Source organism: Bacteroides sp. 1001302B_160321_D4 (assembly GCF_015667765.1).
Classification (GTDB): domain Bacteria; phylum Bacteroidota; class Bacteroidia; order Bacteroidales; family Bacteroidaceae; genus Bacteroides; species Bacteroides xylanisolvens.
On the sequence record NZ_JADPLO010000040.1, the window covers coordinates 1 to 54,896 of the forward strand.

Below are 54,896 nucleotides of genomic sequence, written 5' to 3' on the forward strand. Positions count from 1 at the left end.
CTAATTCTATTATGCCACCTTTATTCGTTTGTCCAAATGATCATAATGAATCGCCCCGATTATTTGTATCCGACATATTACATCCAATCCATTATCATCTTCATAGCATGGACTTTGATTTTCATTTGCTTTATGATCGCTTACCAAAAACAAAATAATAAATCATGGAAGGATTAATACAATTTACAGGTATAGTGATGATTGCATTTGGAATACTGCAAATCATCCTTTTCTTTAAAATTTGGGGAATGACTAATAACGTCAAACGCATTTGGAAGAAAATAGATAATAAGGACTTTCTTTCCGATGCTTGTGTTTCTTATATAAAAGGCAACTTGGAAGAAACTGAAAGGTTGGCAAATGAAGCTTTTCTGCAGGAAGTAGCTTTACTTTCTAAATCATCTGAATCTTATGAAGATTGGATCGATAATTATATAAAAATAAAAGAAAAATATACCCGTATCTTCAAGAAAATAGATAAGCCAGCTCCTGACTTTAATAAATACGAAGAACCGAAGATGTATCTACTTTAAACAATAGAGAAAAAAATAAGGCTGACATAACGAGTATCAGCCTTATTTTTTTTACATATATCCATATCACATATTCAAATAATACTCCCTCGTCAACGCTATATACTCCTCACTATACTGATGACGCGCCAATTCCGTCAACAACTCTTCTATCACACACTCCCGATTGGAAAAAGAAAAAGCAATCAGCGTACGTTTTGGAATACCGCCGGGCTTAGTAATTACATTGAGCTGACGAATCGCATACAACTTATTCATAGAAGCTATCGCCTTTACCCGATCAACCACATCCGTCGGAATCACGACCGTAAAAAGTCCGTCTGCTGCCAATAACCTATTTACCCCTTCCAGCAATTCTTCGTAGGTTAGAGAATCATTGTGACGGGCAGCAGCCCTCTGCCGATCCGGACACTCCAACGAATCGACAAAATAAGGGGGATTTGAAACAATCACATCAAATTTATCCGAAGACCGGTATTTCTTAAAGTCAGCCTGCACCACTTCTATCCGCTCCTGCCAAGGAGAACGAGCCACATTTTCCCTGGCCTGTCCGGCCGCCGCCTCGTCTATCTCCAATGCCACAATCTTTGCGTCTGGCAAACTGCGTTGAGCCAACATTAAAGCCACCAAGCCCGTCCCCGTACCAATATCCAATATCCGGCGCGCGCGCTCAACCGAAGCCCAAGCTCCCAAAAGCACCCCATCCGTACCAACTTTCATAGCACATTGGTCGTGCCACACTGTAAATTGCTTAAATTGAAAATAAGGATTCGACATTTTATCCGTTTGTCTTAAAGCTGTTTTATTCTACTATTTTATTGCAAATCGCCAAAAATAAATAATAATTATGGAATACTCCCTCTACAAGCCGATATTTTGGCATTGTTTTTGTGTTTTTATTCTGCACAGTGCTTTATTATTAGAGAGAATCAATTAACTTTGCAAACGATTTATGCATATCAGTATGACATAAACTAAATTAAAACGAAAAGATGAAAGAAAGATATTTATTGGAAGATGGAAGCGATAACGGCTTCTCGCTAATCACTGACTATGATGGGAACGATGAACAGGCATTTGATGTAAATGTGAAATCTGGTGAAATTCTTCCGGTACTCCCTCTACGTAACATGGTGTTGTTTCCTGGAGTATTCCTGCCGATCACAGTGGGCCGTAAGTCTTCTCTGAAACTCATACGAGACGCTGACAAGAAGCATAAAGATATTGCCGTAGTATGTCAGAGATCGGCACATACAGAGGATCCGAAGTTGGAAGATTTACACAATATCGGTACCGTAGGACGAATTGTGCGGATATTGGAAATGCCCGATCAGACAACGACTGTCATCCTTCAAGGAATGAAACGTCTGAACCTGATAAACATTATCGAAACCCATCCGTATCTGAAAGGTGAAATAGAACTTTTGGAAGAAGACATTCCAAGCAAAGACGATAAAGAGTTTCAAGCCTTGGTGGAAACCTGCAAGGACTTGACAATGAGATATATCAAATCGTCAGATGTGATGCATCAGGATTCGGCATTTGCTATTAAGAATATCAACAGCCCGATGTTTCTGGTCAATTTCATCTGCTCGAACCTGCCGTTCAAGAAAGACGAGAAGATGGACTTGTTAAGCATCCATTCATTACGTGAACGCACATATCACTTACTGGAAATCCTGAACCGCGAAGTGCAACTGGCAGAAATCAAGGCATCCATCCAAATGCGTGCCCGCGAAGATATCGACCAGCAGCAACGCGAATACTTCCTGCAACAGCAAATCAAGACTATCCAGGATGAACTAGGTGGCGGCGGCCAGGAGCAGGAAATAGAAGAAATGCGCCAAAAGGCAGAAAGAATGCGTTGGAACGCAGAAGTCAGGGAAACATTTATGAAAGAACTGGCTAAACTGGAACGCACCCATCCACAATCTCCGGATTACAGCGTACAGCTTAACTATCTGCAAACCATGCTCAATCTTCCATGGGGTACGTATACAACTGACAATCTGAACCTTAAAAACGCAGAAAAGACGTTGAACAAAGACCATTACGGACTGGAAAAAGTGAAAGAACGCATTTTGGAGCATTTGGCTGTATTAAAGCTGAAAGGTGATATGAAATCACCGATTATCTGCTTATATGGCCCTCCGGGAGTAGGTAAAACATCTCTTGGAAAATCCATTGCATCTGCGCTCAAACGGAAGTATGTACGTATGTCTTTAGGCGGCGTGCATGACGAAGCTGAAATCCGCGGACATCGGAAAACTTATATCGGCGCCATGCCCGGACGAATCATCAAGAGTTTGATTAAAGCCGGCGCATCCAATCCTGTCTTCATCCTGGATGAAATAGACAAGGTCAGCGCCGACCGTCAAGGAGACCCCTCTTCCGCATTACTGGAAGTGCTTGATCCGGAACAAAATACTGCTTTCCACGATAACTTCCTGGATGTAGACTACGACCTCTCAAAGGTATTGTTTATCGCAACAGCCAACAACCTGAACACAATCCCCGGCCCATTGCTCGACCGTATGGAATTGATTGAGGTTAGCGGATATATCACGGAAGAGAAAGTAGAGATAGCCCGCAAGCATCTGGTTCCCAAAGAGCTGGAAGCCAACGGACTTAAAAAGACAGATATCAAGCTTCCCAAAGATACGTTGGAAGCTATCATCGAGTCATACACCCGTGAGAGCGGCGTTCGTGAGCTGGAAAAGAAGATTGGTAAAATCCTTCGTAAATCAGCCCGTCAATATGCTACGGACGGTTATTTCGCCAAGACAGAAATCAAACCGTCGGATTTGTATGACTTCCTAGGAGCACCGGAATATACACGTGACAAGTATCAAGGAAATGATTACGCAGGCGTAGTCACCGGATTGGCATGGACAGCCGTCGGAGGCGAAATCTTATTTGTAGAAACGAGCTTGAGCCGTGGCAAAGGCGGACGTCTCACACTGACCGGTAACCTGGGAGATGTGATGAAAGAATCTGCCATGCTGGCACTTGAATATATCAAGGCACACGCTTCTATCCTGAATCTGGACGAAGAGATCTTTGACAACTGGAATATTCATATCCACGTTCCCGAAGGCGCAATTCCGAAAGACGGTCCGTCGGCAGGTATTACGATGGCCACCTCCCTGGCTTCTGCCCTGACGCAAAGAAAAGTGAAAGCCAACATTGCCATGACGGGCGAAATTACCCTTCGCGGCAAAGTGCTTCCCGTGGGTGGCATCAAAGAGAAGATATTGGCAGCCAAGCGTGCCGGAATCAAGGAAATCATCATGAGTGCCGAGAACAAAAAGAACATAGATGAGATTCAGGAGATTTATCTGAAAGGACTGACTTTCCACTATGTAAACGATATAAAAGAGGTATTTGCCATTGCGCTGACCAATGAGAAAGTGTCGGATGCTATTGATTTATCCGTTAAGAAACCCAGCCAGGAATGACATTTGAGTTACAATATACAGATACTAAAAGTAATGCCCGTGCGGGTCTGATTACCACAGACCACGGGCAGATACAAACACCGATCTTTATGCCGGTGGGCACACTGGGCACGGTTAAGGGAGTACATCTGACCGAATTGAAAGAGGATATTCAGGCGCAGATTATTCTGGGTAATACCTATCACCTCTATTTGCGTCCGGGACTGGACGTGATCGAGAAAGCAGGCGGACTGCACCGTTTTAACGGTTTCGACCGCCCGATGCTAACTGACAGCGGTGGTTTCCAGGTATTCTCTTTGGCCGGAATCAGAAAGCTGCGGGAAGAAGGAGCCGAATTTCGTTCGCATATCGACGGAAGCAAGCACGTCTTCACTCCGGAAAAGGTGATGGACATAGAACGCACCATCGGCGCAGACATTATGATGGCTTTTGACGAATGTCCTCCCGGTGACTCGGATTATGAGTATGCCAAAAAGTCATTAGGTTTGACGCACAGATGGCTCGACCGTTGTATACAACGTTTTAATGAGACGGAACCTAAATATGGTTACAATCAGGCTCTCTTTCCTATCGTGCAAGGTTGTGTCTATCCCGACCTGCGCAAACAATCAGCAGAGTTTATCGCGTCCAAAGGGGCCGACGGGAACGCTATTGGCGGTTTGGCAGTAGGCGAACCGGTAGACAAGATGTATGAAATGATCGAGATTGTTAATGAAATACTTCCCAAAGACAAACCTCGTTACCTGATGGGCGTCGGAACTCCTGTCAATATTCTTGAAGGAATAGAGCGTGGCGTGGATATGTTTGACTGCGTTATGCCTACACGAAACGGACGAAATGGCATGTTGTTCACCAAAGATGGCATTATCAATATGCGAAACAAGAAATGGGAAACCGACTTCTCTCCCATCGAAGCCGACGGAGCTTCCAGCGTAGATACGTTGTACAGCAAGGCTTATTTGCGCCATCTTTTCCATGCGCAAGAGCTACTGGCCATGCAAATTGCCTCGATACACAACCTGGCATTCTATCTGTGGCTGGCAGGAGAAGCAAGAAAACATATTATTGCCGGAGATTTCTCGACCTGGAAGCCGATGATGGTCAAAAGAGTATCAACTAGATTATAAGAAATGAAAAGCAATCGATTTATAAAACGGCTGGACTGGTATATCATCAAGAAGTTCTTGGGGACATACGTATTTGCTATTGCATTGATCATTTCTATTGCAGTGGTATTCGATTTCAACGAAAAGATGGACAAATTGATGGAGCATGAAGCTCCCTGGGATAAGATCATCTTTGAATACTACATGAACTTTATCCCCTATTTCTCCAATCTGTTCAGTCCGCTGTTCGTATTCATTGCTGTTATTTTCTTTACCTCCAAGTTGGCAGAGAACTCTGAAATCATCGCTATGTTCTCCACCGGCATGAGCTTTAAGAGAATGATGCGTCCTTATATGATTTCGGCCGCTATCATTGCGCTGACCACCTTCACGCTAAGTTCGTACGTGATTCCTAAAGGAAGCGTGACGCGTCTGAACTTTGAAGACCGGTATATCAAACCCAAGAAACAAAATTCGGTAAGCAATGTACAGTTAGAGGTAGACAGCGGGGTTATAGCCTACATTGACAACTATAACAACGCCATGAAAACCGGTAACCGTTTTTCATTGGATAAATTCGTTGACAAGAAGCTGGTTTCGCATTTAACTGCACGCCGTATCACTTATGACACTGCAACTGTTCATAAATGGACAATTCACGACTATATGGTACGCGAATTAGATGGTTTAAAAGAAAAAATCACTAAGGGAGATCGAATCGACTCTATTATCAATATGGAACCTTCTGACTTTCTCATCATGAAAAATCAGCAGGAGATGTTGACCAGCCCCGAACTAAGTGACTATATAGAAAAACAAAAGCGAAGAGGATTTGCCAACATCAAGGAGTTTGAGATTGAATATCACAAACGCATTGCCATGTCGTTCGCTTCTTTCATCCTTACCATCATCGGTGTATCGCTTTCATCCCGGAAAACAAAAGGTGGTATGGGGCTCCACTTGGGTATCGGATTAGGGTTAAGTTTTTCTTATATCCTGTTCCAAACGATTACCTCCACCTTTGCCGTGAACGGAAATGTGCCTCCTGCCATTGCAGTCTGGATTCCCAATATCCTTTATGCAGGTATCGCATTCTTCCTGTATCAGAAAGCACCCAAATAACCAGAAAGCAACAAATAAAAGGATTGCAAGCCTTCCGCAGTCTTCAGGAACTCGATCCGCAGACTGTCCCAAGGTTTCGGATATACCGCAGAAAGAAAGATATAAAAATAAGAAGTTCCGCCTATTCCTGCTAATGCAAGTGTAGGCGGAACTTTTTTGTTGTATCCATTTCCTCTTTTGTCTATTCTCCATTGTTTTCACCTGACGGTGATCCGGAAAATCCCTCTTTCTCCTTACATTCCTAAAATCGTTAACCGATTTCTTTTACATAAGCAGAAAGATCTGCAGCAGAGATGTTTTTGGCTATAATTACACCATTTCCATCCAATAAATAGTTAGTGAATCCCCGATTTAAACGGTATTTCTTAAATAATCCGGAATCCTCGCCTTCTGTTTCCACGAAACAAGTGGGCGTAACTATTTGATCCTTACGAACGGTTTCCTTAAATATTGACTGATATTCGTCAAATGAAACAGAAACCATTTCCACATTATGAGAAGAACGAAGCGCATTGCTTAAACTTACGTTTTGCATCCGGGACTGCGCGTCATAACTTGCCCAGAAACTTAGCAACACATATTTGCCTTTCAAATTTCCCAACTTAAAGGCGGGTTGCTCATTTGACGTAGATTCGATCTTAAAATCAGGGGCTACGTCGCCCTCACTCAAACCTCCGGTAGGTTTGTCTTTCTCAACGAAAGCGGTCAAGGAACAAATTAGTAATACAACAAAAATCCATTTTACATGCTTCATGTAATTCGGTTTTAGTTAATACTATCCGGGACTGTCCTTAAACAGTGGTTTCTTCCCGAAACGTTGTCTTTTCAGGCATCAGGCGAAGAGGAATCCGCTGATTATCAGAGCCTTTATTTTTGAAACCGGGTGCAAAGGTAAGTAAATATTAAATTAACTTCCAAGCAAATAAGCAAAAATCTCACTTTTTGGGTATAACTTTTTATGTTATTTAGCATAAAAACGAACTTTTTTCTCTACTTTTGCAGAGTTAAAGTCTATTTTTTATGCAACCATCAAATACTGAATTGATTCTGATTCGAGTTACCGGCGAAGATCGTCCGGGACTGACTGCTTCTGTGACTGAAATCCTTGCCAAATATGATGCTACGATCCTTGACATCGGCCAGGCAGATATTCATAATACATTATCGCTGGGAATTCTGTTCAAGAGTGAAGAAAGACACTCCGGATTCATTATGAAGGAACTCCTGTTCAAAGCTTCTTCATTGGGAGTGACCATCCGGTTTGAACCTATCACCACCGAACAATATGACAACTGGGTAGGCATGCAAGGGAAAAACCGCTATATCCTGACGGTATTGGGACGCAAACTTTCCGCCCGCCAGATTTCTGCCGCTACAAGCATATTAGCCGAACAGGGCATGAATATAGACGCTATCAAGCGTCTGACAGGTCGCATCCCGTTGGACGAATGTCAGACTGATACACGCACCCGGGCTTGCATCGAATTTTCAGTAAGAGGTACTCCGAAAGACCGCATTGCCATGCAGGAGAAGCTGATGAAACTGGCCAGCGAACTGGAAATGGACTTTTCTTTCCAACAGGATAATATGTACCGCCGTATGCGCCGCCTGATTTGTTTTGATATGGACTCTACCTTAATCGAGACAGAAGTGATTGACGAACTGGCTATCCGTGCCGGTGTAGGCGACGAAGTGAAAGCCATCACGGAAAGCGCCATGCGTGGAGAAATAGACTTTACAGAGAGCTTTACCCGTCGCGTAGCCTTATTGAAGGGGTTGGACGAATCGGTAATGCAGGAAATAGCCGAGAACTTGCCTATCACAGAGGGTGTAGAGCGACTGATGTATGTATTGAAGAAGTACGGTTACAAGATCGCTATCCTTTCGGGAGGATTCACTTATTTCGGCCAGTACCTGCAAAAGAAATACGGTATAGATTATGTCTATGCCAACGAACTGGAAATCATCGACGGCAAACTAACTGGACGTTATCTGGGGGATGTAGTAGACGGAAAACGGAAAGCCGAACTGCTCCGCCTCATTGCACAAGTGGAAAAGGTGGATATTGCACAGACCATCGCCGTAGGAGACGGAGCCAACGATCTCCCTATGCTGGGGGTTGCCGGACTAGGAATCGCTTTCCACGCCAAGCCCAAAGTGGTGGCCAATGCCAAGCAATCAATCAACACTATCGGACTGGATGGAGTGCTCTATTTCCTCGGGTTCAAAGATTCTTACTTGAATATGTAATTAGACCAAAAAATAGATTATCTTTGCTGACAAATAAAATAAAAGAATGAAGTTTTCCGAACTACAATTAAATGCAAATGTGCTTGAGGCGCTTGATGCCATGCGATTTGACGAATGTACGCCTATACAAGAACAAGCAATTCCAATCATACTTGAGGGTAAAGATTTGATCGCAGTAGCACAGACAGGAACAGGTAAAACGGCCGCGTTTCTGCTTCCTGTATTGAATAAATTATCTGAAGGTAAACATCCGGAGGATGCGATTAATTGTGTCATCATGTCTCCTACCCGGGAATTGGCCCAACAGATCGACCAGCAAATGGAAGGGTTTTCCTATTTCATGCCGGTATCGAGTGTTGCTGTATATGGCGGAAATGACGGGATATTGTTCGAACAACAGAAAAAGGGACTCACATTGGGAGCTGATGTTGTCATTGCTACTCCCGGACGTCTGATCGCCCATTTAAGCCTTGGATATGTAGATCTCTCCAAGGTTTCTTATTTTATTTTGGATGAAGCAGACCGGATGCTCGACATGGGATTCTACGAAGATATCATGCAAATAGCCAAATATCTGCCGAAGGAACGACAGACTATCATGTTTTCAGCAACAATGCCGGCAAAGATACAGCAATTGGCAAATACGATCTTAAACGAACCGTCGGAAATAAAGCTCGCTGTTTCCAAACCTGCGGAAAAGATTATTCAGGCGGCATACGTCTGCTATGAAAATCAAAAGTTGGGCATCATACGCAGTCTTTTTATGGATGAGGTTCCGGAACGTGTGATTGTCTTTGCTTCTTCCAAAATTAAGGTTAAAGAAGTTGCCAAGGCGTTGAAATCAATGAAGCTGAACGTAGGTGAAATGCATTCGGACTTGGAACAGGCTCAACGGGAAACGGTTATGCACGAGTTTAAAGCCGGACGAATCAATATATTGGTAGCTACGGACATCGTTGCACGTGGTATTGATATTGATGATATCCGCCTGGTTATCAACTTCGACGTGCCTCACGATAGTGAGGACTATGTGCACCGCATCGGCCGTACGGCACGTGCCAACAATGACGGGGTGGCACTTACGTTTATCAACGAAAAGGAACAGAGTAACTTCAAAAGCATTGAGAATTTTCTGGAGAAAGAGATTTATAAGATTCCTATCCCTGAAGGATTGGGAGAGGCTCCGGAATACAAACCGCGTTCGTTCAACAAAAACAGGAACGGGAATTTCTCTAAAAGAAAAGATTTCCGGGGAAAAAGAAACAACGGAGGGAAGAAAAGCAACTACCCTGCGCCCAGACAGAAATAAAATCTGTATTTCCTTGTTTGAATAGAGTCCGTATTTCTTATTGGGGAAAACCTGATTTCTATTTGAATAGAATGTAGAGTCCTTATTTGGATGAAGTAATCTCCAAATCGCCTTTAAAGCTCACTTCCATATTTACAACGCTATATATGGAAGTTTCCGGAATGGCTAAAACAGCTTGATAATGAAAACCATTCCGGTTTACTTTCACAAACTTTGTATCTGACAGGATTGATTGCGCCAGGAAATCCGCAGGAACCACTTTGTCGAACATCTGTTTGGTTATATCGCTGGCAAACAGGCTCTTTTTACCTTCGTACACACAGATGTGCATCACATTATCATAGTACACATTATCCATACTAATCCCGTCTTCGGAATAAGTCGTCTTGATGACTCTCATTTTAGATGGATTGATATATACGTATGCACGATAGCGAGTGCCGTTGTAAGTCACTACACTATCGCGTTTGGTTACTTCCGTATAAGTCGGAACCACAAGTTCCTGACGGACAAAATAGATAGAATCATTGAGGTCTTCGGATTTATGCAGTTTTATTACATTATCCGTAATGGAATGAAACCAAAATATATGTTCTCCCTGCTTATCAATCTTGTAATAAGTGGTATCATTTCCATAAGTGTAAAGAATGTCCCGCATTATTTTAAATGCAATGGGAGTACTTTGTGCGTCTGCATAGTAGATGGTATCTCCTTCCACACGCATCAACGGGCTCTCCGTTTCATCGTCCAGCCAAATTCCCTGCAGTAACTCTTTTGCGCTAAGATCCTCTTTCTCCTGTTGAAGAGAATGGGGACTCTTATTGCCGCTACATGCCGCGAAAAGGATTGCCATTAACGATACAGCCACATTTTTCATCATCTATCTTAGTTTTGTATAAAGATACTCCTATTTTTTTATTTACCAATACAATGGTAAACAAATCCGAGCTCTTCCATCTCTTTTTTATCATATATATTACGTCCGTCCAACACAATCTGCTGGGCCATCGTCTTCTTGATAACGGCCCATGAGGGCAGACGGAATTCTTTCCATTCGGTAACCAGCATCAATACATCAGCATCCAGCACTGCATCATACATATCACAAGCATAATAGATTTTTTCTCCAATTCTACGCTTGCACTCTTGCACAGCAGCCGGATCGTATGCACGCACCCGACAACCAGCTTCCAGCAATTTATCGATCAGGACTAATGCCGGAGCCTCACGCATGTCATCCGTTTCCGGTTTAAATGCCAGCCCCCACAAAGCAACAGTCTTACCTTGCAAATCACCATTAAACTGTTTCTTTAACTTCTCAAACAGGACGCTTTTCTGTTGTTCGTTCACTTCTTCCACAGCACTAAGCACCCGCATACTATAACCGTTCTGTTCCGCAGTCTTAATCAATGCTTTCACGTCTTTAGGAAAACAGGAACCACCATATCCGATGCCCGGATACAGGAACTTACGTCCAATACGGGTGTCCGAACCTATTCCGCTACGTACCATGTTCACATCCGCGCCAACGATTTCGCATAAGTTTGCGATATCATTCATAAAACTGATACGGGTTGCCAACATCGAGTTTGCCGCATATTTAGTCATTTCTGCAGATGGAATATCCATGAAAATCACACGGAAATTATTCAATAAGAATGGCTTGTATAGTTTGGACATCAATTTCTCCGCACGTGCCGACTCCACTCCCACTACCACACGGTCCGGACTCATAAAGTCACTGATCGCATTTCCTTCTTTCAGGAATTCCGGATTAGAAGCCACGTCAAAATCAACTTTCACGCCTCTCTTATCCAATTCTTCCTGAATAACCGCGCGAACCTTACTGGCAGTACCCACCGGAACGGTACTTTTGGTAACTACCAGTTTATATTGTTTCATATTGCGACCAATGGTACGGGCCACCTCCAACACGTATTTCAAATCAGCGCTGCCGTCTTCATCCGGAGGGGTGCCAACCGCACTGAATATAACTTCCACGTCGTCCAGACAACTTTCTAATGAGGTTGTAAACTTCAATCGCTTTGCTTTCATATTACGGAGCACCATCTCTTCCAATCCATTCTCATAAATCGGAATATTCCCCTTTTGCAAAGATTCGATTTTCTCTTTATTTGTGTCTACGCACGTTACATTCACGCCAATTTCGGCAAAGCATGTACCTGATACCAGACCCACATACCCTGTTCCCACGATTGCAATTTTCATACTTAATCTATTGTTTGTTTAGAAATTCATTCAAAATAAGCGGCATCTTTAAAGGCAGTTCCCTCTCTGTCTTTCGCCGATAATACCATTTGCGAATCTGCCAACGGCCAGTCTATCCCCAACGTTTCATCATTATACAAAATAGAAGCTTCCGCCTGCGGAGCATACTTGTTATCTACCTTATACGTAAAAACGGCTTCTTCGCTCAAGACTGCAAAGCCATGAGCAAAACCACGGGGAATGAAAAATTGTCTCTTGTTTTCCTCACTAAGCAACACGCAGACGTGCTTTCCAAACGTAGGCGATGATTTACGCAAATCAACGGCAACGTCCAGCACTTTTCCTTTAAGAACACGAACCAGTTTCGCCTGACTGTATTCTCCTTTCTGATAGTGCAATCCGCGTAACACGCCAAAAGATGATTTCGACTCGTTGTCCTGTATAAAATCTACGGGACCAATATTGGCATCAAACTCTTCTTTCTTATAGGCTTCCATAAAATAGCCCCGTTCATCGGAGAAAACTTTAGGCTCTATCAGCCATACTCCGTCTATTTCCGTCTGTATATAGTTCATTATTGATAGTGATAAATAAAACGATGCAAAAGTAGTGAATTTTTCGAAGTTTTCTGGGATATATTCAATTTATCTCGTAATTTTGCAGACATGATTGAATTGGCACAACATATAGAGACTTTACTACTGGAAAACGATTGCGTCATTGTTCCGGGGTTTGGCGGTTTTGTAGCGCATTACTCGCCTGCAACCCGCGTAAAAGAAGAAAATATATTTTTACCTCCTACCCGCACAATCGGCTTTAATCCTCAATTAAAACTGAATGACGGCGTATTGGTGCAATCTTATATGTCAGCGTATGACACGAGTTTTGCTGACGCCAGCCGCATAGTAGAAAAGGAAGTAAACGAATTCATCGGTCTCCTTCATGAAGAAGGAAAAGCCCATTTGGATAATATAGGCGAGATTCACTATAACATTTATGGTAACTATGAGTTTGTTCCTTATGACTATAAGATAACGACTCCTTCATTATACGGTCTCGACTCCTTCGAAATGCATGAACTTTCCGTTCTGCAACAGAAAGAAAAAGTATGGATACCGGCTCATCCGGAGAAGGAAAAGAAGACTTTTGAAATTAGTATCAATCGTGCGTATCTTCGCAATGCTGCAGCAATGATTGCTGCCATCGTATTGTTCTTTGCCTTTTCAACTCCGGTAGAGAATACAGACGTTCAAAAAAACAATTATGCACAATTATTACCCAGTGAGCTTTTTGAGCAAATAGAAAAGCAATCAGTTGTAGTAACTCCTGTGTATGTTAAGAGTGAGGCAATGCAACAAGCTAAGAAGCTTTCCGCTACTGCTTCAACTTCTTCTTCAACGAAGACTTCATCCACTAAAAAGAATACAGCGGATAAGACTTCCAAGCCAATCGCAGTTAGAGAAATGAAAGTGGCCAAACAGGAAACGGCAGCTACTGCTTCCGCTACTACCCCTGCTGCGGTTAAATCTCCAGAAAGTGCCAATCATCCTTTCCATATCATAGTGGCAGGAGGAATCAGCCTGAAAGATGCAGAAGCCATAGCAACTCAATTAAAATCAAAAGGGTTTGCTAATGCAAAAGCGCTGAACATGGATGGAAAAGTACGTGTCAGTATCAGTTCATTCGACAACCGCAATGAAGCGACCAAGCAATTACTTGAGCTAAGAAAAAACGAAACTTATAAGAATGCCTGGTTACTGGCTAAATAAAAATCCCTTTTTAAAAGTATGAAACGAGTTCTTTGTCCTAAATGTGAGAATTACCTTTTTTTTGATGAAACCAAGTATAGCGAAGGCCAATCACTGGTATTTGAATGTGAGCATTGCGGCAAGCAATTCAGCATCCGGCTTGGAAAGAGCAAAGTAAAGGCTCTTAGAAAGGAAGAAAATCTGGAAGAAGAAGCTGAATCCCATAAAGAAGAATTCGGATATATCACTGTTATCGAAAATGTATTCGGTTATAAACAGATATTGCCCTTACAAGAAGGTGACAATGTCATAGGCCGCCGTTGTGTGGGAACTTTTATCAATACGCCCATTGAAAGTGGTGATATGAGCATGGATCGACGCCATTGCATCATCAATATCAAACGTAATAAGCAAGGAAAACTTGTTTATACATTACGGGATGCTCCCAGCCTGACAGGTACTTTCCTCATGAATGAGATTCTGGGAGATAAAGACCGTGTATGCATTGAGGATGGCGCTATTGTGACTATCGGAGCTACTACATTTATTTTGCATGCAGCTGAATGAACTTATAACTTATTTTGATACTCTCGCATGAATTCATCAGCGATATAGAGATTACCATAGAGATAAAGCCCTGTTTCCTTGTCATGCAAGTCAGCGCAAGTCTTGCTTTCATAAAACAATTGCAATGCTCTGACTGGAGCAATTTCCAAGCGTCTTGAAAGTTCGGCAGCAATGACACCGATACGATTACTTAATATTATCTCTTGAATTTCAGGAGACTTTACAGGATCATTCTGCCAGTTCTGTTCCATCATAAATAAGGTATTTATCCGTAATATTTTGGTTTAACAAACAAATCTGATTATTTGGTTGGTGTTGAGCAAGACGCTGTAATGCCACATCAGCACTCATCAAACCAGACATATATAAATTTACCGTATCAATTACCCGGTCATTCGCGACACCTCCCTCTATATAATCATAATTTGCCGCTGGATTCAGTCCACGACGACTGGCTACAATAAATTCCAACCATTCCGAATCGTAAGCTTTGAACACCTTACAACGAGCCTTTTCCAAAACAAGTTCTCTATCAAGTTGGTAAATATTAATAATGGCTTGGGTGTTGCGTCGCTTAGCCGTTGCAATAGCCCAACGACAAGCCTGCTCTTTGATATCTGTAACATAGAATCCACGACCAAAATCAAGATTCTCCCTTCCTAAACGACAAATAGGAACATCAACTCGTTCCGTTCCTCCATGATATACTGTTATTTTCATCGTTTTGCCTCCCAAGTTGTCAGACATTCTATCATATTATCAGTCACATGCTCGCGACTCTCAGTATGTAATACATCATAGCAAGGCAAGATGTAATTCTCAATCATACCTACACGCTTCATGCGGGTAAAAACTTCTTGATATGATTTACCTAATCGGCGTGCCGTACTTTCAATGCAGGACGCTACAAATGCTAATGTCACTTCAGTATGTGATAATTCAATCAGATTTTCCATATTAAATTCTGTATAAAGCTAATTTGAGCTAATTACAAAGTTAATGAATATATCTGGAAACAGATAAAGTTTAATCTTCTTTTTATTGTTTTTGAATCATTCGATCCGTAGGAAGCACAATTCTAGTTCATATTAAATGGCATTACTAATATGAACAGAAATAAAAAAGGATAGGAATCTATATATTGGCAATATTCCTATCCTTTTTTCATTGTTTTATGTTCAAGCTATATCCAGATGTTCCGAAGAATACAATTTATGAGCTTTCCCATAAAGACAATATCCAATTATAGCCGTAAGAAGGGAATAACCGAAAGAGGGAATCCACCAATAATAGTCTACAAATCTCCAAAGCAAAACAGAGCTTGCTATCCACATTAAAATAACACTCCATACAAACCATTGAGTTACTTTTTGAGTTGAGATAAATTTAGGCAGCATATTATTAGGTACACTTCTATCCGGTTCTCTCATTACTTTTCCATATACAAATATTTCAGATGAAACCGGTGAGATATTGGATGGTTGACTTGAAGTTGTTTCAAAGAAATCGACCTCTCTCTTTTTCACGATTCGTATCCAACTCTTCATCCATTCATAATGTCCGATAATACTAGCCAGCCAACACATAGAAGCAAACCATCCTAAAGTAATAATCAAAAGTGGTAGCCATATACTATCTAAAAATGAAAAAATAGTTCCACTGCAAGGAGCGCATTGAACATTTTCTGATTGCGGTATAATGGTATAAAATGCCACAAACAAAGCGCCAACAAAAATGGCGTAATAGTTAACCCATGTATGATAACGCTGTACATGGAACTGATAGGCTTCAACGACCTTGTCGTATGCGACTTGTTTTTTACAAATTTGGTCGCAAGGATTTGAACCTGAGTTATTCATAATTATATAGTTTAAAATTCGACTTCTGATTTAATTTCAAATCCTCCCCATCCATTCTTACCATATCCTGAAGCATTTATTGGAATAAATAGATATTGAGGATAATTTTCATTACACATGGTCGGCTCGGGAATATACATGGGACCTCCCCCATATTTCACAGTATGACTAGTTCCAAAGACGATATAGACTGAAACATTCTTATAACCATCAAATAAATTTTCTATTCCTAATGTAGGTGATTCTATAGCTTTACAATATACCTTATTAAATATGGGAGTCCAAGAACATCGAGCATACTCTTTATCCGGTCCTACAGTGCTAGGGACAGTTCCTTTCCCAATTTTTTCTTCTCCGACAAATGCACACTTTCCAATAGATTTCATTGAATTTCCGATACTTAAATATCCATCAAATCCAATACAAGCATAAAAAGCATAAATACCAATAGTCTCAACCTTATTAGGAATTACCAAGTTACCAGTAAGTCCTGCACATCCTTCAAAAGCATGATCGTCAATACTCTTAACATTTCCTCCAATAGTAATTTTTCCTTTAAAAGAGCTACAACCATGAAAAGCATAAGCCGGAATATCCGTTAACGCATTTCCTATACTCAATGAACCTGTAAAAGTAGAAGATTGAAATGCAGACCCTTTCATACTTGTTACACTATTCGGTATCACTAAGTCTCCTGTTACTTTGCTACAACCAGCAAATGCTGCTGTTCCAATACTCTGCACTCCCTCTTCTAATATCAAAGTCCCGTTAAAAGCAGAATATTCAAAAGCGCGTTCTCCAATAGTTGCAGTTTTTGAAGGAATCACAATATTCCCTGTTAATTTAAGAGTGTTCGCAAAAGCATATTGACCAATACTTTCTACTGTCTGAGGTATATAAATGGAAGTAATAGAACTATTATAAAACGCTCTATCTGAAATTGTTTTTAAATTCAGTGGCAATAACACTGTAGGTACCAGAGAATTATTAAAGGCACTAGCCGGTATACTTGTATCACTCAATTCTGAAAGATCTACCGTTTTCAAGTTAGGCATAGTCTTTAAAAACTCGTAATCAAAGGTATTCAGATGTCCTGTGATTTTCAATTCTTCTAAAATTTTAGCGTCTTCACTATTGATTTGTTGTTCCAAAGTTCCTGCTGTTGCCACGTAAATATCCTGTGAACTTCCTCCACGCTGAGTAATCTGTATTGTTTCAGAAGTAACTCCCAATTTGTCAACTAATTTAATAATCGAATAACGCAATTGAGTATTATTATTATGTTGGACATTAAATGTAATCGTTTCATCCCGCATTATGGCACGTGATGTCGGAGCGATAGAAATCCATGTTTTATCCGCTTCCGGAATTTCTATGGTATAATCGATATTAGTGGAAAGCTGCACACTCACCGTACCACCGGTATAAGGAACCGTATAAGAACGGTCGGTGATATTAATCACTCCTTCCACAAAATTGATGGAACGCATGATAGTACGTTCTTCGCCATCGGAAACGAAAACCAATACCTCACTGCTAAGTATCGTTCCCGGTGTAGTCACTTCAATTACTCCGGAAGCATTACCCAAAGATTTTACCACAGCACGGAAACCATCTTGCGCCAAAGCTTTCAATACAGTCTTATCCGTAGCCCCCGTAATAGCATATTGAATGGGATAAGTCTGATTGGCTAATACCCGTATATCCTCCGTTTCATTGAAAGTGATAGACAGCTTTTTGTGTTTGGGTACGGAGATAATGTTTCCGGCTTGCATCTCCAAATAAACATAATCATCATCCTCCGTCACATTCTTGAAGAAAGCGTCTCCACTTGTTCCATCCGCACCGGTCGCTTTTCCTAGTTTTGTCCAGTTCGAACCATTGTCATAAGATATATACCAATAGCCGTCTTCTTCTATCTTCAACTGTGGAGTGACACCATTAGTACCATCCGTGCCGTCTTGTCCATCCGAACCGTCAACACCTTGCGCCTTTATCTTATTACCATTATCATCTTTCATCCAATCGCTATTCAACGTCCAATAATAGATACCGTCGGTATCTTGTTTCACTCCGACAACAGGTGTCACCCCATCCTTGCCATCCGAACCGTCTTGACCATCATTACCATCTGCCCCATCTTTACCATGATATATGGTTATCGGTTCACGTTTTTCAAAATAAAGTTTATAACCAATCACCTTCCCATTATCATTCAAAGGTACCACATTAGTTATACCATCTTTTTGTTGTAGTGCTTCAATAATTGATTGTATAGACGAAATATCAGTATTCATCTGTTCACACAAGCTTTGCAACTCGCCAAAAGCATACCAAGTCGGCAGTTTTATAACAGTTCCATTCGACAAGGTGAAAGTAACAAAGTCCTGACTGGAAGTGTAATCTATATCACTAAACATATCGTCACCATCCACTCCATCTTTACCAGTATCACCTGTAGCCTGCCCTATATTCGACCACGTACTGCCATTATTCATCGACAGCCACCAACGACCATTTTCTATTTTCAATTGTGGAGTAATGCCATCCATACCAGGTTTACCATCTATACCATTTTCTCCATCTTTTCCATCTTCACCTACTGCCTTTACTTTATTCCCGGCATCATCAATTAACCATTCTCCGTTTAACGTCCAATAATAAACATTATCCGTATCTCGTCTCACGCCAACCACCGGCGTTACTCCATCCTTACCGGCAATACCCGTATCACCTTTATCCCCCTTTTCTCCATGATAAATAGTAATGGGATCTCCCTTTGAAAAAGAAATAGTGTAACCAACCGTCTTACCACCTTCTGTAACAGGATTTACTTTTGTGATGCTTACATTACTTTGCAAAGCTTGTAGTAACGTTTGCAACGCTCCAATGTTTCCATTCATCTGTTTACAGAGTTCTTCAAGTAAAGTTACCCTGCCATCCAATTGATGAATACTATCCCATAAATCATCAGTGTTTGTTTTGCAGCTATAGAATGAAGTACTTAAAGCTGCAATCATTAAGAAAAAGAATACTGTCTTTTTCATCATAATTATTAGAGTTTTTGTCGCCACCTCAACTCCTTAGCAGTGGTAAGTCTATAAAAAAAGTGTGGAGTCGTTAGTTTATCTGTTAGGAGGTTCTGGTAAAACCTTGACATAAATAAACAATACCCCACACTCGTATATATATGTAATATAAAATTACACACGACTATACAAGTGATGAGTGTTATTGCTATCCTTATGTCAATTGAAATTTACCAGATTTCCTAACAAGGATAAAAGCTAAACACTTTCATCTATTAATATGTAATGTTGCACATACAAACACTATTGCTGCAACGCTACAAAGATAGAAAATATTTCGCATAAACAACACTCTTGGGGTATTGAGACTGCAAATTTGGGATAAAATGAGATGAAAAGCAATATTGAAGATTAATTATCTTCATTGTATCTTGAGGATAATACGCGTTTGAACAATCTACTGCTATAACGCGGCAAAGATTGAAAATATTTTCACAAATAAATTTTCTAGAAGAAGCTAACAGAAGAAAAATCAAGATACTTCTTACTTTTTGATAAAATAGGTGATAAAAAGAGATAGGAAAAACAAATTATAAATCCAGTAGAAATCCTACTTTCCGCATACAAATCTTACTAAAATTTTGCACCTAACAGTAAATTCACCGTTGGGCAACGGCAAAAATGTCGTTAGGCAACCACAAATTCACCATTGCCCAACGGCGAATTAGAGCATTTCTACCCGAAATATCAAAAAAATAGGGAAAGCTCCTGAAAGAACCTTCCCTATCTAAAGTTATTTTTTAGTAAGAATTAAGCTGCCGGATCCGGAGCTTCTCCTGAATCTCCTCCAGAAGAGCCACCTCCTTCGCTAGGTTCTCCACCGTTATCCCCGTTAGGATTGGTTACGTTATCTCCAAACAGTTCTATACTAGCTGATCCAAGCATTTCCTTGAATGCACCTCCCGGAGTAAAGACTATCTTCCTCCTAATAATGGTATTAACACTCACGTCTTCAGCTTTATCTTGGCTCTCGGCATTAATAGCTGGACGAAATGAACCGAACTCTCCCAACTTTACAGAGAATCCTTCTTCTAAAAATGACACCATAGTATCTTGCACTCCTTTCAGTACCACATCCACCATAGCCCGATGAACGCCTGTCCGCTGATTTACTTCATCACATAACTTGTTATAGTTGATGCTCCCAACTAGAACGTTTGCTGCAACATACTTTTCTACCTTATTTTCCTTATCGAAACATAAGGTGATTTTTTTCTTTTTATATCTGATAGCCATATACGCCTAAGATTAAAAAGTTAAACAATATTAGGAAGCCACACTATTGACTTCGCAACAAAGGTATGAACACATTACGAGATTTACAAGCAAGATTACCATGGTAAAAAAGGTCTTGATTCATTGTATTTTACAGATGACTTTTTTATGCAATATTCATCATATCAAATTCGTTTTCTCCTTATAAACCAGGCATTTATAAAACAAAAAAGTAGAATAATAATTCATATAAAAAGAGACAAAATTGGTCATTAAGGATTTGAGCCTTTTCAAACCGTGAAAACGAAGAAAAAGAAGGTTATGGAAATAAAAAATACGAAGAATGTAAATTTGGTCTTTAACAATTAATAACTTTCCGTCTCTTAATTATCTAACAGTTAAGGGCATTTTGATAGTTGTATACTCTATCAAAATGCCCTCTACTTATTAACCTTATGGTTATAATCTTATATCTTACAGAATACCTTTCACAGTTTCAAGCATTCCTTTTTCCTGGATAGAATCCAAGTTTGCTTTTACAGCTTCTGCCAATCCCGGGATCTTATTCAAATCTTCTCCCCAGATAAAATCAGCAGCCAGAACACCTTCGGTTACTTTCTTTGTACAACCGGTTGCCCAAAGTTCTTTCAGCAGGTTCATGATTTCAGGAGCATCATTTGGTACAATTTCAGCGCCGTCAGCACGTACACCACCTTTATAATAAGTAATGATAGCAGCCAAACCAAGTACCAGGCCTTTAGGAAGTTCGCCTTTACGTTCGAGATAAGTCTTCAATCCCGGTAAATCACGAGTTTCATATTTTGGGAAAGAATTCAGCATAATGCTTGTCACTGCGTGATCTACGAATGGATTGTTGAAACGTTCCAATACGTCGTTGGCGAATTTCTCCAACTCATCCTTCGGCAAATTCAATGTTTCCATCAATTCATCGAACATTACTTTGTGGATATATTTACCAATAACCTCATGTTCACAAGCTTCACGCACAATATTCACACCAGAAAGATAAGCAACCGGAGAAAGAACAGTGTGCGGGCCATTCAACAGAGTTACCTTACGTTCGTGGTAAGGAGCTTCCGAAGGAACAAACAACACATTCAGTCCTGCCTTATCAGCCGGGAACTCTTTGGCAACTTCCTGCGGAGCTTCAATCACCCACAGATGGAAGATTTCAGCCTGAACAACCAAGTTATCATCGTATTGCAGTTTTTCTTTGATAGCAGCAATATCTTTGCGCGGGAATCCCGGAACGATACGGTCTACCAATGTCGCATATACGCCACAAGCTTCTTCAAACCATGTTTTAAACTCATTACCCAGGTTCCACAATTCAATATATTGATAAATAGTTTCTTTCAACTTATGTCCATTCAGGAAAATAAGTTCGCAAGGGAAAATAATCAAACCTTTTGTCTTATCACCATTGAATGTTTTGAAACGATGATACAGCAATTGAGTCAGTTTACCTGGATAAGATGAAGCAGGAGCATCTTCAAGTTTGCAAGACGGATCAAAAGCAATACCAGCCTCTGTAGTGTTTGAAATAACAAAACGCATTTCAGGTTGCTCTGCCAACTTCATGAACTCGTCATTTTGAGAATATGGATTCAATGCACGACTGATTACATCGATCATTGTCAAGCTGTTAACAACTTCGCCTTTATCCAATCCTTGAAGATTAACATGATAAAGATCGTCTTGTGCATTCAGCATATCGACCATACCTTTATCAATGGGCTGAACCACTACTACACTGCTATTGAAGTCGGTTTTCTGGTTCATGTTGTAAATAATCCAATCAACAAATGCACGCAAGAAGTTACCTTCGCCAAATTGGATAATACGCTCCGGACGTTGTGTTTTAGGAGCAGTTTCTTTGTTTAATGCTTTCATGTTAGTTGTAATTTATAAAGTTGATATTATACAAATTCAAAATAAAAATCAATATTCTCCTTAATCAGGATGTCGATAGGCATATACTTTACAGGTTCAACAGACTTCTTAAACACAACATGGTCGCACAGAGCCTTCACCCCGCAATACCCTTGCAATCCCGGACGTTGCCCGATTAAATAATGCACATCACCTGATTTTAGCAACTCTACATTTGCTTTCAGAAGGTCATATCCTATCAGCCCTTTCATGCTACGTCCCGCATGACGGAGATACTCTCCCAACTGATACACTCTGGAATTAAATACAACTCCCAGCGCAGCCTTCGGATGTGCCCGGAAAAACTCATCTAATGTCTGTTGATTACTTTCCTGATCGGATTTATTGAGTATAACCTCATGGATTACCAGGTTGTTATATTCCTCGGCTATGTAACTCATAAAACCGTCCAAACGACGTTGCATCTGTATTTCAGCCGGATTATCTTTATTATTACTTAAAAACAAGACTAACTCCTGACCTTCTCCCGCCGAATAGTTGCGCATCAATATTTTTGCTGCAATATATCCGCTCTTATAGGAATCCTGCCCAATATACGTCAAGGCTCTCGCTTCTTCCATATTGAAATCAACAAAAGCATAAGCTATCTTATTTTCCTGCAGATAAGCTGTCAGCGCCAGCGTCTCTTCCCGGAAATTCGGAGAAATCAACACTGCGTCTACATTCTTTTCTTTTATAGCGAGGCAGGCTTCCTGATAACTTTTCTCATCTCCATGATGGTAACACAGATAATCTATACCCACATTAAAAGGACGCAACTCTTGCCGGGCACGCTCAATCCCCCCGACTACCGAATGCCAATAGTCATGTTCTATATAATAAGGTATCAAACAGAGGAAAGAATATTTCTTTTTAGCAGCCAAACCGATAGCAAACACATTGGGTTGATAATGAATCTCATCCAGTACCTTTTGTACTTTAGCTTTGCTTTTGGGAGACACGTCGCCACGATTGTGCAACACCCTATCCACCGTTCCGGCGGAAACACCGGCCATACGGGCTATGTCTTTAATGGTATAGTTCTGGTCCTCCATAGTGCTAAAACTTAAATATTATAAATAATCGCTGCAAATATACGAATTATTTTGTTACTCCAAGTAAATTTTCTATTTTTGTGTTCGATAACGGTTAATAAAACTAAAACGAGATTTACGCCTATTAGCTTTAAAATCAATACGATATAGGTATAAATACAGAAAGTAATAATTTTATATACTTAAAACACAGTAATAATGAAGAACTTCATGGACGAAAACTTCTTGCTGCAAACAGAAACCGCGCAAAAGTTGTATCACGAGCATGCGGCTAAAATGCCGATCATCGACTATCACTGTCATCTCATCCCTCAAATGGTAGCTGACGACTACAAGTTTAAATCACTGACTGAAATCTGGTTGGGCGGTGACCACTACAAATGGCGCGCAATGCGTACAAACGGCGTAGATGAACGTTTCTGCACAGGAAAAGATACCACAGACTGGGAAAAATTCGAAAAATGGGCGGAAACAGTTCCTTATACTTTCCGTAATCCACTGTACCACTGGACTCACCTCGAATTGAAAACTGCATTTGGTATCAATAAAATATTGAACCCACAAACAGCACGCGAAATTTACGATGAATGTAACGAAAAGCTGTCTCAACCTGAATATTCAGCTCGTGGAATGATGCGTCGCTATCACGTAGAGGTAGTTTGTACTACGGATGATCCTATCGATTCACTGGAATATCACATCAAAACACGTGAAAGCGGATTTGAAATCAAGATGTTGCCAACTTGGCGTCCTGATAAAGCTATGGCTGTAGAAGTCCCTGCTGATTTCCGTAGTTATGTAGAAAAGCTGGCAGAAGTTAGCGGTGTTACTATCTCCAATTTTGATGATATGATCGCTGCTTTACGCAAACGTCACAACTTCTTCGCAGAACAAGGTTGCCGTTTGTCTGACCACGGTATTGAAGAATTCTACGCAGAAGATTATACCGATGCTGAAATCAAGGCTATATTTAATAAGGTATATGGCGGTACAGAATTGACCAAAGAAGAAATTCTGAAATTCAAATCAGCCATGCTTGTTATCTTCGGTGAAATGGACTGGGAAAAAGGATGGACTCAACAGTTCCACTACGGCGCTATCCGCAATAACAACACCAAGATGTTCAAATTACTGGGCGCTGACACCGGTTTCGACTCTATCGGTGAATTCACCACAGCCAAAGCAATGGCTAAATTCCTTGACCGTCTGAATACCAATGGCAAATTGACTAAAACAATCCTTTATAACCTGAACCCATGCGCAAATGAAGTGATTGCAACTATGTTGGGCAACTTCCAAGATGGTTCTATCCCGGGAAAAATTCAGTTTGGTTCGGGATGGTGGTTCCTCGATCAAAAGGATGGTATGGAAAAACAAATGAACGCCTTGTCTGTGCTTGGTCTCCTAAGCCGCTTTGTAGGTATGTTGACAGACTCTCGTTCTTTCCTATCCTACCCGCGTCATGAATATTTCCGCCGTACATTATGTAACTTGGTAGGACGCGATGTAGAGAACGGAGAAATCCCTGCATCTGAAATGGAACGCGTAAACCAAATGATTGAAGATATCAGCTACAACAATGCTAAGAACTTCTTCAAGTTCTAACGGATTAGCAGTTACACTATAAAAAAAATACCGCTACCAAAGTCGAATATGCTTTGAGTAGCGGTATTTTTATGTTCTGTTCATATTATTCCGGTTTTCGGACTGACCCATTATTCCTTGATTTTCAGGCGGGCACTTGATATACAAAAAAAGAGGCAACCTTAGTTACCTCTTTTTTGTACACCCTCAGGGGGTAAAATTGATGTTGATAGTCAGATAATTACACATTTGGTATCATTTTAGTATCACATCCCAATATTTCAATTCATCTACATTACCAACCATAGGTTAATAAATGTAGGATAGACTCACTTGTTTATAGTACAAAGATAATTCATTATGAGAATAAATCTATGTCTTTATTGGATTTTATTTCTTTTTATTCATAGCTCTCCTTTCAGCTCAATTTTTATATGGACTATGAATCTCAGAATATGTGTTTCGAGAAACTTCTAACATACTACAACTCCATCTCAGGAAATGGTAATATCCCAATTCCAGGTACATATAAACGCTTTAAATTATTATAGATATATTGTTTTGCTTCTTGACGAACTGTTGCATCACAAACGAGATGTTCATTTACAAACTGTGATAGCTCATCACATAATAAATTATAGTAGAAATGACATTCAGGTGTATACGCTCTGAACTCAAAATCGTTCATTTCTTTGACCATTTGTTTTACTATTTCAATGCTACTTTTTGTTGTTTTTAATATAATCATAATTAACGTCTTTATATCCAACTTATAATCATTGACAAACAAAAGAGCTTTTTGCAGAAAAAATTGCTGTTTCTATATGATTGAAACTTCATTGTTGAACAATCTCCCAATCTTCTGCAAACACGTCACTGATAGACGGAATCCATGAATCAGCACGACCAGTATTCTCGTTGTAGATAAGGCATTGGCTTGTATAGTTAATGAAACCCTTGCCTTTCAGAATAAGGTCCTTTGCCGATTGAGGAAGTGACTGCATCTTCGGAACAATATCGCTTTCGATGTGTGCCGGGACTTGCTTGATGACCCACAATCCCTTTCCATTCCAACCTTTTCTACGAATAGCAAGACCAAATTTCAACGCTTCGATTGCAACTCCGAAAGACATCTGGTTAAACGGAGCATTAGGAGCACCATCAAGACATCCAATACGACATTCAAGTGTTTTCACGTAATTACCCATCACTACTTGCTGTAAGCGTAACAAAAATTTTTGGTAGTTGTCTGTTACCACTTCATCCATCTTTCCAGAATCAATGAAAGCAACAAGTTTATCCAACCTGTCATACAAGTCTTTCATTTCAATATGCAAACGGTCAAGAAAGGTGTCTGCACACTTGTATGATTTCTCAAACGCTTTGGCAGGCGACCAACTTTCGTAACCATCTTCGTATTTAACACGATAACCTTTCTCGGTTTCTTTATGGTTTTCAATGTCCTTACCATAGGGGTTTCTACCCGTTTCTTGAACGAAGTCGCCCAATGTCATAGGCTCGGCTTCAATCTGTTTTGTTTCAATGTACTTTTTCATATTTTTATTTGAAAACGTTTAAAAATGCCTTAATTGTCTGGCGCATATCATACACGCACTGTGGGACCACATTATTTTCTGGAAGGCTATCAGCAAGTATCATATCACGCACCATAGTTGCTGACACACCATCTTCACAAGTGTTTCTGGCAAGTAAAGATAGAGACACGTTATTCCTTAAAAGAAATCCTGGAAACCAAGATGTGATGGTCTCAAATCCATCAGAGTAATAGATGGTGAAATCAGACTGGTTGATTTTGCTAACAATAAACGAATAAAGATAAAAACCCCAATCGTGACTGTTGTCAGATTCATCAGAAAGGTCAGCAAGCTCAACAATCTTCGTTTTTTCGTGAAGAGAATGGTCTTTAATCGCCTTTTCAACAAGCTGTTTTCGGATAGTCCAAGGTATCGGATTCCGTTTTGAGAGTTTATCTATTGATCCAATAATAACTAAAACTTGCTCATTCTCGTCACAAGCCTTCTTTATCAGCTGTAGGTGTCCATTATGTATAGGCTGGAATCGAGCCAATATTACTCCTGTTTTCATAACTACTCAAATAAGCTGATGGTTATTTCTTATTAATCATACTTCTCACTATGATTGCAATTGCATGTACAAGCAATGAAATTGCAATAATGGCAAAATGAACAGCAACTCCTCCCCAAAGAGGTGAAGTTACCCACCACCATGACCAATTGATTACATTGCACAACTTTAATGTGATAAACACAATTGCCAGCAATCCTAAGAATCCGATTCCATTACCGGATGTTTTTGTTTGACTACTCATAATAATGCTTTTAGACGGACAATAAGAAGAAAAGCCGTATCTTTGCGGTTAAAACTGATTGAAATGAATCCGTTGATAACGGCTTTCCTTCAGATGTTTACTATAAATAGTTGTAATACAAACATTAACGCCAACTTTACAACCAACGTAAATGTTAATGTTAACTACGACATCAATCTGGACTTGACATTAGCAGTGTCAATTACTGCCAGTTTCGCGGTTTGTATTGCAAGCTACTTTATAGGCAAATGGATTGTCCGTAGATTTAACAATTGATTTATTTTTATCTTCCTCCATGCAGTAGTTGGCTGCATGGTTGTATTTTTGCAGTGCATACGAGAATCGAACTCGTGATCTCTACAGTGACAGTGTAGTGTTCTAACCACTGAACTAATGCACTATAATGTCATATCTCTTTTGATTCAACTTTACGAATAGCCGCTGTCATTTTGATTTCACAACCATATTAGCCCTATGGTTGTTATCTTTGGGGAGTAATTGCAACTCCCCATTACTTTGTTTACGTTTTCGATAATAATATTCTTTATTATAAGCTCTTAGATAGTCACGCCTATCTTGGTAAGTTCTTAGAGTGCCCTCTTCTTTTTGTTTGTAATAACGTTTTTTAGCACCTTCTCTATTCTTTTTTTTACGTAACTCGTCTCTTTTTCTCTTCTCATCTAAGATTTCTTTCTGGTGAGATAAAGAATAAAGCAATATACTAATCTTTGTATTCACAATACGTTGGTTCCGCTTTTTGACATATTGTGCTACTTGACCACTATTTACTTTATTACGGTAATACATCGCATTTCGGTATTTGTGACTATGATAAAAAGCATTGTTTTTTCTTTTTATTTCTTCTTTATGCTTTTGATAGTATTGTCTGGCATATTCTTTTAGCCTTTCTTTATGCTTCTGATAATATGCTCTATAGTATTCTTTCAATTTATTGGATACTGTCATATAAATCAATTTAAAATCGTGGAAAATTAATTGCATCCCATTTGAGGCCCATGCAGGAATCGAACCTGCGATCATGGTTTTGCAGACCATTGCCTTACCACTTGGCTAATGAACCAGAGAGCTGGAAGTTTCACAACTTCACAGCTTTGCGGAAAGAAAAATAAGCTAATCCAATAACAATCTTTTTAACCTTAAATGCGCTCTTAGATGGATTTGAACCACCGACCTGATGATTAACAGTCATCTGCTCTACCACTAAGCTATAAGAGCAAATGATGTCTTTATCTCCCTAACCGACCCATCCCCTTTCGGCGATGGTGGAGGAATCGAACACTCCCGTAAAGACATCTAACATACCGATTCTACCAACAGCTCGGTATCACACTCCCGGACCAACGATTCCGAACAGGGCTTAGTTTACTTGCATATTGACTTGTCTCAGCATAACCTGCATGTTCGTTCCCTTGTACTTCGGGCTTGTTGTACTCGGTAATGGAGTCGAACCATTCTTTTCTGCTCGAAAGGCAGATGTCCTTTCCGATAGACGAACCGAGCAAACAGCCGGATTTTTCACCGGCTTTTGGCTAAAAAGTTTTAACTTTGCAGCCGTAATGGAAATTTATTTGCTGTTGCTTGTCCTCCTTGTACGAGAAATTCGCGCTCTCGTAAAGGAAATCAAAAGACGATAAGCCGTCCGTAGGACGTAAAAACAACAATTGAGCTTTCTTGCCATTTGGAATGTGAAATACGATCGGTTCACAGGCATTCAAGCATTTTACATAATTTCCATCCAGAGGAATAAAGGGGGTGCAAAACATTTTTCCAAGATGTTTCTTAACAACCCATGCAGCCATCCCAGCGACACCAAAGTTGGAAACTGCATGGATCGTACCCCTCCTCTTTCCAATTTACTTACGGGCTTTAATTCGTCATCTTCAGAAATTCTGGAGTTACCCCATACAGCGGCGTTTTTCCGTCCCATTTGTCTATAAACTGTTTGTATAGAATTTCTTTAGTTAACCCTTTCGATGTGATAAGAGCCTGTTCGGTTTTTAATCTTTCCAGTTCGTTTTGCTTTTTCTGTTCCTCGATTTTCTGATCAATAACGGAAATATTAGTGTTGACCTCGTTTCTATTATCAATCTTTTCCCGGACTCTCTTACTAAACTCTAATTGAGCAGAAAACGATTTTAAATCTAACCCTCGTTCTTTAAACTCCGCCCTAACAATATCCTCTAGCTGCTTTTCAAAAGCTAAAGAGCCACCATCGGCCATAAGCGTATCTGTTTTATACTTCCGGCTTTCTTCTTTAATTAGGTCGTAAATACGCGGTTCCAAAATGTTATCCTCCAAGGACCTCATAAAGCCATCGCCATTACCTATATGCTTATTATCGAAAACAACATCAATCGCTTTGTCTTTAATTACTCTATATGAGTATAAAGGAGTAGCCTCAAATTCCGTATTGTCAGCAGCTTTCAGAGTAACTGCTCTCTGGAAACCTCCTCGCTGTTCAAACAACGGTACCTGGAACAACTCTGTCCCCCATTCCCATGTAGAAACCTTTCCGGACACAATCTTAAAATCATTTTTACCTTTTTTACCGTAATTCTCCATAAGGACACCGGCGTAGTTAGGAGCAACACGCTCACAAGATGAAAAAATCACTGTTGCCATAAGAGCAACCAACATAAACTTAATCTTCGTTTTCATGTTTTTTGATAATTAATTTAATGATGTTAATAAATGGATAGCAAACCCCAAAACATATAGCAATTCCCAACCAAGCGTCAACATGATTGAATACTCTATTGCCAATGAATAAGACCGCTATCATAAAAAAGAATTGTTCTATATACTTTTTCATCGCATATTAAGTTTGGTATATTTCAAAGAACTCTTATTGACTAATGTCATTGTGCCGCAAACAGGAGCCGAACCTGCACCGTCCTTTCGGACGAATGGATTTTAAGTCCATCGTGTCTACCAATTCCACCATTGCGGCATCATCTTATCAAGACTTAAAGAACAAAGAAAAAATCCGGATAAAGAATGAGTTTCGGGTTTTCATCTTCTCCAACTCTTTATTGTCTTTTCTCAATTTCTTAATGTCTGCCTTATTGGAAGACACGTGTGTTTTAGCTCTCGTATTCAACTCCACTAAGGACTGAACCAATTGTCTCAAATTGGCAATAATATTTGCCCTTTCAGATATGATTTGCTCTTTCATACTATAATTAATTTAATTAGTTAGTGGCGGAGAGCCGGACTCGAACCGGCGACCTCTTGGTTATGAGCCAAGCGAGCTACCAACTGCTCCATCCCGCTATGTAACGGCTATTTATGACTAAGTATCTCAACAGCCGTTAGTTGACAGAATTTTGAAAAACTGTCCTACTTTGAAAGATTCTTCTTACCTTTGCGAATATATGCCAATCGCATGGGTGCTGATTGCCTTTACAATGAGAAAATGCCTACGAATAAGAGTGGATTTCGATGTAGCCGCATCGTTAAAATCTATCGCTGACATTATCTGGGCTTTCAGAGGAAGAAAGACTTCCAACAAATGATGATTTGTATATCTCAATCCTCCAGTTCTCTTGCTGGAGGATTTTATTTGTTTCCAAAATCAGCAGGGGTCTCACCCCATTCTTTGTTGTTCCAGTGTCGGACTTCAATTGTATCAACATCCCATGCAAGAGTTTTAAGAAATATCTCGGCTTTCTGAAGTTCTTTGCATTTCTTCTTGGATGCTGTTTTTTTGTTTTGAAACCAAGCTATTGCTGTTATACTATCTGTATAGATAATTCTGGGAGAATAATCATTTTCTATGATATATTTTGCCGCTTCAACAACGCCTAAGAACTCACCAATATTCACCGTTTTATTACCCAGGTTCTGATAAAATATCCGCTTACCGGTCCGTAAATCTATCCCCTGAAACTCTGTTATTTTATTTTTCGTGGAATGAGCTGCGTCTGTAGCTATTCCCTCTACTGGAATTTCTATCATATTCTACCAATATTGAGCGGGTGTGGGAATAAGAGCCACAGTACCATTTATCATTACCGGTTTCATTTCTACTGTCGAATTAACCCAAAATTTACAAGGCCACTCTCCTTCTACTTTAGCAAGATTAACAGTGCTATAATACGAAGCGCGTCCTTGTGCTTTTATACAAGCCTTTTTTCTTTTTCTCGGCAGCTTAGGTTTTCTACTTTTTGAGAACTTTTTTTGCTGCGACATAATGACCATCGTTCTGGAATGCGGTTAATACAATGTTTGCTGACTTACAGAAATCATCAATTACCAGCAGTAGATTCTTGATGTCTTTACGTTTTGACAGTTCCTCTACAACCCCATCAATAGTACGAACAGAATCTTTGACACCATCCAGCGGATCGTATTTGATTGTCTTGTTTCCGAACTTTACTTCCACTAAATACACAGCATTCTTTACAACTGTAGAAGTAATCTTTGCATCAAAAGCATGTGGTTCCGCTGCTACAACGATGTATCCAGCCTTTTCATTTTTCATAGGAACCATTTGTACATCATAAAGCACATTCGGCTCAATAATTGGCTCTAGCTCATGTGTTACAATACATACTTTTTTAGGACCCTTTGCGTCTTCTCTAACGCCCTTAATGTAACCGGTTTTAGTATTGATAGAAACAAATCCTACCCATGACTCTGTACGGTCTGACTTAATAAATTTCAATTTTGTTTTTATCTTATCCATATTCCTATGATTTTTGTTTACATATAAAAGCCTCACCAACTATTTTGTTAAGATGGTGAGGCAAAGGTACGACTTTGTTTTAAATTATGACATCAATTTATTAATTATTTTATATTTAATCAACTGTTATACAATAGATTAGCTATATATAAAACTAAATATAATACTTAATATAATTGACTATATTACAGATATTTACAAAAATCACTATTAGTATATCGAAAATGTCAATAATCAGCTTCAATATCATCCAAAATTTGTTTCACTTTTGGTATTGCGAATACCCCATTTTCATCTCGATATTCTATAGTATTAACCGAGATACCAATCTGTACAAGGAACAACAAGGTGTTTTCAAGTTCATAATCCGGGAAACTACAGAATTTCACGCCTTCTTGCAGATGTACTGGGAGATTCAGTGCTGCCCCCAGTTGAATAGCATCATCTTCATAAGCCTCAAAATGAGATTGAATATGAAATAATACTAAACCATGTGCGTAGTCATTCTTATAGAACTTATACGCTTCAATGTACAGATTGTCCATAATTTATAATTTTATTTGTTTAGAAATACACTTATCGCATATACCATCGTTTCGCATGTATTTGACTTTCGATAACTGGAGTCCACATTGCCTACAATAATATACGCGCTTGGGTTTAACTTTTATCGCATATAAAATTTTACGTTTATTGACATCATATATACCAGAAAGTTTTTCAAGTATCTGGTTGTGTGTGAATTTGTTTGTTTTCATCAATTTCCAATAATCATATCGGATTAACTTATCTCTTGCTTCTTTCTGATTCAACAAGCCATTGTCTCTCAATACAATAATATAAGGATATGGAATATTGGTTATATCCGAAATCTTTTGAGCATACAAGTCATAAATCTGTGCATCACTCATTTCTTTATCACTATTTTAGTTTGAAGGATTATAGATTTGGAATCTTCAATATCGCGTATAAGATTAAATGAATCTTCCAATAGGGCCAACATAACACGATTACTTTCTTCGTGTGTCATACTTTCCCAGTCAATTTCTAATTGTTTAGCTATTTCTTTCGCTAACTCATAAAACTTATTTGTTTTCGGAATGTCTGTGACATCATATATTTCGTTTTGCTTTTGACCGAACAATAAACGGCTTAACTCATAATAACGAAAAAACGCCTCCAAAGTCTTCTTCTTATCTGGAGGCGCAATAGATAATTTGTTTTTTGTCATATTTATAAATGATTATATACGATTATCAACAATTTATGTAATTTTGCAACCAACATGGTAAGATTAGTCATGCTGGTTGCCCTTTTAGTAGCAAACCTTGTCGATGCACCTGGAATATCATGGATCAATTATACCACCCTGATTTATGATATTTTCTCAGCCGCCATCGCAAGGTTTGCAGGACTAACCAAAAGGAGTCAAAAAGACTCTGCAAATTGATGAATTTTATCTGTATGGCTGGAGAATATATCTCCGGCCTTTTTTAAGTAATAGTTGGAACTGGATGGAGTTAGTTTAGAAAACCAAGTGCATTTTTGGAAAATTAATTGGCTACAATTGTATTCAATTATCAATAAATAGCAGTATCTTTGCTGAAACGATTAATAAATATTTATCATTATGAGTATAGAAATTGGAGACAGTGTAAAAATTGTCAATGCTATTGATCCTATAAAGATGGTTGTTATAGATAAAATAGACAATGAACATTTAACCGCAGTGTACTGGAGTCATACCCAAGGAGCATATCTTACAATAACAGGAAATATAAATGCTTTCGTAAAAATCGACTAACAAGCCCATTGCTTTTTATAATAAAACATAGGAACACACAAAAAACGTATCTCGACAACAATATACGAAGAATCAGTGTCCCTATATTTTTTTGCTTCAATAATAGCTTTCATATAACAAAATTTTAGTCTATAACAATATCATATTAAATAGATACAATACCAGATACCAAAGTACTGATATTGACAACTACAGTTTTCTATAGAATAGGAAAGATGGAAAAAGAATGGTTGTTATTTTTAGTTATTACACCAGAATGACAAAATTCTTTTTTAACACCAATTTCGGAATTCCACAACTTATCGAATAAGCCGAAATTAAATAGTTACAAAAACTTATTATATGTATCAATAACAATTTCCAGTAACTCCATTGATTTCCCTAACGAGTCATACGCATCATTAATTACGTTATAACTTGCCTTTAACGTCTTTAGTTCACTCTCGGAATAAGGATATGTTATAACTTTAATTAAGTATAATGTTTTCTTAGCTTCAATGAGTTCAGAAATTGATTGTTTCTTGCGTTGGCATGTTTCATAATATTGTTGATACGCATCACCTAATTTGGAATTAAAATTTCGATTATAGAGGTCTAATTGAATTGCGATAGATTTGGTGTACACCTCGTTTGCAAACATTGTTATGTCGGAATTAAGTGTATTTAATTCATAAGTCAATTTAAGGTATGACAATTCATGTTCAAGAGAATCGACTCTCTGGACAAGTGTTTGTATTTCCTTTTGTGAATCATTAGATTGTGCATGGACTGAAGAAAAAGAAAGCACAAATACAAGAGAGCATAAAAATTTATTCATATAAATATGTGTGTTAAAAGTGTTTATAGCCAAAACTGTATGGTATTATATCGTGGACAACAACTCAAAATCTTCAATAGATATTTTGTCTATTGAGACAAGCCATTCAAGATAAGAAATATCATCTTTAATGTCACGAAACTTTTGTCCCTTATATTTCCCAAAATCAATTACTTGGTCTGCAATAGATATATCTTCCTGTTTTTCGACATCTGGATATAATTGTTTAAGTTCCTCAAAATCAACTTTGAAAAGCCTGTCTGTTTTTTCTAGCCAATGAAGATATTGATAATCTATCTTATAAATGTCACCAAAAGTTTTCCCCTTATATTTACCAAACATAAGTATTTCATCCGCTTTATGAATGGGAAATATTTCATTAAGCGATACACCGGGAACATCAATCAAAACCCATTCTCCACATCCAGCGCAAGGGATTTCTTCGTCTTTGATATTTGGATAACATTCCTGCCTATATGTATCATCAGGCTTACCATTTACAAAACACTTGCCATAAGCCTTACCATATTTGCCACGCGGCTTTACAGTTTCGACTAAGAAGGTTCTATCTTGATTTGGATCAATACGTCTTTCCTCGCTGGATGAACGTGCTAATCCTAACTCACATCGTTTAACCAAGAATGGAGTTCGTTTCCCTATATTGTAATAAATACTAAAAATATTATCGTGTGGGTACATAGCTTATTTTATTTTTATTATGAATTAATTACACAGACTGACATAATTAACAGGATTGTTCAATGTACAAAATCATTTCCAATTTGTCTGGTAAAGGTAATAATTTATTTTTTAATTACAAATTTGTTGCAGCATTTATTCTAATAGGATTAGCTTAGATAAGAAAAACAGAAAAATAGTTATGATATTGGTGTATTTTTGCAATCAAACCAATTGATGATACAATGAATACAAAAGAAAAGCAAGACCTCATTGAGTTATTAGTAAAATTTGTAACAAGAGCTTTTGGCCCTGAAGTAACCCCTTATGAAAAAGAGAGAATTTGGGTTGGGTGCCAAACATACGTTTCCACATGTCCGCAAGTTTTTTTTGAATCTTGCCGACATGGAATTCCTCAATATCATATTGATAAAGCGTTAGAATTATCTCAGAAAATGATTGATAACCCTAAAATAGCTGGAAATATAATAGAATTTTAGCGTTGGTCCATATAGGCTAGTCCAACAAGGTCCCAAACCTTATCTGCTAGATATACTTCTATCAGCCTTACTTCATTTGCTATATTCGCATCATTAAGGGGGTATTTCCCCTTACATGTTTGTTTTGCACGTAACCTTTCCAGAATGTCTGTATCAACAGTTACCTTGAAAAGTTTAGGAGCTTTTTTATTCTCTTCTTCTATTTGGGGAATAATTTCAGTAATAAAGTCAAAAGATGTCTTCTGATCATCCAATATGAACTCTACCAAACGGTCGGTATTGTGTAAGGCATATCTACTTTTTAATGCCAAAAATAATTTTGCATTTTTAGGTTCTTCCATATTCTTCCATATTCTTTATTATTTTCTATAGAATAGAATGAAAAAAGGGGAATGGTTATGTTATTGGATTTATTTTGAAAAATTTATTAACCACAATTGTGCTCAATTATCAATGATTTTATATATTTGTGATTAAAAACAATTGATACTATGAACATAAAAGAAAAAGAGCAAATTGAATTGTTAAGTAAAGTTATTGGAAGACGAATCAACCATGAAAACGACTCTTATATCGCAACACGTATTTGGGATGGGTGTTGCACCTATCTTTCTGCCAATAGACAACTTTTTTCAACTTTCAAGAACGGTATTCCCGAATATCATGTAGAAGAAGCTATAAAAGTTGTAATAATGTATATCAACGACCGACATAAACCTGCTTTCTATCCAGAAGACTAACGCACAGAAGAAGCCTGCATCGCAAAAGCAAGCACCTCTCCTGCAAAATTATTTATTACATTTAGAGCGTAATTTTTCCAATGTTCAGAAATTTGTACCCCATATTCCTCTTCCAATTTCTGAACATTGGAAGGATTAAATTCTATATTTATGAGTTTTGATAAATGCACGCACTTATCCTCGATTTCTGCCAGTACGTCATATACATTCTCAACTGTTGCTTTATCATCTAATACCAATTCCTGAATATTATCTGCTGCCCATATAACGGGGTATCTTTTATGCAACGCCAATGAAAGTTTTCTTTCTAAAGAAGTTGAATGTATATCTATATTGTTACTTTCGTTTGTATGCAACTCTTTTTCCATACTATCTTCTTAAAATTGTTTTCTATAGAATAGAAAAAAAAGAAGAAATACGGTTATGAAAAAGGTATTGAAATCATAAATAATATGCCAGCTCTTATTACCAGACAATCATCTTTTAGTTCTAAAAAACGATATACCCAAAGCATAAATAACGACACCAATTACCCCAATAGCTAAGAAAAACTTATACAGTAATTCATAATGTTCGTTATACATATAGTCCAATAAAATGGCACTGCCTGCTCCTACTATAATAACTATCGCACTATTTCCTTTTGACAACCGTTTTTGGGGATTCTCTAATAACCCAAATGGAAACATTAGTACCAACATTATAATAATCCAAATAATAACACAAATGAACGCAACCATAGCAATTATTTTTTTTCTATTTTAACTGTATAGCCCAAAACATCTACTATTTTAAGCATTGTGTCTATACTAATAATTGATTTTTTAGATTCAATTTTAACTATTGTAGAATACACAAAACCAGTTTTTTCAGCCAAAGCTCTCTGTGAAATTGCTTTTTCTTTACGAATTAATGCTAATATACTTCCTAATTCTTGTGCATCATTTATACGATATGAATGTTGGCCGTTCTCAATTACAAGAATATGCTGTAGTGCTTTAATATACGACATCATATTCCCCATCTCAAAATTGCTACTTCCTTTTTCTAAACGATATATAGCAGTAGGCATAACCCCCATTTGAAAACAAACATCTTTCATTTTAATGGTAGATTGCTTTCGTATATCTGCAATTATTTGGCAAAATTCTTGTCTATTCATGTTCTTATAATTTAATACTACAACAAAAATAAGCAATGCATTTGATATACACAAATAATACTTATTTTTTCCTTATTATTTTCTCCTCCACAAACCCAACGACCTCATCTATCTTGCTTATACAGTCCTCCATCAAGCAGATGTAGTCCTGCATCTTTTCTCCTCTGGAAGACATTTGTAATCCATCTGGGAGAGAATCGTAAGAGTCTTGTTCTTCATTTAAGATGTCCTCCAGTTCTCCCTTCGCTTCTTCCAGGGAACTAATAACATCGTTGAATCTACCTTTCCTTTCTTTGTTCATTTATTTAAATACGATTATATTCGATTATACACATTATTATTAAATTTGTAGCCAACTATGATAATGAATATCATGTTGGCTACTCTTTTAATGGCAAATTCCGTTGATTACCAAGAGGTAAGGGTTGCTATTGTTCTGTATGCTATTGCCCAAGTATTACGACAATCAGCAGCCTTAATCAAGGCTATCACAAAATTTGCACGGGTGGTCAAGCGAGGCAAGACCTCTTACAATTGATTATTTTTATCTTAGCTGGAGTGCGGAATATCGCACTCCTTTTTATTTAGTTTCACACATGCTAATTTTATTCATATTCTCTATCAAAAAATTAAATGTTGTATATTTGTAACCCCTTTCAGCATCTTTGATATATAAACCAAATCAGAGGGCAAACTTAGGGTTAAGAAATATGTTTAACATATTTAATAGACAACCTCATTCTTTTTAGAACTGTTAGAATGAGGCTCTGTCTCAAAACTGCAAAACAGTCCAGTGTTGTGGCGATAAACCTGTGCATGTTCGTTCCTATTACAGATTTCGGTTTGGTAAATGGGAACACGTGACAGAACATTGCAGAAGACTACCGTGTCATTATCGCTAAAAGACTAGTCTTTCCGAGGATACGTGACAGGTATCCTCGTTTCTTTTTTAATCTGTATTAGACAAATATTCTTTACTAAAATACCCTTTTGCAATAAGCCACTTAATCATAGACACACAACTGTCAAAAGGGCTGTTCTCGATATGGGTACCGGCAAAACAATCTACGGTATATCTACATACGGAGAAGTTATATCCAGCCTCATACTTAATCAATTCTGGATGGTGAAGAACATTTGGTTTGTCGCAAGGAATCTCATAAGGAAGCAGTTCAAGTAACCGGACCAAGCTCCATGCTGGAATGTCATTGTTGTCTATGTTTTCCAGTGATGGTGGACACAATTGTAGTTCCCATTCCAATGAATCAGTGCTTGATTTTGTACAGCGATATACCAAATCTGCTGTTTCAGGTTTTACACCTAGCTCTATTAATTGTTGCGACTGCTCTATGCTTGTTGCAACTTGTGTTGTAAACTGTGCCATATCGTTATCATTTTTTCATTAGTTCTTCTTCAAATTCGGCAATGATACAGTCTGCATCACCACCATGTACCCAATTCTCTAAAACAGAAGCCAGAATTTCTATAGCTCTTTTCTTGGCATCTTCTTCACCTTGCTTGTAGGTATCCATGCCTATTCGATCTATGTCTCCTAAAAAATCATAACTCATTTCTCTAAACAGATTTAAAATGTTCTATAAGCTCTTTCACCGTTGCCTTATGACTACAATGGAACCATGCCGCCTGTACACTATCTTTAATATTTTCTCGTGCATAATTGATGTCATCGTCATCGCATATAAACCAAATATTTTCAGGAGGATATACAAACCATTGTGAATCGTCAGTATCGTCTCTCAATGCGGCTATGGCAAGGAACAAAGCCTCATTAGTTCCGCAATGAATATACCCATTACATTGTTCAGGAGGATATGGAACATCAATTCCAAACATCTCATCATTGTCTGTCGCTAAAAAATCATCGTTTATATACCTTTCATATCCTATTTTATACCCTAAACGAACTAACTTATCTCGAAGCTCCGGTGTGTTTTTGAGTATAAACACAGGTGTTGTAAATCCCATAGTTAATCCTCCGTTTCTATCTTTACTTTGGCACGTATTACAAATATTCCACTACATGAATTAAAAACATCGCATGGATCTGAATACAACCTATCACCTAAATAAGTACCACACTCATTCTTTAAAGAACACTCTAAACAAGGGGATTCGCTCGGTATGACAAACTCATGCAAAACTCCATTAATTATTATTCCATTATTTACTTCCATAATCATTTCTTTCTTCTATGTGTTTTCTTATTTTTGTTTTTCTTTCAATTCTTCAATCATCCGTTCAAGGCGATTGTATTCATCTCTCCCAGCTTTATAAGACTGGTCAATGCAATCACGACAGAATTCCAGACGTTTAATTTGTTGTTCCAATGTTTCGTTCATATTTCTTATTATTATATTTTATTCCAGAGGACAATCACTGGGAATATCAACTTCGTCACTTTCGTAGGGTCGAAGTGCAGCGGCTACTGTCCTTTTTAATTTTTCACAGAAGAGTTTTACGTCATCGTCACAAAACCAATCATACGGTTCTGGGTCTGGAAGAATTGTACAATGCGGACATTGTACACACTTCTTTATTTCATTAATTTTTGTTTTACCCATATTGTATATCAACTTTAATTAAACCAATGTTTTCAATATTCCAATCGCTTTTGCTATACTCAAAACTTCCTTCTTTGTTTTTACAGCAGCTGGAATAATTGTCCCATTTGCAGACTTAGAATAGGTCTTGCCACGACATAATACATAATCGTAACCCATTACTTGCTTCTTACGAGAGAAACCTATACATCCATATTGCAGCGTCCATTCAGAACCACCTCCAAACGGCATATAGTTACCTTTATCATCATACCACGAATTTTGATGACGTCTTGCATGAAAATAACGAGTACCAAGTTGATTATACAATAACACCTCGTATGCACTGTTGATTGAACGATTATGTAAATTCAATCGTTCGCAATTTAATCGTTGTCGAGTATCAATCGGTAAATCACAGAATTTCATATTTATTCTTATCTGAGTGTTGGTTTCTCGAATGTAATATTAGGCAGAAGAGAGTCGACTTTATTAGCAATTCTACAATTCCATTCTTGTTCTACATTTGATATAGCTTCCATTATCTTACCGAAAAGGCAAACTGGAATTTCATCGCAGCAGGGGTCTATAAAAGAGACACATCCTTTTTCATCTATCTTATACCGTATTAAAAGCTGTTTACGGTCATCTGTAATTCTCTTTTTACTCATTTACGATATTTAATAAGTTAAATTTCCATCTTTACTAATAGTAATCACCCCGCTCGTTACCCCAACAAAATAATACTCGGCCTTTGAGATGATGCCTTTGTTTTTCTCCAACATGTGTTCTGCTTCTATTTTATCAAAAGCGGTAACTAAGCAAAGTGTATTATCAATGCATAGTCTAAAAATAAATGTTCCCATATTAATTACTATCTTTTTATTAGTTAATTTTCACCCAAATACGAGAACCGGGTAAATCTGATTTAGCTGACATTACATGAAATGCCAACACCTTTTTCACATCTACGCGATTTCCTTTAATTGTTCTTTTAACTTTTTCAGCACTCACAAAATAAGTGTATTCACGTTCACCATTTAGATGTTTTTTAAGAGCTTCTTTTGCGTCAGATTCCTCTTTAAAAACATCATAAGAATATGCGTTATAGGTCCGTTCTCCATCCAATTTAAATTGTAGCTGATAAAAGACTTCATTTGTTTCTTTATCAAAAGATTTTCCTATTCTTATCTTCATTTCTATTCTGTTATTAGTCAAACAGCTTAAATTCATACACCCACACAAATGGGTTTTCTTCCCATGTACCTTTGCCGGATACTTTGTCTATCAAGTAGGCAAAAGCTTCTTGGGCTACGTTCGTTGACAAGTAAGATCCGTTTACATGTGGGGTATGATATATTTTTTGTCCAAGAAAAGTTGACACATGAATAATCCCCTCTTTCAAGCAATCTTCATCGCTAATGTCCTGTAGGCGTTCAACCTTGATCCCGGTAATTTTGATATGGTGGGGCATTAGGTCGGCTTTAACAAACATCTTATTTCCCCAACCGGGATATAATTTCAGTTCAGGCAATATAGAATCCAAGTATTCTAAGTAATCCGCATTTTTCCCCTTTCTATGAAATCGGTCAACATCCTTGTAGCTTTGCGCAATGGCAACAACTTCACCAAGTTTATATTTCGGCAATATCTCGCCCATATCAAACTCTCTTTCATCTGCATCGTACATACAAGGCCAATCAACAATCTTTTTGTCAGAATGGCGTCTGTGTATATTGAATCCTGCGACCCATTCTCCCCTAAAAGTTCTTGGACATTTGATTATTCTTCTCGTCATAGTCTTTCGACCATCTAATACGGCTTGGGTTAAGCCAAATTTATCGTTAAACATTATTTTCTTCATGATTATTCCTCCTTGATTAAATATGGATTATCGTAGATGTTGCCTAATATTTTAACATCACTTTCTGTATCTGTATTCAAATCACTAATTGCATAAAAACCAGCATTTTCAGAATCATTTTCTGTAACATTGAAAATAAACCCACCTTGATGCCATTCTATACAACCTTTCAAATAGTGCTCTTGTTCTCCATAACAGCCATGGGAAAAGAATAACCATTCAACAATATCCCCTTCATATATTTCTTTTCCGTTTTTGTCAAGTAGCCCGGTGAATTGACCTACGGTTTCGGGAATGACCTTACTTCTATTAAACATTTCAGTAGCTTCGTATCCATATTGGGAAAGTTTCTTGCTGAAAATAGCCATTTCACCACTTTCGTACTGAATCAAGTCACCAAATATCCATTCGTTATTATATAAGTTTTTACCTCTGAATTTTATTGTTCTCATATTCATTACTATTTTGTTTTACTTCAAAATATCAATAGCTTGCTTCAATATAACATCAGCTATTTTTTCATCACCGATCTCTGTTTTGCAAATTATTCTAAGTTGCGTTGCTAAATATCTTGTAGCTTGTGCCAACTGTTGAACATCTTTTGGGACTTCCATATCATTTTCAATCGCAGACCGTCCCAATATCTCTGCTATCCTAAATTCTATTTCACTCATATTAAGATAAGAACGTATAACCCTTTTTGATAGCAAGAGCTTCTTCTTTACTATCAAACATTAAAGTTGTTTCGCACTCGCTTCCATAACATAAAGCTTTCACTTTCAGCCACCAATGATAATTTCCACTACCATAATCATCATAATATGGCTCACCGATAATCTCGGTTACATAATGTTCAAGTACATTCATTTATCCTCCTTGTTTTTTGTTTTGACTTCCTCTAATTTGCAACAATTATGTTTATCATCTTGCTTCCAACATGGAAGTCCTGAACCTGAATATAAGTCGCAATAGTCACAACCGTCCCAATTTGGGCGTGCTCTACATACATTGATAATATTTTCCCTTTGTTTGTGAGAAAGAAAATAACTTCTTAATCTTTCCGCATTATTAACATTAGTTGCCATGTTCTCAAAATTTATCATTTATAGACTCTTTTATCTTCTTGTCGGTGCCGGTTTAGTTTTAAACATATACAAATCTTTACCATCATTATCAAGAAGATAATAATCCGGTTTTACTAATGTGATCCAGTAATCTATAGGCAGCAAACGTTCGTCTCCAAAAGAAGGAGATGTGTATTGGCTAGTTGGAACATAATGAGCTTGAAACAAAACCTTATCATTATTATATGTTGACATGATTCTTGTTATATCTACATCAGAAAAATGTTCCAAGACCCCATGTGTTACCACTACTGTAGATGATTCAAAAAACTTAGGTTCACAAATATTCTCTTTAACATAAAACAATGGGACTTTTCCTAAGTAATTATCCGTGGATATTGAGAGTGTGTTCTTGCAACATAGCTCCAACATAGGAATATTGATGTCCGAGAAGATAACTTTTGAAATTTTCTTTGCATCAGAAGCACCTGTTAATCCAAAAGAATTAAACAACCTCTCTCCTATTTGCGAAATAGCAAGGCTTACAGTACCTATTCCACATCCTTCCTCCTTTAAGATAAGGGGTGCTTTCAGGTCGTAGGATATTTGTTGTATATTGATAATTATTTCTTCTATAAACCGGTTATATTTTTCACAAAAGACATTCACATAACTGTCGTTACAGACACGACTTTGATAGAAATTATCCCATGTATTCACAGACTCTGTAATATTATCTTTGCTCATATCTCCTTTTGATTCTCAAATTATTCCTCATCAACATACACCTCTTTCTTATTGTCAGGCCAAGATTTACGAATCAGGGAAGTGATCTTCTTTCTTTGAAGTCTCTCGATAGCTTTTCTTTTGGCTTCGGCTTTATTATTAGCCGAAACCACTATTTCAAAAGCATCCAGATCAATCGTCACTCGGTATTTTTTCATATCATATTTCTATACTTTTTCCAGATCACTGCTTGCTGCAATTCCTTTTAAAACAGCTCCTCCAACTTCAACGCGATAAAAGTAAGAAGGCTGAATATTGTTATCTGAATCTTCAGAAAATGACGGATACACTTTCTTTACTCGACCAATTTTACCAACCATTGCCGGTTGCAAATCATTAGAGACAATTTTCACATTATCCCCAACATTAAATTTTAAATTTTCCATATTATTGTTGTTGAATTATGCAACCTTACGTTGCGTTGTTACTAATATTTTACATAATGCCTCACAAAGAACTCGTGCCATATTAACTTCTACGGCGTTTCCTATATACTTTTTCTGTTCTGCTTTTGTTCCTATTAGCATATAATCTTCTGGGAATCCCATAATACGTTTCAACTCTGGAATCGTTAGCATTCTCATTTTTATGTCGGAAATTCCATACATGGCCATGAATTCCTTTATTTTCTTCATTACATCACTGTCTGTGTCATATATCTCATATACCAATCCTTCTGGAAACATCTTAATAAAGCCAGGTAGCTCTCCCTCTCCAGATGCTTCAATCAAATATGGTGGCATCTTATCCATTCTAGCGATTAACGTAAAACAAGGTTTATCTACTGATCCGCCAGCAGAATTAAATTGAGGATTCATCAAGTAATGCCATTTACGGTTTGCAGTAATTACTGGTGCCGGTTGATTTATACTTGTGCCAACATTCTTAAAATTTGTATCTAAAATCCAGGGTTTACAGCTTACAAGGCTATATTTGGGATTAACAGTAATACATCCTAGTGGTTTATCCAGCGAAGAAGGTTTACTGTTTCCGTATTGTTGGTCAATAAACACAGAAGAAATTAATGAAAATCGGTCTTTTGTTGTTACGGTTGGTGCTGGTTCATCTACAGATTTACAAAATCCATTTCCATAATGAACAGAAATAAATGCTTTTCCGGTTAGGATATTTAAACGATTTATGCAAGCAACCCCAAGTCGATTTTGAGTAGATATTACTGGACATGGATCATCAACTCCCGGAGCATTGTACTTTCCAGCTTTACTCATTGAGTTATACTTAACCATGAAGGCATCTTTTCCACCTGCTACAAACTTAATAAGTCCTGCATAAATTCTTAATAAAGAAGAATCTACTAAAGGTGTTTTGCGACCAAAAATACTTTTTCCTTCATCATCAAAGTCTAACACATCTCGTACTGCCTTCCAGTTCTTTAATTTTTGGTCTGGCTTTTTAGAATGGGTTTGCTCTGGAAAAACAATAGGTAAACTCCCTTTCGCAAATATTCCGAAAAATCTCTTCCTAGAAGTGTAAGCTCCATAGTCTGCTGAATTTAATATTTTATGCTCAAATTTGTAGCCATAAGACCTTACGTTATCCAGCCATCTCAAATAAGATTTACCTTTATCACGACTAATAGGTTTACCGTACTCATCCAAATCTCCCCATGACATAAACTCTTCTACATTCTCAATTTGAATATAGTCTGGGTTAATAGCCTCAATATACCGAAACAAGTGCTCTGCAAGTGTTCTACTATCTGCATCTCGTGGTTGACCACCTTTAGCTTTCGAGAAATTAGTACATTCCAACGAAGCCCATAAAACTATCAATGCTTCAGGGTATTCAGCTCTGCATTTTTGTAGATGGGAAACTAAAGGAGATAAATTTAGTGTACGAATATCTTCTGTAAAATGAAGAGCGTCCGGATGATTAGCAGCATGACTTGCAATCGCATTTTTATCATGATTTACACATGCTATTACCTTAGCACATTGTTCATTCTCTAAACGGGCTTTTTCTACCCCTGTGCTGGTTCCACCGGCACCACAAAATAAATCTATATAAAGTAATTTCATTGTTTTTCCAAGTATTCTACAATATCTTCATCAGGCATGTTAAAGGTCTCTTCATCCAGATAGAAATAAATCTGTTCATCTACAGATTCTGCTTCTCGTGTACTCCAATTACCCATATCATCTAATAATTGTCGCGCTAATCTCTCGACAGATACAGTCACCTTTTCTTCATCAGGAGTGTTTTCTAAGATTACTACTGTTTTTATTGGATAATCAGCACCATTCCAATCAATATAATCTGGATTTTGGCAAAACATTCCACGAATAATCGACCATATTTTTTCTGACTGAAAATCAGAATTTTGTATATGCCAGTAACATTCCCAGTATGTAAATCCGGCACTGCGTAGCATTTCCTGAATAACCGTATCAGAGGCACCATTACTTACTGCATCTTGAAGTGCACACCAGTACCCTTGATTGAAGTCAGTCAATTTGGGAGTTAATTCGCTGGCCTTTACTTTTACGCTCCCCCTTTTATCAGAAAAAATTAGAGAAACTAATGTATCATTCTCAACAGGATAAGAAACAGAGGTACATATTTGCATAACTTTCTGCTCGTCACTATTTACAGGATGCCATATTACCTCCGCACCTATATTTACAAAATAATATTTATTCATATTCAATTATATCAAGATATGCTTAGCGAATCTAACAGTTGTTTTAATGGCTGTTTGTCATCTTCATTTTTAGCTGTTAATAATTTCACTTCTCTGTCAGCTAATTGATAAAATTCATCTTTTTCAGCATAATTCATAGCTTTTATATACAATTCAAAAGCGTCTTCAATAGACATGCCATCTGCCGAAATATTAGCTAACAATTCTCCCATACACACTTCGCTTTGTGTGTATTGTTCTATAATCTTTTCAAATGTTTCCATGCTGTTAAAGAATATTTTGCCACCCATACCATATCAAATATGGGTGGCGATAATATTAAATAGTCAAGGTCTTAGTCAATTCGCCTTTATAACCACGTTCACGTAACATGTTTATAAGAGCTTCGTCACTATGCAGACAATCGTTACTTTTTGCCTCGCCTGTCAACAGGCTCGGCGAAGGCTGAAATGCTGCAACCGCCCTCACCATGTTACTGTTGTACTTGTTGAAGTTGTTGAAGTAGCCATTACTAAAGTACACGACCCAGCTGCTGAGCTGACTGTACTCACTGCTACTCCAGACCCAGGTTTCATCAGAATCTTCTGTAGGAAGCAAACATTCATCGGGACATCCAATTTCTTTCATTGCTTTGTTTATCTCATCACGATATGCGCAAAGAACTCCTAGCTCCATCAAACAAGGCAAATACCACTGGAGGCCACCTTTTTGATAGTTCCAGCAGCGTTTGGCGGCAGTCATTCCATCAATATCAGTTTGTGCTTCTACAATACGTTTGGTTAGATCAAGTCCGGAGAAAGTTTGCATAGCAACGGATTCATTCTGCTCTTCCGTTAAGATCCTATCAGTATTTCCCCATTGTTCTTGCCAAGTGTCAAACGCCAAAATACGGCTCATAAATTCTGTTGTTACGATAATGCCAATAGCATTAGTATAATTCATACCTCTTGCTCTGAAATCTGCGATTTCATACTGTTTCTTGTCGGCTCCTAAAACCGAAATAGAATACTTTTCCATACTTGTAAATTATTATTAATATTGATTTTAGAACCACACCAATAGCCTTGGAGTCTTCCAATAAAAATTGAATACTGGGAATATCTCTTTAAGTGTGGTGGTTATTTTTCCTGTAATATTTTTCACATGTCTAATTCGCAAATGATTAGCTGTTACGATATAGTCTATTCCTGGGTGTAAACCTATTTGCGAAAGAAGCGATTTCAAGAATATTTTTATATGTTGCTTTGCATCAGTAATTGAACGATAGCCAAAATCAATGTTAGCTACATACTTGATACACTTGCGTTTCATTTATTTTTCAACTTGTTATTAAACTTGATCTTTCCATTTTTATATAAATCAATTTTCTTTTTTCGATACTTCCGTTTTAACTCTGTCCAATATTCTGTTGGATATTGTTTAGAGTACTTGCGAACAGGAGGAGATAGTATAGATTGTATAAGCCGCTTACTAACATTGAACATAGCGGCCAGTCTTCTTTGGCTATATCCTTCACGGGCCAAAATCTGAATAGCCTGGCGTTGTTCTAGGGACAACTTAGCGCGACCATCAAATTTGGTTCCTGCCAACTTGATATTCTCAATTTTCAATGGCATATTTATTACTGTTTTAATGTGAATAGATTTTATAGTTTTATATGGTGTGAATAGTTGTCCACTTTAACCATTGTTTAACACAAAAGGCTGCTCTATTTTGTTAGAACAGCCTTTGCTTTACAGACATCACTTTAACTATGGTCGATTGTACCTTAGTCCGTCTGTATGAATAAACCATTTCTTCAAACTTCCGTCTGGCTTCTGAACTTTTTCAATATCCACTGTTAACCAATGAATAGCTCCCTCACCGAACTTGATTTCCCTTTTGGTCGGGTGTCTCCAATAATCAATCGTCTTTTTGTGCCCCATATTAATCATCATTTATTGCCACAGATTTCACCTTGTCTGTAACAGGCATGTACTCAATAAGATATGCAAGGTGTCCAGGAACAATATCCTCCAGTTCAATATCTACCTGGTTGCCCCATTCGTTATCAAAAGCCGATAATTCAATGCATCCGTCATGCAACCATACCTTATGAATCACGACATCCATAGGTCCGTCATTAAGGTTGACCAAGATTATAGGCGGGTCATATAATTCTTCCTCATCGTTTTCATCATCAATCCAGACAAATTCGCCACCATGAGCTTCCAATGCTAAATGTAATTCTCTAGCTTCCTTTTTTCTAATTTTATCACACATGGCATAAAAATTAGAATGTTCCATATATTCCATGATAATTCAATATTTTATGACCTACAAACACAAATATATTCTCCGGCAATTTTATATTCTTCATACCGTCCATCCCAAGAATTAAGTACCGAGCACCAACCATCCTCACTTATGATTGAATCCAACCAATCACTCAACGAATCAGTAGTTCTTTGAGCCGCCACAGATTCACGCCAAAAACACGCGTATTCATCATCATTATGTACTCTATCACTAGCTATATTAGTCAGTTCATCTTCTGTACCAATATAATAATCAATACCATTTGCACAGTATAGTTGTTCACCATAGGAACATTCTTCAAATGTATCATTCAAATCACCGAATGTACATCCCAAATGTACTCCCAGAGCTACAAATCGTTTGGCTTCATCTTCGTCACATTCGCGTAAATCCATTACTTGCTGGATAATTTCTTTTGTGGCAATAAACCCTTCTTTACCCATGTCAAAAACCGCTTCCAGTTCTTCTGTTAACGCAGTTTCTTCTTCTTCAACAAGGTCACAAATATTATTTATGATCTCTTCAATATTATCTGGAAGCGGACTGTATAACCAACCATTACCATATTTATATCCATTATCTACATATAAACCTTTTATAGCAAGAAAGAAACATTTTACGTTGTAGTCTGAAGATGTATGGAAGTATTTGTTTGACAATCCAAGGATATATTGAATGGGATTATTCCTCATTTTCTCATAAAGCACATTTCTCACCTGTATTATAGCCGCGTCACTAATGTTAAAATTCTTAACAAGAATCTGAAAAGAAATATCATCAAACTGTTCACGGTAATGCTCATTATATGTTTTAAACAACTCCACAAAGTAATTGTAGTCGTTAACATATTGCTCGCCGTTTAAATATTCATCTTGACGAATCGTACCGCCAGACATACCACCTAGATGATATTTGTTCCAAAATTCCAGAAGTTTCTTTTGTCCTTCTGTACGAGGAATTATATGATCGTAGCATTGCCCGGCACCCATACCTCCAGCCCCACATACCGAAACACTGAAACTTTGTTTAAATTTTTGCAATGTTTCACGGTTTATACGAGTAGATTCTTCCTTATAAACCTCAAAATCTACAGTCCAACTGTTTTTATTTTCGTCCCGAAATTGGACGGAACGTTTGAATATTATATCGTTTCTCATAATCAATCTTTCTAATTTTATTTTCATAAACCAGAGGAAATGCACCTAAACTGGTTTATGAAAACTGCCCTGATTAAGTTATTTACGCCATTCCTTCATTTTAGCAACCACATCAATGTTGTTGTCATCCAGCATTTTCTTCAACATACCAATCAAACGCCAACCTTCTCTATTCTCATACAACTTTGCCTTCTTGTTCAAAAAGGCAAGGGATGCGTTTTTACCTAATGTTTTTCCATTGTCATCTATGACAACGCAATTATGAAAACGAATCATGTTCTGCATTGTAAAGAACGCTCCAGATCCTTTGTAAGCATCTAGCCATGCTGCATTTTGAGGAGTATCCCAATGCATTTTGATACGCCTTTTATTGAACTCCTGTACCGAATGCCAAAGTTCATAAGTGTTTCCAGCATGTTGTATTTTGTGTACTGCAAACAACAATGGCTTAATTATTTTTCTATCAAAATCATCTACGAATATGTTTTGACCATTGATACGTTTATATGGTATCCCTTTACATTTTCTCAATTTCAACTTCTCAAATCTCTTTTTGAGTTTCTCGATATAGTCTTTTGCCATATCTAACACCACTCTTTTGTTAAACCAGCGATTTCGATCTCTGAAATTATCGACATCACCGTTCTGCATCATTTTGTGCTGGGCGTACAACTCGTTATTTAACATCTTCCACTGATATTCATATCCCATACTATGAATCACCTCTGAAACTCCAATCGGCTTATAAGCACCGTGGGTATTGGTAGTTATATAAATTATGCGGAACATCTGTGCCATTACCCAACGTCTGAATAATTGCCGATTAGGAATTGTGCCTTGAATTATAATGGCCTGGAAGATTGGATCATCTTCTTCCAAGATACTAATGACACCATCTCTTTTTGAGGCTATAAACTCCAAACCATCTGCACTTTGCATTGCAAAAAGCTCACTAACATCAACACCAGCTTTCTTTAGAGCTTCAATACGCTCCTTAGCTTTGGTTTGATTAGCTGTAAGCGTAAACTCGGTACCACACTCAGGACATTCAAATTTTAACTGTTTCATAACCTATTAATAATTTAATTTTTAGTCTGATTATTTATTTCTCTACTGTAACCCAGTTTTTGAGAATTACTAAATCTCTATCTTTGTTGCTTTGCCAAAACCATTTACCCATTTTATTAGCATCCCAACCTATACCCAATATTATTTGACAGAGAATGTATAATTCCAATTCGACTTGTGCTATATCTCGACCAACTCCAAACAACATGTCTTCATCCTCTAAATCTTTATCAGACAAAGCCTTAAAGTATTTTCGGCTTTTACATTCACTCATTGTTGATGGAATAGAATGTTTATATCGAGTATATAAATGCTCTACATTAGACAGAAACTCATCAAGAGAAGCGCATAATTCCACACCTAAGTCTCCCTCATACTGCGAATTCTGTATAATATATTGGCCATTAAGTTTGAAACTTCGTGTTTTAAAATCTACTTTAAACTTGGTTCCCTTCTCTACAGCCTGTATTGATTCTTGATAAATATTTTTCATAATGTTTACTTTTGATTTTATACTCAAACCTTTGACACATTTCTTTAAAAGTCTGATACTAACATCCAGAATACGCCGGAATATAGGTTTATAAAACCGTAGATGCCGGCGTAATTGTCGGATAGTTGTTAAACGCAAGGTTCTTGTATAAATGAAAGTTGTGTTACTTATAAAACAGCCCCCATTTAGCGTGACACATGTCTATGTGCTTATGATATATACTGTATCAAGTAAGATACCCGCGTAATCCTAGGTCATACATAGGATGACCGTCATCACGCGGACATCATATCTTATCCAGTATGTTAAATTACTAAATCCCAGACTGTAAACTTTGTGTTAAGTAATAAGTTGTAATTCTCAAAATATTGGCACATTTCTATACTTATTCGATTTAGAGCTGGTGTGATCAGGAACGGACCAGGACAATTAGTACTCGGTCCTTCCTGATATATAACCAGCTATATAAATGATATTTCTTGAATTACATATCTGTGCTAAATAGTTATCCTCATAATACTGATACATTACTTTACCCAATAGATGTATTCCGGTTGGATATTCCTGGAGCAGATGAGTTATCGACTCATAGATCCAGGAAGCTGCTCACCGGAACAGTAAACAAATGTATTCCTTGAATAACTTCGAATGTATTTCGCTTATTTTACAAGTCCTCAAATGAATGGCACATCACTTTACTCTCATGATAATTATAAATATGACCTGATCGAGAACCTGAGGTGAGAGGCTATGCAGCCTTGTAACCTCCGGTGAACGATCAATAGTTCATACTTTAGAATATGAAATTTTCTTCTTGAACTTGCCTGCTGTGCTGCTTTATAAACCCTCATAACAATCGACACATTTATTTATCTTCATTGATATAATCCAGATGATTATATGGTACCCGGAGTAGATACTGAAGGATGTAATCCTTCAAGGATAGAATCGGGGTACCTAATATATAATCTGGATATTAAACACTTGTTCCTCGGATTCATTTACTGTGTGTTCAGATTGTAGTTACAATATTGCCACTAAAGTATTGTACGCTGCTCTTCTGGTTAAAATAGCATTCTGCATACAACCTATTGTCAAATAACCTTCAATTTCTTTACTTTTAGATTTATTTCGATTAGCCTTTACGTTCCGACCAATGCCTCTAACAACACAACCATCCGGCTTATCCTTAACATAGCCAAGGCCACCAACTTTATGTTTCCCAGTTTCAACGGCTCTAAGGCAATCCATTACGAATTTATTCAATTCATTAATATCAACCCGAACATTACATACTGGAAGGGTCTGAGTCGCCCAACTATATTCTCCATTGCCTTTATATAAATATCGGTTAACCGAATCCACAGCCTTCTTCAACGTAATACCACGTTTTCTGATGGTTCTTGATTCTATTTCTTTCTGGAAGGTTTTAAGACGATTGGGAGAGAAAGAAATCATACTTCCCTTAATGCTGAAACCTAGAAATTTGAACCACTTGTCCATAGTCAGGTACTCTACTTTCTTGGGATTCAAATTCATTGATTTTTCGGCCAATCTCTTTTGTAAAATGGTCATAGCCTTTTCATAGTCCGGACCAACGAACAACATATCATCCGAATACCTTACGTAAAACCCATTCAATTGGGACAGTTCATCATCTAGGCTATATAGCAACACGTTGGCTAACCAGCTTGCTACTGCGCATCCTTGTTTAAGTGATTGATATTTCTCATGCAGTTCGTTGTTCTCATCGAAATACAATCCGCAATGATAGTATTTTCTTAATACATCAATTAACACAGAATGACCACACTTAGCTTCCACTTTATCAAAGGCTGCGTCAATAAACTGGATAGGAACAGAGTCGAAATATTTACTTAAATCAGACTTCCAGCCCACATAACCATCACTTTTCATGTTAACAATTGTGTGACTTACTTCCAAAACCACTTTACCACAACCAATACCGACCTGATAAGATTTACAAGCAGGATGAATCATCTCTGGCATTAAATCAAATAGCAAATCATTCGCGATGCTTAGGATTATACGATCAATAGGTTCGTTGACATATACAGTACGAAACTCTCCGTTATCCTTCGGGATTTGTGCAATATGTGGTGGTGTTATTTGATATTTACCATTCAACATAGCTTCTGCCATGCGAATTCTGGTTGGTTCTTCTGTCAGTTTGATAAGTTCGCTCTTCCGAATATCCTTCAGAACGCCTTTCTCAATTGCTTTTGTCCATCTATTAATGTCGAAGAACATTGTAAGAATCTTATCTTTCATTTTATATCTCCTTTCTTTTTGAGTTGTTCCTTATATCTCCTGTGCTCACGAATTGTTGCTGCCCATTCTGCTTTTGTAGGTTTGTATCGCCCTTCTGCTTTACGTTGTTTTAAACTCTCTTTATTTTTCAAATATTTGTCTGGGCAACAAATAAATTGAATAAGACGCTTGCTCACTCCAAATATTTTAGCAAGTTTAGAGTAACTGATTAATTGCTTTTCTCTCAACCATTTTATATATTCTTTTTGGTCTGGAGTGAGCTTTATTCGTCTATCATATTGGGTTCCAGCGATACGAATCTTTTCTGATTTATACGGCATCGTTTTTAGGATACATTAAATCATCGTGTAAATTGTTAGGACATCGTTCATCAAACCAATGCCAGACATCAATCTTTAAGGTTCCGGCCGGGAAGTTGAGAAAGTCTTCTTCAATCTCATCATCGTTATTGACCGGAATGTCTCCAAACATTTCCCATAATTCTGAAAGGGTGCATAATTCTACATGCTCTTCACAAATGCCACACCAGCAATCTTCTTCCTCAACTGAATCATTATAGCTGATTTCATCTGTGTTTGGATTTACCCATGCTCTTTCTTCAACATTATTACTTCCACATTTGGGGCAATACAGTGAATCTAATGGCTTTTTCATTTTTACTCCCTTCTTCTTGAAGGATATATCAAATTGTCGGAGATTTGAAAGTTCAGTAAGAACCATTTCCGTTACAAAAGCTCTCATCTTATTTATCTGTTCATCTGATGATATTCCCCATACATTAGCCGCAGCTTGTACTGCATTTTGCATTGAGAAAC

69 protein-coding genes and 6 tRNA genes (1 of these 75 running past the window's edge) are annotated in these 54,896 nt (G+C 37.8%); 13 read left to right on the forward strand and 62 right to left on the reverse strand.

The features are described from left to right. Window positions 1-164 precede the first annotated feature (164 nt). Complete coding sequence (locus KFO40_RS15565; protein ID WP_008997447.1) at window positions 165-533, forward strand: hypothetical protein; 369 nt, start codon at window positions 165-167, stop codon at window positions 531-533. A 66-nt stretch (window positions 534-599) separates the two neighbouring features. On the opposite strand, the gene KFO40_RS15570 is transcribed toward KFO40_RS15565, so the two are convergent. Beyond that, a complete protein-coding gene (locus KFO40_RS15570) occupies window positions 600-1,310 on the reverse strand; it encodes a tRNA1(Val) (adenine(37)-N6)-methyltransferase (RefSeq protein ID WP_008640182.1) in 711 nt (236 codons plus the stop codon). A 215-nt stretch (window positions 1,311-1,525) separates the two neighbouring features. On the opposite strand from KFO40_RS15570, the gene lon reads away from it, so the two are divergent. From lon to KFO40_RS15585, 3 genes are read left to right on the forward strand one after another with little or no spacing between them, the layout of a single operon-like run. Further along, window positions 1,526-3,991 carry an endopeptidase La gene (gene lon, locus KFO40_RS15575; protein WP_008022420.1) on the forward strand — a complete coding sequence of 822 codons (2,466 nt, stop codon included), beginning with the start codon at window positions 1,526-1,528 and terminating at the stop codon, window positions 3,989-3,991. Beyond that, window positions 3,988-5,118 (forward strand): tRNA guanosine(34) transglycosylase Tgt, encoded by a 1,131-nt coding sequence (gene tgt, locus KFO40_RS15580; RefSeq protein WP_004315350.1) that lies wholly within the window; start codon window positions 3,988-3,990, stop codon window positions 5,116-5,118. Before lon ends, tgt begins: the two co-directional genes overlap by 4 nt. A 3-nt stretch (window positions 5,119-5,121) precedes the next feature. Next, complete coding sequence (locus KFO40_RS15585; protein WP_004315349.1) at window positions 5,122-6,219, forward strand: LptF/LptG family permease; 1,098 nt, start codon at window positions 5,122-5,124, stop codon at window positions 6,217-6,219. A gap of 250 nt (window positions 6,220-6,469) precedes the next feature. Here KFO40_RS15585 and KFO40_RS15590 read toward each other — a convergent pair whose 3' ends face one another. After that, a complete protein-coding gene (locus KFO40_RS15590) occupies window positions 6,470-6,973 on the reverse strand; it encodes a thioredoxin family protein (RefSeq protein ID WP_004315348.1) in 504 nt (167 codons plus the stop codon). A gap of 266 nt (window positions 6,974-7,239) precedes the next feature. Here KFO40_RS15590 and serB point away from each other — a divergent pair, with 266 nt between their 5' ends. Beyond that, the gene (gene serB, locus KFO40_RS15595; RefSeq protein ID WP_008017556.1) at window positions 7,240-8,469 is read left to right on the forward strand and encodes a phosphoserine phosphatase SerB; all 1,230 of its coding nucleotides are present in this window, start codon (window positions 7,240-7,242) and stop codon (window positions 8,467-8,469) included. Between the two features lie 46 nt (window positions 8,470-8,515). Continuing rightward, complete coding sequence (locus KFO40_RS15600; RefSeq protein WP_004315346.1) at window positions 8,516-9,778, forward strand: DEAD/DEAH box helicase; 1,263 nt, start codon at window positions 8,516-8,518, stop codon at window positions 9,776-9,778. An 82-nt stretch (window positions 9,779-9,860) separates the two neighbouring features. Here the strand turns inward: KFO40_RS15600 and KFO40_RS15605 are convergent, their stop codons facing one another. Genes KFO40_RS15605 through rfbC form a run of 3 tightly spaced genes read right to left on the reverse strand, consistent with a single transcriptional unit; the run spans window position 9,861 to window position 12,582 of the window. Further along, window positions 9,861-10,658, reverse strand: a complete 798-nt coding sequence (locus KFO40_RS15605; protein WP_004315345.1) for a DUF4738 domain-containing protein — start codon at window positions 10,656-10,658, stop codon at window positions 9,861-9,863. 35 nt (window positions 10,659-10,693) lie between these two features. After that, window positions 10,694-12,007, reverse strand: coding sequence for a UDP-glucose dehydrogenase family protein (locus KFO40_RS15610; protein ID WP_004315344.1), 1,314 nt, complete (start codon window positions 12,005-12,007; stop codon window positions 10,694-10,696). 26 nt (window positions 12,008-12,033) lie between these two features. After that, window positions 12,034-12,582, reverse strand: coding sequence for a dTDP-4-dehydrorhamnose 3,5-epimerase (gene rfbC / locus KFO40_RS15615; protein ID WP_004315343.1), 549 nt, complete (start codon window positions 12,580-12,582; stop codon window positions 12,034-12,036). Between the two features lie 90 nt (window positions 12,583-12,672). On the opposite strand from rfbC, the gene KFO40_RS15620 reads away from it, so the two are divergent. After that, window positions 12,673-13,776, forward strand: a complete 1,104-nt coding sequence (locus KFO40_RS15620) for an SPOR domain-containing protein (RefSeq protein ID WP_004315342.1) — start codon at window positions 12,673-12,675, stop codon at window positions 13,774-13,776. 18 nt (window positions 13,777-13,794) lie between these two features. Further along, window positions 13,795-14,322 carry an FHA domain-containing protein gene (locus tag KFO40_RS15625; protein ID WP_004315341.1) on the forward strand — a complete coding sequence of 176 codons (528 nt, stop codon included), beginning with the start codon at window positions 13,795-13,797 and terminating at the stop codon, window positions 14,320-14,322. Between the two features lie 2 nt (window positions 14,323-14,324). Here KFO40_RS15625 and KFO40_RS15630 read toward each other — a convergent pair whose 3' ends face one another. The 8 genes from KFO40_RS15630 to KFO40_RS15665 all read right to left on the reverse strand — a co-directional run bounded on the left by KFO40_RS15630 (window position 14,325) and on the right by KFO40_RS15665 (window position 23,493). Next, on the reverse strand, window positions 14,325-14,576 hold the full coding sequence (locus tag KFO40_RS15630; RefSeq protein WP_004315340.1) for a hypothetical protein: 252 nt from the start codon (window positions 14,574-14,576) through the stop codon (window positions 14,325-14,327). Next, window positions 14,551-15,069 carry a DUF3990 domain-containing protein gene (locus tag KFO40_RS15635; protein ID WP_004315339.1) on the reverse strand — a complete coding sequence of 173 codons (519 nt, stop codon included), beginning with the start codon at window positions 15,067-15,069 and terminating at the stop codon, window positions 14,551-14,553. The genes KFO40_RS15630 and KFO40_RS15635 overlap by 26 nt, the downstream gene beginning before the upstream one ends. Continuing rightward, complete coding sequence (locus KFO40_RS15640; protein ID WP_008017560.1) at window positions 15,039-15,278, reverse strand: DUF3791 domain-containing protein; 240 nt, start codon at window positions 15,276-15,278, stop codon at window positions 15,039-15,041. The genes KFO40_RS15635 and KFO40_RS15640 overlap by 31 nt, the downstream gene beginning before the upstream one ends. A gap of 222 nt (window positions 15,279-15,500) precedes the next feature. Continuing rightward, window positions 15,501-16,181 carry a hypothetical protein gene (locus KFO40_RS15645; protein WP_004315337.1) on the reverse strand — a complete coding sequence of 227 codons (681 nt, stop codon included), beginning with the start codon at window positions 16,179-16,181 and terminating at the stop codon, window positions 15,501-15,503. An 11-nt stretch (window positions 16,182-16,192) separates the two neighbouring features. Beyond that, window positions 16,193-19,231 (reverse strand): PL29 family lyase N-terminal domain-containing protein, encoded by a 3,039-nt coding sequence (locus KFO40_RS15650; protein WP_008017561.1) that lies wholly within the window; start codon window positions 19,229-19,231, stop codon window positions 16,193-16,195. 789 nt (window positions 19,232-20,020) lie between these two features. Further along, window positions 20,021-20,506: an HU family DNA-binding protein gene (locus KFO40_RS15655; RefSeq protein WP_004316197.1), complete on the reverse strand. Its 486-nt coding sequence runs from the start codon at window positions 20,504-20,506 to the stop codon at window positions 20,021-20,023. 453 nt (window positions 20,507-20,959) lie between these two features. Then, window positions 20,960-22,399 carry a tagaturonate reductase gene (locus tag KFO40_RS15660; RefSeq protein WP_004316196.1) on the reverse strand — a complete coding sequence of 480 codons (1,440 nt, stop codon included), beginning with the start codon at window positions 22,397-22,399 and terminating at the stop codon, window positions 20,960-20,962. Between the two features lie 26 nt (window positions 22,400-22,425). Beyond that, on the reverse strand, window positions 22,426-23,493 hold the full coding sequence (locus KFO40_RS15665; protein WP_004316195.1) for a substrate-binding domain-containing protein: 1,068 nt from the start codon (window positions 23,491-23,493) through the stop codon (window positions 22,426-22,428). 198 nt (window positions 23,494-23,691) lie between these two features. Here KFO40_RS15665 and uxaC point away from each other — a divergent pair, with 198 nt between their 5' ends. Continuing rightward, window positions 23,692-25,098: a glucuronate isomerase gene (uxaC, locus tag KFO40_RS15670; protein WP_117684230.1), complete on the forward strand. Its 1,407-nt coding sequence runs from the start codon at window positions 23,692-23,694 to the stop codon at window positions 25,096-25,098. A gap of 460 nt (window positions 25,099-25,558) precedes the next feature. Here the strand turns inward: uxaC and KFO40_RS15675 are convergent, their stop codons facing one another. The 4 genes from KFO40_RS15675 to KFO40_RS15690 form a co-directional block, all read right to left on the reverse strand. Next, window positions 25,559-25,825 carry a hypothetical protein gene (locus KFO40_RS15675; RefSeq protein WP_130061552.1) on the reverse strand — a complete coding sequence of 89 codons (267 nt, stop codon included), beginning with the start codon at window positions 25,823-25,825 and terminating at the stop codon, window positions 25,559-25,561. Between the two features lie 88 nt (window positions 25,826-25,913). Further along, a complete protein-coding gene (locus tag KFO40_RS15680) occupies window positions 25,914-26,633 on the reverse strand; it encodes a DUF2829 domain-containing protein (protein WP_109115746.1) in 720 nt (239 codons plus the stop codon). A 4-nt stretch (window positions 26,634-26,637) separates the two neighbouring features. Continuing rightward, complete coding sequence (locus KFO40_RS15685) at window positions 26,638-27,183, reverse strand: adenylyltransferase/cytidyltransferase family protein (RefSeq protein WP_109115745.1); 546 nt, start codon at window positions 27,181-27,183, stop codon at window positions 26,638-26,640. A gap of 22 nt (window positions 27,184-27,205) precedes the next feature. Then, window positions 27,206-27,427 carry a hypothetical protein gene (locus tag KFO40_RS15690; RefSeq protein ID WP_109115744.1) on the reverse strand — a complete coding sequence of 74 codons (222 nt, stop codon included), beginning with the start codon at window positions 27,425-27,427 and terminating at the stop codon, window positions 27,206-27,208. A gap of 63 nt (window positions 27,428-27,490) precedes the next feature. Here KFO40_RS15690 and KFO40_RS15695 point away from each other — a divergent pair, with 63 nt between their 5' ends. Then, complete coding sequence (locus tag KFO40_RS15695; RefSeq protein ID WP_151433344.1) at window positions 27,491-27,703, forward strand: hypothetical protein; 213 nt, start codon at window positions 27,491-27,493, stop codon at window positions 27,701-27,703. 51 nt (window positions 27,704-27,754) lie between these two features. Here KFO40_RS15695 and KFO40_RS15700 read toward each other — a convergent pair. The 12 genes from KFO40_RS15700 to KFO40_RS15755 form a co-directional block, all read right to left on the reverse strand. Continuing rightward, window positions 27,755-27,827: transfer RNA gene (locus KFO40_RS15700), tRNA-Asp, on the reverse strand. Between the two features lie 44 nt (window positions 27,828-27,871). Next, window positions 27,872-28,393: a hypothetical protein gene (locus KFO40_RS15705; RefSeq protein ID WP_141409265.1), complete on the reverse strand. Its 522-nt coding sequence runs from the start codon at window positions 28,391-28,393 to the stop codon at window positions 27,872-27,874. Between the two features lie 44 nt (window positions 28,394-28,437). After that, window positions 28,438-28,508: transfer RNA gene (locus tag KFO40_RS15710), tRNA-Cys, on the reverse strand. Window positions 28,509-28,591: 83 nt separating this feature from the next. Beyond that, window positions 28,592-28,663, reverse strand: a tRNA-Asn gene (locus tag KFO40_RS15715). A 213-nt stretch (window positions 28,664-28,876) separates the two neighbouring features. Next, window positions 28,877-28,948, reverse strand: a tRNA-Glu gene (locus KFO40_RS15720). A 366-nt stretch (window positions 28,949-29,314) separates the two neighbouring features. Then, window positions 29,315-30,106: an SPFH domain-containing protein gene (locus KFO40_RS15725; RefSeq protein ID WP_109115741.1), complete on the reverse strand. Its 792-nt coding sequence runs from the start codon at window positions 30,104-30,106 to the stop codon at window positions 29,315-29,317. A gap of 206 nt (window positions 30,107-30,312) precedes the next feature. Beyond that, window positions 30,313-30,398 (reverse strand) — tRNA-Leu (locus tag KFO40_RS15730). A 249-nt stretch (window positions 30,399-30,647) separates the two neighbouring features. Continuing rightward, window positions 30,648-30,721, reverse strand: a tRNA-Met gene (locus KFO40_RS15735). A 285-nt stretch (window positions 30,722-31,006) separates the two neighbouring features. Further along, the gene (locus KFO40_RS15740) at window positions 31,007-31,405 is read right to left on the reverse strand and encodes a ribonuclease H (RefSeq protein ID WP_008647689.1); all 399 of its coding nucleotides are present in this window, start codon (window positions 31,403-31,405) and stop codon (window positions 31,007-31,009) included. A 202-nt stretch (window positions 31,406-31,607) separates the two neighbouring features. Beyond that, complete coding sequence (locus tag KFO40_RS15745) at window positions 31,608-32,135, reverse strand: hypothetical protein (RefSeq protein ID WP_008647695.1); 528 nt, start codon at window positions 32,133-32,135, stop codon at window positions 31,608-31,610. Window positions 32,136-32,362: 227 nt separating this feature from the next. After that, a complete protein-coding gene (locus KFO40_RS15750) occupies window positions 32,363-32,680 on the reverse strand; it encodes a DNA mismatch repair protein MutS (RefSeq protein ID WP_109115739.1) in 318 nt (105 codons plus the stop codon). Window positions 32,681-33,042: 362 nt separating this feature from the next. Further along, entirely contained in the window at window positions 33,043-33,366 is a 324-nt protein-coding gene (locus KFO40_RS15755) for a hypothetical protein (protein ID WP_109115738.1), read from the reverse strand. A 399-nt stretch (window positions 33,367-33,765) separates the two neighbouring features. Here KFO40_RS15755 and KFO40_RS15760 point away from each other — a divergent pair, with 399 nt between their 5' ends. Then, complete coding sequence (locus tag KFO40_RS15760) at window positions 33,766-33,939, forward strand: hypothetical protein (protein WP_153880776.1); 174 nt, start codon at window positions 33,766-33,768, stop codon at window positions 33,937-33,939. An 862-nt stretch (window positions 33,940-34,801) separates the two neighbouring features. Here the strand turns inward: KFO40_RS15760 and KFO40_RS15765 are convergent. Continuing rightward, window positions 34,802-35,455 (reverse strand): hypothetical protein, encoded by a 654-nt coding sequence (locus tag KFO40_RS15765; protein WP_008768622.1) that lies wholly within the window; start codon window positions 35,453-35,455, stop codon window positions 34,802-34,804. Between the two features lie 224 nt (window positions 35,456-35,679). Here KFO40_RS15765 and KFO40_RS15770 point away from each other — a divergent pair, with 224 nt between their 5' ends. Then, window positions 35,680-35,934: a hypothetical protein gene (locus KFO40_RS15770; protein ID WP_032555596.1), complete on the forward strand. Its 255-nt coding sequence runs from the start codon at window positions 35,680-35,682 to the stop codon at window positions 35,932-35,934. Here the strand turns inward: KFO40_RS15770 and KFO40_RS15775 are convergent. Beyond that, the gene (locus KFO40_RS15775) at window positions 35,931-36,275 is read right to left on the reverse strand and encodes a hypothetical protein (protein WP_008768621.1); all 345 of its coding nucleotides are present in this window, start codon (window positions 36,273-36,275) and stop codon (window positions 35,931-35,933) included. The two genes, KFO40_RS15770 and KFO40_RS15775, sit on opposite strands and share 4 nt — an antisense overlap. Window positions 36,276-36,425: 150 nt before the next feature. On the opposite strand from KFO40_RS15775, the gene KFO40_RS15780 reads away from it, so the two are divergent. Then, the gene (locus KFO40_RS15780; protein WP_032555595.1) at window positions 36,426-36,674 is read left to right on the forward strand and encodes a hypothetical protein; all 249 of its coding nucleotides are present in this window, start codon (window positions 36,426-36,428) and stop codon (window positions 36,672-36,674) included. On the opposite strand, the gene KFO40_RS15785 is transcribed toward KFO40_RS15780, so the two are convergent. From KFO40_RS15785 to KFO40_RS15935, 31 genes are all read right to left on the reverse strand, one after another. Further along, complete coding sequence (locus KFO40_RS15785) at window positions 36,671-37,042, reverse strand: hypothetical protein (RefSeq protein WP_032555593.1); 372 nt, start codon at window positions 37,040-37,042, stop codon at window positions 36,671-36,673. The two genes, KFO40_RS15780 and KFO40_RS15785, sit on opposite strands and share 4 nt — an antisense overlap. Before the next feature lie 108 nt (window positions 37,043-37,150). Next, the gene (locus KFO40_RS15790; protein WP_055268821.1) at window positions 37,151-37,414 is read right to left on the reverse strand and encodes a hypothetical protein; all 264 of its coding nucleotides are present in this window, start codon (window positions 37,412-37,414) and stop codon (window positions 37,151-37,153) included. A 5-nt stretch (window positions 37,415-37,419) separates the two neighbouring features. Further along, a complete protein-coding gene (locus KFO40_RS15795) occupies window positions 37,420-37,836 on the reverse strand; it encodes a helix-turn-helix domain-containing protein (protein WP_138335713.1) in 417 nt (138 codons plus the stop codon). Between the two features lie 61 nt (window positions 37,837-37,897). Next, on the reverse strand, window positions 37,898-38,137 hold the full coding sequence (locus tag KFO40_RS15800; protein WP_055268819.1) for a hypothetical protein: 240 nt from the start codon (window positions 38,135-38,137) through the stop codon (window positions 37,898-37,900). Window positions 38,138-38,785: 648 nt separating this feature from the next. After that, window positions 38,786-39,220, reverse strand: coding sequence for a hypothetical protein (locus KFO40_RS15805; protein ID WP_141409269.1), 435 nt, complete (start codon window positions 39,218-39,220; stop codon window positions 38,786-38,788). 7 nt (window positions 39,221-39,227) lie between these two features. Then, window positions 39,228-39,368 carry a hypothetical protein gene (locus tag KFO40_RS15810; protein WP_225472613.1) on the reverse strand — a complete coding sequence of 47 codons (141 nt, stop codon included), beginning with the start codon at window positions 39,366-39,368 and terminating at the stop codon, window positions 39,228-39,230. A gap of 43 nt (window positions 39,369-39,411) precedes the next feature. Continuing rightward, the gene (locus tag KFO40_RS15815; protein WP_008768618.1) at window positions 39,412-39,822 is read right to left on the reverse strand and encodes a hypothetical protein; all 411 of its coding nucleotides are present in this window, start codon (window positions 39,820-39,822) and stop codon (window positions 39,412-39,414) included. Window positions 39,823-40,058: 236 nt separating this feature from the next. Beyond that, complete coding sequence (locus KFO40_RS15820; protein ID WP_165360465.1) at window positions 40,059-40,196, reverse strand: hypothetical protein; 138 nt, start codon at window positions 40,194-40,196, stop codon at window positions 40,059-40,061. 240 nt (window positions 40,197-40,436) lie between these two features. Next, on the reverse strand, window positions 40,437-40,826 hold the full coding sequence (locus KFO40_RS15825) for a hypothetical protein (RefSeq protein WP_115484599.1): 390 nt from the start codon (window positions 40,824-40,826) through the stop codon (window positions 40,437-40,439). Between the two features lie 251 nt (window positions 40,827-41,077). Then, window positions 41,078-41,263 (reverse strand): hypothetical protein, encoded by a 186-nt coding sequence (locus tag KFO40_RS15830; protein ID WP_032555586.1) that lies wholly within the window; start codon window positions 41,261-41,263, stop codon window positions 41,078-41,080. A 19-nt stretch (window positions 41,264-41,282) separates the two neighbouring features. Further along, window positions 41,283-41,594 (reverse strand): hypothetical protein, encoded by a 312-nt coding sequence (locus KFO40_RS15835; protein WP_141409270.1) that lies wholly within the window; start codon window positions 41,592-41,594, stop codon window positions 41,283-41,285. A gap of 13 nt (window positions 41,595-41,607) precedes the next feature. After that, window positions 41,608-42,261 carry a hypothetical protein gene (locus KFO40_RS15840; RefSeq protein ID WP_196071620.1) on the reverse strand — a complete coding sequence of 218 codons (654 nt, stop codon included), beginning with the start codon at window positions 42,259-42,261 and terminating at the stop codon, window positions 41,608-41,610. Window positions 42,262-42,263: 2 nt separating this feature from the next. Then, entirely contained in the window at window positions 42,264-42,713 is a 450-nt protein-coding gene (locus tag KFO40_RS25735) for a YopX family protein (protein WP_225721028.1), read from the reverse strand. Between the two features lie 18 nt (window positions 42,714-42,731). After that, on the reverse strand, window positions 42,732-42,935 hold the full coding sequence (locus KFO40_RS15850; protein WP_115484596.1) for a hypothetical protein: 204 nt from the start codon (window positions 42,933-42,935) through the stop codon (window positions 42,732-42,734). Window position 42,936: 1 nt separating this feature from the next. Next, complete coding sequence (locus tag KFO40_RS15855; protein WP_070612561.1) at window positions 42,937-43,128, reverse strand: hypothetical protein; 192 nt, start codon at window positions 43,126-43,128, stop codon at window positions 42,937-42,939. Window positions 43,129-43,376: 248 nt separating this feature from the next. After that, window positions 43,377-44,072, reverse strand: a complete 696-nt coding sequence (locus KFO40_RS15860) for a class I SAM-dependent methyltransferase (RefSeq protein ID WP_196071621.1) — start codon at window positions 44,070-44,072, stop codon at window positions 43,377-43,379. A gap of 20 nt (window positions 44,073-44,092) precedes the next feature. Further along, complete coding sequence (locus KFO40_RS15865; protein WP_165861919.1) at window positions 44,093-44,269, reverse strand: hypothetical protein; 177 nt, start codon at window positions 44,267-44,269, stop codon at window positions 44,093-44,095. Between the two features lie 9 nt (window positions 44,270-44,278). Further along, the gene (locus KFO40_RS15870) at window positions 44,279-44,497 is read right to left on the reverse strand and encodes a hypothetical protein (protein WP_055268813.1); all 219 of its coding nucleotides are present in this window, start codon (window positions 44,495-44,497) and stop codon (window positions 44,279-44,281) included. A gap of 15 nt (window positions 44,498-44,512) precedes the next feature. Beyond that, window positions 44,513-46,150 carry a DNA cytosine methyltransferase gene (locus KFO40_RS15875; protein ID WP_196071622.1) on the reverse strand — a complete coding sequence of 546 codons (1,638 nt, stop codon included), beginning with the start codon at window positions 46,148-46,150 and terminating at the stop codon, window positions 44,513-44,515. Next, a complete protein-coding gene (locus tag KFO40_RS15880; protein ID WP_196071623.1) occupies window positions 46,147-46,773 on the reverse strand; it encodes a hypothetical protein in 627 nt (208 codons plus the stop codon). The genes KFO40_RS15875 and KFO40_RS15880 overlap by 4 nt, the downstream gene beginning before the upstream one ends. Window positions 46,774-46,784: 11 nt before the next feature. Beyond that, window positions 46,785-47,036, reverse strand: a complete 252-nt coding sequence (locus KFO40_RS15885) for a hypothetical protein (protein WP_055268810.1) — start codon at window positions 47,034-47,036, stop codon at window positions 46,785-46,787. A gap of 55 nt (window positions 47,037-47,091) precedes the next feature. Further along, on the reverse strand, window positions 47,092-47,790 hold the full coding sequence (locus KFO40_RS15890; protein ID WP_211146565.1) for a DUF1566 domain-containing protein: 699 nt from the start codon (window positions 47,788-47,790) through the stop codon (window positions 47,092-47,094). Between the two features lie 290 nt (window positions 47,791-48,080). Continuing rightward, complete coding sequence (locus KFO40_RS15895) at window positions 48,081-48,389, reverse strand: helix-turn-helix domain-containing protein (RefSeq protein ID WP_118391685.1); 309 nt, start codon at window positions 48,387-48,389, stop codon at window positions 48,081-48,083. Window positions 48,390-48,524: 135 nt separating this feature from the next. Further along, on the reverse strand, window positions 48,525-48,698 hold the full coding sequence (locus tag KFO40_RS15900) for a hypothetical protein (protein WP_153880775.1): 174 nt from the start codon (window positions 48,696-48,698) through the stop codon (window positions 48,525-48,527). 1 nt (window position 48,699) lies between these two features. Continuing rightward, entirely contained in the window at window positions 48,700-49,068 is a 369-nt protein-coding gene (locus tag KFO40_RS15905) for a hypothetical protein (protein WP_196071625.1), read from the reverse strand. 14 nt (window positions 49,069-49,082) lie between these two features. Then, complete coding sequence (locus tag KFO40_RS15910) at window positions 49,083-50,228, reverse strand: hypothetical protein (protein WP_227236185.1); 1,146 nt, start codon at window positions 50,226-50,228, stop codon at window positions 49,083-49,085. A 78-nt stretch (window positions 50,229-50,306) separates the two neighbouring features. Continuing rightward, the gene (locus KFO40_RS15915; RefSeq protein ID WP_141409276.1) at window positions 50,307-51,296 is read right to left on the reverse strand and encodes a ubiquitin carboxyl-hydrolase; all 990 of its coding nucleotides are present in this window, start codon (window positions 51,294-51,296) and stop codon (window positions 50,307-50,309) included. 34 nt (window positions 51,297-51,330) lie between these two features. Next, on the reverse strand, window positions 51,331-51,789 hold the full coding sequence (locus KFO40_RS15920) for a hypothetical protein (protein ID WP_118451557.1): 459 nt from the start codon (window positions 51,787-51,789) through the stop codon (window positions 51,331-51,333). A gap of 1,023 nt (window positions 51,790-52,812) precedes the next feature. Next, window positions 52,813-54,081, reverse strand: coding sequence for an RNA-directed DNA polymerase (locus KFO40_RS15925; RefSeq protein ID WP_109115732.1), 1,269 nt, complete (start codon window positions 54,079-54,081; stop codon window positions 52,813-52,815). Continuing rightward, window positions 54,078-54,401: a hypothetical protein gene (locus KFO40_RS15930; RefSeq protein WP_008647761.1), complete on the reverse strand. Its 324-nt coding sequence runs from the start codon at window positions 54,399-54,401 to the stop codon at window positions 54,078-54,080. Before KFO40_RS15930 ends, KFO40_RS15925 begins: the two co-directional genes overlap by 4 nt. Beyond that, window positions 54,391-54,896 carry the 3' portion of a hypothetical protein gene (locus KFO40_RS15935; RefSeq protein WP_196071627.1) on the reverse strand. It continues 106 nt past the right edge of the window, so the window shows 506 of its 612 coding nt (coding positions 107-612); the start codon falls outside the window, past its right edge; the stop codon is at window positions 54,391-54,393. Before KFO40_RS15935 ends, KFO40_RS15930 begins: the two co-directional genes overlap by 11 nt.

Coding starts and splice junctions, on each gene's coding strand:
- KFO40_RS15905 (WP_196071625.1), bottom strand. CDS start 49,068: ATGGAATATATGGAACATTCTAATTTTTATGCCATGTGTGATAAAATT.
- KFO40_RS15675 (WP_130061552.1), bottom strand. CDS start 25,825: ATGATTATATTAAAAACAACAAAAAGTAGCATTGAAATAGTAAAACAA.
- KFO40_RS15725 (WP_109115741.1), bottom strand. CDS start 30,106: ATGAAAACGAAGATTAAGTTTATGTTGGTTGCTCTTATGGCAACAGTG.
- KFO40_RS15625 (WP_004315341.1), top strand. CDS start 13,795: ATGAAACGAGTTCTTTGTCCTAAATGTGAGAATTACCTTTTTTTTGAT.
- KFO40_RS15600 (WP_004315346.1), top strand. CDS start 8,516: ATGAAGTTTTCCGAACTACAATTAAATGCAAATGTGCTTGAGGCGCTT.
- KFO40_RS15750 (WP_109115739.1), bottom strand. CDS start 32,680: ATGGACAATCTGTACATTGAAGCGTATAAGTTCTATAAGAATGACTAC.
- KFO40_RS15705 (WP_141409265.1), bottom strand. CDS start 28,393: ATGACAGTATCCAATAAATTGAAAGAATACTATAGAGCATATTATCAG.
- KFO40_RS15755 (WP_109115738.1), bottom strand. CDS start 33,366: ATGACAAAAAACAAATTATCTATTGCGCCTCCAGATAAGAAGAAGACT.
- KFO40_RS15785 (WP_032555593.1), bottom strand. CDS start 37,042: ATGGAAAAAGAGTTGCATACAAACGAAAGTAACAATATAGATATACAT.
- KFO40_RS15870 (WP_055268813.1), bottom strand. CDS start 44,497: ATGGAAAATTTAAAATTTAATGTTGGGGATAATGTGAAAATTGTCTCT.
- KFO40_RS15810 (WP_225472613.1), bottom strand. CDS start 39,368: ATGGATACCTACAAGCAAGGTGAAGAAGATGCCAAGAAAAGAGCTATA.
- KFO40_RS15775 (WP_008768621.1), bottom strand. CDS start 36,275: ATGGAAGAACCTAAAAATGCAAAATTATTTTTGGCATTAAAAAGTAGA.
- KFO40_RS15655 (WP_004316197.1), bottom strand. CDS start 20,506: ATGGCTATCAGATATAAAAAGAAAAAAATCACCTTATGTTTCGATAAG.
- KFO40_RS15915 (WP_141409276.1), bottom strand. CDS start 51,296: ATGAAACAGTTAAAATTTGAATGTCCTGAGTGTGGTACCGAGTTTACG.
- KFO40_RS15830 (WP_032555586.1), bottom strand. CDS start 41,263: ATGGGAACATTTATTTTTAGACTATGCATTGATAATACACTTTGCTTA.
- KFO40_RS15780 (WP_032555595.1), top strand. CDS start 36,426: ATGAACATAAAAGAAAAAGAGCAAATTGAATTGTTAAGTAAAGTTATT.
- rfbC (WP_004315343.1), bottom strand. CDS start 12,582: ATGAACTATATACAGACGGAAATAGACGGAGTATGGCTGATAGAGCCT.
- KFO40_RS15920 (WP_118451557.1), bottom strand. CDS start 51,789: ATGAAAAATATTTATCAAGAATCAATACAGGCTGTAGAGAAGGGAACC.
- KFO40_RS15835 (WP_141409270.1), bottom strand. CDS start 41,594: ATGAAGATAAGAATAGGAAAATCTTTTGATAAAGAAACAAATGAAGTC.
- KFO40_RS15565 (WP_008997447.1), top strand. CDS start 165: ATGGAAGGATTAATACAATTTACAGGTATAGTGATGATTGCATTTGGA.
- KFO40_RS15900 (WP_153880775.1), bottom strand. CDS start 48,698: ATGGGGCACAAAAAGACGATTGATTATTGGAGACACCCGACCAAAAGG.
- KFO40_RS15665 (WP_004316195.1), bottom strand. CDS start 23,493: ATGGAGGACCAGAACTATACCATTAAAGACATAGCCCGTATGGCCGGT.
- KFO40_RS15840 (WP_196071620.1), bottom strand. CDS start 42,261: ATGAAGAAAATAATGTTTAACGATAAATTTGGCTTAACCCAAGCCGTA.
- KFO40_RS15925 (WP_109115732.1), bottom strand. CDS start 54,081: ATGAAAGATAAGATTCTTACAATGTTCTTCGACATTAATAGATGGACA.
- KFO40_RS15630 (WP_004315340.1), bottom strand. CDS start 14,576: ATGATGGAACAGAACTGGCAGAATGATCCTGTAAAGTCTCCTGAAATT.
- uxaC (WP_117684230.1), top strand. CDS start 23,692: ATGAAGAACTTCATGGACGAAAACTTCTTGCTGCAAACAGAAACCGCG.
- KFO40_RS15875 (WP_196071622.1), bottom strand. CDS start 46,150: ATGAAATTACTTTATATAGATTTATTTTGTGGTGCCGGTGGAACCAGC.
- KFO40_RS15930 (WP_008647761.1), bottom strand. CDS start 54,401: ATGCCGTATAAATCAGAAAAGATTCGTATCGCTGGAACCCAATATGAT.
- KFO40_RS15895 (WP_118391685.1), bottom strand. CDS start 48,389: ATGCCATTGAAAATTGAGAATATCAAGTTGGCAGGAACCAAATTTGAT.
- KFO40_RS15690 (WP_109115744.1), bottom strand. CDS start 27,427: ATGAGTAGTCAAACAAAAACATCCGGTAATGGAATCGGATTCTTAGGA.
- KFO40_RS15910 (WP_227236185.1), bottom strand. CDS start 50,228: ATGAGAAACGATATAATATTCAAACGTTCCGTCCAATTTCGGGACGAA.
- KFO40_RS15570 (WP_008640182.1), bottom strand. CDS start 1,310: ATGTCGAATCCTTATTTTCAATTTAAGCAATTTACAGTGTGGCACGAC.
- KFO40_RS15860 (WP_196071621.1), bottom strand. CDS start 44,072: ATGAGCAAAGATAATATTACAGAGTCTGTGAATACATGGGATAATTTC.
- KFO40_RS15790 (WP_055268821.1), bottom strand. CDS start 37,414: ATGGTTGCGTTCATTTGTGTTATTATTTGGATTATTATAATGTTGGTA.
- KFO40_RS15855 (WP_070612561.1), bottom strand. CDS start 43,128: ATGAATGTACTTGAACATTATGTAACCGAGATTATCGGTGAGCCATAT.
- KFO40_RS15635 (WP_004315339.1), bottom strand. CDS start 15,069: ATGTCTGACAACTTGGGAGGCAAAACGATGAAAATAACAGTATATCAT.
- KFO40_RS15890 (WP_211146565.1), bottom strand. CDS start 47,790: ATGGAAAAGTATTCTATTTCGGTTTTAGGAGCCGACAAGAAACAGTAT.
- KFO40_RS15590 (WP_004315348.1), bottom strand. CDS start 6,973: ATGAAGCATGTAAAATGGATTTTTGTTGTATTACTAATTTGTTCCTTG.
- KFO40_RS15610 (WP_004315344.1), bottom strand. CDS start 12,007: ATGAAAATTGCAATCGTGGGAACAGGGTATGTGGGTCTGGTATCAGGT.
- KFO40_RS15640 (WP_008017560.1), bottom strand. CDS start 15,278: ATGGAAAATCTGATTGAATTATCACATACTGAAGTGACATTAGCATTT.
- KFO40_RS15865 (WP_165861919.1), bottom strand. CDS start 44,269: ATGAAAAAATACCGAGTGACGATTGATCTGGATGCTTTTGAAATAGTG.
- serB (WP_008017556.1), top strand. CDS start 7,240: ATGCAACCATCAAATACTGAATTGATTCTGATTCGAGTTACCGGCGAA.
- KFO40_RS15695 (WP_151433344.1), top strand. CDS start 27,491: ATGAATCCGTTGATAACGGCTTTCCTTCAGATGTTTACTATAAATAGT.
- lon (WP_008022420.1), top strand. CDS start 1,526: ATGAAAGAAAGATATTTATTGGAAGATGGAAGCGATAACGGCTTCTCG.
- KFO40_RS15620 (WP_004315342.1), top strand. CDS start 12,673: ATGATTGAATTGGCACAACATATAGAGACTTTACTACTGGAAAACGAT.
- KFO40_RS15805 (WP_141409269.1), bottom strand. CDS start 39,220: ATGGCACAGTTTACAACACAAGTTGCAACAAGCATAGAGCAGTCGCAA.
- KFO40_RS15820 (WP_165360465.1), bottom strand. CDS start 40,196: ATGAACGAAACATTGGAACAACAAATTAAACGTCTGGAATTCTGTCGT.
- KFO40_RS15815 (WP_008768618.1), bottom strand. CDS start 39,822: ATGGGATTTACAACACCTGTGTTTATACTCAAAAACACACCGGAGCTT.
- KFO40_RS15585 (WP_004315349.1), top strand. CDS start 5,122: ATGAAAAGCAATCGATTTATAAAACGGCTGGACTGGTATATCATCAAG.
- KFO40_RS15825 (WP_115484599.1), bottom strand. CDS start 40,826: ATGAAATTCTGTGATTTACCGATTGATACTCGACAACGATTAAATTGC.
- KFO40_RS15885 (WP_055268810.1), bottom strand. CDS start 47,036: ATGGAAACATTTGAAAAGATTATAGAACAATACACACAAAGCGAAGTG.
- KFO40_RS15680 (WP_109115746.1), bottom strand. CDS start 26,633: ATGAAAAAGTACATTGAAACAAAACAGATTGAAGCCGAGCCTATGACA.
- KFO40_RS25735 (WP_225721028.1), bottom strand. CDS start 42,713: ATGAGAACAATAAAATTCAGAGGTAAAAACTTATATAATAACGAATGG.
- KFO40_RS15760 (WP_153880776.1), top strand. CDS start 33,766: ATGAGTATAGAAATTGGAGACAGTGTAAAAATTGTCAATGCTATTGAT.
- KFO40_RS15765 (WP_008768622.1), bottom strand. CDS start 35,455: ATGTACCCACACGATAATATTTTTAGTATTTATTACAATATAGGGAAA.
- KFO40_RS15800 (WP_055268819.1), bottom strand. CDS start 38,137: ATGAACAAAGAAAGGAAAGGTAGATTCAACGATGTTATTAGTTCCCTG.
- KFO40_RS15645 (WP_004315337.1), bottom strand. CDS start 16,181: ATGAATAACTCAGGTTCAAATCCTTGCGACCAAATTTGTAAAAAACAA.
- KFO40_RS15660 (WP_004316196.1), bottom strand. CDS start 22,399: ATGAAAGCATTAAACAAAGAAACTGCTCCTAAAACACAACGTCCGGAG.
- KFO40_RS15795 (WP_138335713.1), bottom strand. CDS start 37,836: ATGAATAGACAAGAATTTTGCCAAATAATTGCAGATATACGAAAGCAA.
- KFO40_RS15850 (WP_115484596.1), bottom strand. CDS start 42,935: ATGAGTGAAATAGAATTTAGGATAGCAGAGATATTGGGACGGTCTGCG.
- tgt (WP_004315350.1), top strand. CDS start 3,988: ATGACATTTGAGTTACAATATACAGATACTAAAAGTAATGCCCGTGCG.
- KFO40_RS15880 (WP_196071623.1), bottom strand. CDS start 46,773: ATGAATAAATATTATTTTGTAAATATAGGTGCGGAGGTAATATGGCAT.
- KFO40_RS15685 (WP_109115745.1), bottom strand. CDS start 27,183: ATGAAAACAGGAGTAATATTGGCTCGATTCCAGCCTATACATAATGGA.
- KFO40_RS15745 (WP_008647695.1), bottom strand. CDS start 32,135: ATGGATAAGATAAAAACAAAATTGAAATTTATTAAGTCAGACCGTACA.
- KFO40_RS15770 (WP_032555596.1), top strand. CDS start 35,680: ATGAATACAAAAGAAAAGCAAGACCTCATTGAGTTATTAGTAAAATTT.
- KFO40_RS15605 (WP_004315345.1), bottom strand. CDS start 10,658: ATGATGAAAAATGTGGCTGTATCGTTAATGGCAATCCTTTTCGCGGCA.
- KFO40_RS15650 (WP_008017561.1), bottom strand. CDS start 19,231: ATGATGAAAAAGACAGTATTCTTTTTCTTAATGATTGCAGCTTTAAGT.
- KFO40_RS15740 (WP_008647689.1), bottom strand. CDS start 31,405: ATGATAGAAATTCCAGTAGAGGGAATAGCTACAGACGCAGCTCATTCC.